Origin of the sequence: Chthonomonas sp. (assembly GCF_035294505.1) — a bacterium.
In the GTDB taxonomy this organism is placed as follows: domain Bacteria; phylum Armatimonadota; class Chthonomonadetes; order Chthonomonadales; family Chthonomonadaceae; genus Chthonomonas.
On record NZ_DATGKU010000242.1, the window covers coordinates 1 to 57671 of the forward strand.

At 54.1% G+C, this 57671-nt stretch carries 48 protein-coding genes, 1 tRNA gene and 1 other RNA gene (1 of these 50 running past the window's edge); 24 read left to right on the plus strand and 26 right to left on the minus strand.

Features of this window, described 5'->3' with window-relative positions; translation table 11 throughout:
- Nucleotides 1–276: 276 nt before the first annotated feature.
- The 4 genes from rfbA to VKV18_RS14450 form a co-directional block, all read right to left on the minus strand.
- Nucleotides 277–1149 (minus strand): glucose-1-phosphate thymidylyltransferase RfbA, encoded by an 873-nt coding sequence (rfbA, locus tag VKV18_RS14435; RefSeq protein WP_324204885.1) that lies wholly within the window; start codon nt 1147–1149, stop codon nt 277–279.
- Nucleotides 1150–1175: 26 nt separating this feature from the next.
- Nucleotides 1176–2150: a UDP-glucose 4-epimerase GalE gene (gene galE / locus VKV18_RS14440; protein ID WP_324204886.1), complete on the minus strand. Its 975-nt coding sequence runs from the start codon at nt 2148–2150 to the stop codon at nt 1176–1178.
- A gap of 20 nt (nt 2151–2170) precedes the next feature.
- A complete protein-coding gene (locus VKV18_RS14445; RefSeq protein ID WP_324204887.1) occupies nt 2171–2878 on the minus strand; it encodes a glycosyltransferase family 2 protein in 708 nt (235 codons plus the stop codon).
- 111 nt (nt 2879–2989) lie between these two features.
- Nucleotides 2990–3208, minus strand: a complete 219-nt coding sequence (locus VKV18_RS14450; RefSeq protein ID WP_324204888.1) for a hypothetical protein — start codon at nt 3206–3208, stop codon at nt 2990–2992.
- A 151-nt stretch (nt 3209–3359) separates the two neighbouring features.
- Here VKV18_RS14450 and VKV18_RS14455 point away from each other — a divergent pair, with 151 nt between their 5' ends.
- Together VKV18_RS14455 and VKV18_RS14460 are read left to right on the plus strand one after the other, a co-directional pair.
- On the plus strand, nt 3360–4016 hold the full coding sequence (locus tag VKV18_RS14455; RefSeq protein WP_324204889.1) for a peroxiredoxin: 657 nt from the start codon (nt 3360–3362) through the stop codon (nt 4014–4016).
- 145 nt (nt 4017–4161) lie between these two features.
- Complete coding sequence (locus VKV18_RS14460; protein ID WP_324204890.1) at nt 4162–5436, plus strand: ABC transporter permease; 1275 nt, start codon at nt 4162–4164, stop codon at nt 5434–5436.
- A gap of 27 nt (nt 5437–5463) precedes the next feature.
- On the opposite strand, the gene VKV18_RS14465 is transcribed toward VKV18_RS14460, so the two are convergent.
- Nucleotides 5464–7470, minus strand: a complete 2007-nt coding sequence (locus VKV18_RS14465) for a DUF6785 family protein (RefSeq protein ID WP_324204891.1) — start codon at nt 7468–7470, stop codon at nt 5464–5466.
- 142 nt (nt 7471–7612) lie between these two features.
- Here VKV18_RS14465 and VKV18_RS14470 point away from each other — a divergent pair, with 142 nt between their 5' ends.
- Nucleotides 7613–8272 carry a phosphoribosylanthranilate isomerase gene (locus VKV18_RS14470; protein ID WP_324204892.1) on the plus strand — a complete coding sequence of 220 codons (660 nt, stop codon included), beginning with the start codon at nt 7613–7615 and terminating at the stop codon, nt 8270–8272.
- 59 nt (nt 8273–8331) lie between these two features.
- Here VKV18_RS14470 and VKV18_RS14475 read toward each other — a convergent pair whose 3' ends face one another.
- Nucleotides 8332–9246 (minus strand): RNA polymerase sigma factor RpoD/SigA, encoded by a 915-nt coding sequence (locus VKV18_RS14475; protein ID WP_324204893.1) that lies wholly within the window; start codon nt 9244–9246, stop codon nt 8332–8334.
- A 697-nt stretch (nt 9247–9943) separates the two neighbouring features.
- On the opposite strand from VKV18_RS14475, the gene VKV18_RS14480 reads away from it, so the two are divergent.
- Nucleotides 9944–11689, plus strand: a complete 1746-nt coding sequence (locus tag VKV18_RS14480; RefSeq protein WP_324204894.1) for a hypothetical protein — start codon at nt 9944–9946, stop codon at nt 11687–11689.
- 14 nt (nt 11690–11703) lie between these two features.
- Here VKV18_RS14480 and VKV18_RS14485 read toward each other — a convergent pair whose 3' ends face one another.
- Entirely contained in the window at nt 11704–12471 is a 768-nt protein-coding gene (locus tag VKV18_RS14485) for a hypothetical protein (RefSeq protein ID WP_324204895.1), read from the minus strand.
- On the minus strand, nt 12455–14095 hold the full coding sequence (locus tag VKV18_RS14490; RefSeq protein WP_324204896.1) for a putative ABC transporter permease subunit: 1641 nt from the start codon (nt 14093–14095) through the stop codon (nt 12455–12457). Before VKV18_RS14490 ends, VKV18_RS14485 begins: the two co-directional genes overlap by 17 nt.
- Before the next feature lie 378 nt (nt 14096–14473).
- Between VKV18_RS14490 and VKV18_RS14495 the strand changes: the two genes are divergently transcribed.
- Genes VKV18_RS14495 through VKV18_RS14515 form a run of 5 tightly spaced genes read left to right on the plus strand, consistent with a single transcriptional unit; the run spans nt 14474 to nt 19303 of the window.
- Nucleotides 14474–15256, plus strand: coding sequence for a heme exporter protein CcmB (locus VKV18_RS14495; protein ID WP_324204897.1), 783 nt, complete (start codon nt 14474–14476; stop codon nt 15254–15256).
- The gene (locus VKV18_RS14500) at nt 15256–16056 is read left to right on the plus strand and encodes a cytochrome c biogenesis protein (RefSeq protein ID WP_324204898.1); all 801 of its coding nucleotides are present in this window, start codon (nt 15256–15258) and stop codon (nt 16054–16056) included. The genes VKV18_RS14495 and VKV18_RS14500 overlap by 1 nt, the downstream gene beginning before the upstream one ends.
- A gap of 11 nt (nt 16057–16067) precedes the next feature.
- Nucleotides 16068–16205, plus strand: coding sequence for a CcmD family protein (locus VKV18_RS14505; protein WP_324201919.1), 138 nt, complete (start codon nt 16068–16070; stop codon nt 16203–16205).
- 5 nt (nt 16206–16210) lie between these two features.
- Complete coding sequence (locus VKV18_RS14510; RefSeq protein ID WP_324204899.1) at nt 16211–16681, plus strand: cytochrome c maturation protein CcmE; 471 nt, start codon at nt 16211–16213, stop codon at nt 16679–16681.
- Between the two features lie 3 nt (nt 16682–16684).
- Nucleotides 16685–19303: a cytochrome c-type biogenesis CcmF C-terminal domain-containing protein gene (locus VKV18_RS14515; protein WP_324204900.1), complete on the plus strand. Its 2619-nt coding sequence runs from the start codon at nt 16685–16687 to the stop codon at nt 19301–19303.
- A 238-nt stretch (nt 19304–19541) separates the two neighbouring features.
- On the opposite strand, the gene VKV18_RS14520 is transcribed toward VKV18_RS14515, so the two are convergent.
- Together VKV18_RS14520 and VKV18_RS14525 are read right to left on the minus strand one after the other, a co-directional pair.
- Nucleotides 19542–22439 (minus strand): glycoside hydrolase family 20 zincin-like fold domain-containing protein, encoded by a 2898-nt coding sequence (locus VKV18_RS14520; RefSeq protein ID WP_324204901.1) that lies wholly within the window; start codon nt 22437–22439, stop codon nt 19542–19544.
- Nucleotides 22440–22665: 226 nt separating this feature from the next.
- Nucleotides 22666–24759 (minus strand): hypothetical protein, encoded by a 2094-nt coding sequence (locus VKV18_RS14525; RefSeq protein WP_324204902.1) that lies wholly within the window; start codon nt 24757–24759, stop codon nt 22666–22668.
- Between the two features lie 263 nt (nt 24760–25022).
- Between VKV18_RS14525 and VKV18_RS14530 the strand changes: the two genes are divergently transcribed.
- Nucleotides 25023–28739, plus strand: a complete 3717-nt coding sequence (locus tag VKV18_RS14530) for a hypothetical protein (RefSeq protein ID WP_324204903.1) — start codon at nt 25023–25025, stop codon at nt 28737–28739.
- Nucleotides 28740–28769: 30 nt separating this feature from the next.
- Here VKV18_RS14530 and recO read toward each other — a convergent pair whose 3' ends face one another.
- Nucleotides 28770–29534 carry a DNA repair protein RecO gene (recO, locus tag VKV18_RS14535; protein WP_324204904.1) on the minus strand — a complete coding sequence of 255 codons (765 nt, stop codon included), beginning with the start codon at nt 29532–29534 and terminating at the stop codon, nt 28770–28772.
- A 128-nt stretch (nt 29535–29662) separates the two neighbouring features.
- On the opposite strand from recO, the gene VKV18_RS15865 reads away from it, so the two are divergent.
- Nucleotides 29663–29908: a zinc ribbon domain-containing protein gene (locus tag VKV18_RS15865; RefSeq protein ID WP_345786426.1), complete on the plus strand. Its 246-nt coding sequence runs from the start codon at nt 29663–29665 to the stop codon at nt 29906–29908.
- A gap of 128 nt (nt 29909–30036) precedes the next feature.
- Here VKV18_RS15865 and VKV18_RS14540 read toward each other — a convergent pair whose 3' ends face one another.
- Nucleotides 30037–31407 (minus strand): hypothetical protein, encoded by a 1371-nt coding sequence (locus VKV18_RS14540; RefSeq protein ID WP_324204905.1) that lies wholly within the window; start codon nt 31405–31407, stop codon nt 30037–30039.
- A gap of 82 nt (nt 31408–31489) precedes the next feature.
- Between VKV18_RS14540 and VKV18_RS14545 the strand changes: the two genes are divergently transcribed.
- From VKV18_RS14545 to VKV18_RS14560, 4 genes are read left to right on the plus strand one after another with little or no spacing between them, the layout of a single operon-like run.
- Nucleotides 31490–31717 (plus strand): helix-turn-helix domain-containing protein, encoded by a 228-nt coding sequence (locus VKV18_RS14545; protein WP_324204906.1) that lies wholly within the window; start codon nt 31490–31492, stop codon nt 31715–31717.
- Nucleotides 31710–32576: an ABC transporter permease gene (locus VKV18_RS14550; protein ID WP_324204907.1), complete on the plus strand. Its 867-nt coding sequence runs from the start codon at nt 31710–31712 to the stop codon at nt 32574–32576. Before VKV18_RS14545 ends, VKV18_RS14550 begins: the two co-directional genes overlap by 8 nt.
- Nucleotides 32573–33385 carry an ABC transporter ATP-binding protein gene (locus VKV18_RS14555; protein ID WP_324204908.1) on the plus strand — a complete coding sequence of 271 codons (813 nt, stop codon included), beginning with the start codon at nt 32573–32575 and terminating at the stop codon, nt 33383–33385. The genes VKV18_RS14550 and VKV18_RS14555 overlap by 4 nt, the downstream gene beginning before the upstream one ends.
- A gap of 14 nt (nt 33386–33399) precedes the next feature.
- Entirely contained in the window at nt 33400–34341 is a 942-nt protein-coding gene (locus VKV18_RS14560; protein WP_324204909.1) for an N-acetylglucosamine kinase, read from the plus strand.
- A gap of 127 nt (nt 34342–34468) precedes the next feature.
- Here VKV18_RS14560 and VKV18_RS14565 read toward each other — a convergent pair whose 3' ends face one another.
- The 6 genes from VKV18_RS14565 to VKV18_RS14590 form a co-directional block, all read right to left on the minus strand.
- A complete protein-coding gene (locus VKV18_RS14565) occupies nt 34469–34675 on the minus strand; it encodes a hypothetical protein (RefSeq protein WP_324204910.1) in 207 nt (68 codons plus the stop codon).
- 12 nt (nt 34676–34687) lie between these two features.
- Nucleotides 34688–35500, minus strand: a complete 813-nt coding sequence (locus VKV18_RS14570; RefSeq protein ID WP_324204911.1) for a prepilin-type N-terminal cleavage/methylation domain-containing protein — start codon at nt 35498–35500, stop codon at nt 34688–34690.
- A gap of 18 nt (nt 35501–35518) precedes the next feature.
- Complete coding sequence (locus VKV18_RS14575; protein WP_324204912.1) at nt 35519–36673, minus strand: GntR family transcriptional regulator; 1155 nt, start codon at nt 36671–36673, stop codon at nt 35519–35521.
- A gap of 163 nt (nt 36674–36836) precedes the next feature.
- Nucleotides 36837–37192, minus strand: an RNA gene (rnpB, locus tag VKV18_RS14580) — RNase P RNA component class A.
- 65 nt (nt 37193–37257) lie between these two features.
- On the minus strand, nt 37258–38115 hold the full coding sequence (locus tag VKV18_RS14585; RefSeq protein WP_324204913.1) for an AAC(3) family N-acetyltransferase: 858 nt from the start codon (nt 38113–38115) through the stop codon (nt 37258–37260).
- A gap of 91 nt (nt 38116–38206) precedes the next feature.
- Nucleotides 38207–38280, minus strand: a tRNA-Met gene (locus VKV18_RS14590).
- Between the two features lie 194 nt (nt 38281–38474).
- Between VKV18_RS14590 and VKV18_RS14595 the strand changes: the two genes are divergently transcribed.
- Together VKV18_RS14595 and VKV18_RS14600 are read left to right on the plus strand one after the other, a co-directional pair.
- Complete coding sequence (locus tag VKV18_RS14595; RefSeq protein ID WP_324204914.1) at nt 38475–40424, plus strand: DUF6785 family protein; 1950 nt, start codon at nt 38475–38477, stop codon at nt 40422–40424.
- A 22-nt stretch (nt 40425–40446) separates the two neighbouring features.
- Nucleotides 40447–42381 (plus strand): acetylxylan esterase, encoded by a 1935-nt coding sequence (locus VKV18_RS14600; RefSeq protein WP_324204915.1) that lies wholly within the window; start codon nt 40447–40449, stop codon nt 42379–42381.
- Here the strand turns inward: VKV18_RS14600 and VKV18_RS14605 are convergent.
- The gene (locus VKV18_RS14605) at nt 42378–43745 is read right to left on the minus strand and encodes an MFS transporter (protein ID WP_324204916.1); all 1368 of its coding nucleotides are present in this window, start codon (nt 43743–43745) and stop codon (nt 42378–42380) included. The two genes, VKV18_RS14600 and VKV18_RS14605, sit on opposite strands and share 4 nt — an antisense overlap.
- Before the next feature lie 126 nt (nt 43746–43871).
- Complete coding sequence (locus VKV18_RS14610) at nt 43872–44591, minus strand: SDR family oxidoreductase (RefSeq protein WP_324204917.1); 720 nt, start codon at nt 44589–44591, stop codon at nt 43872–43874.
- 171 nt (nt 44592–44762) lie between these two features.
- Between VKV18_RS14610 and VKV18_RS14615 the strand changes: the two genes are divergently transcribed.
- From VKV18_RS14615 to VKV18_RS14625, 3 genes are read left to right on the plus strand one after another with little or no spacing between them, the layout of a single operon-like run.
- Nucleotides 44763–45464 carry a hypothetical protein gene (locus tag VKV18_RS14615; RefSeq protein WP_324204918.1) on the plus strand — a complete coding sequence of 234 codons (702 nt, stop codon included), beginning with the start codon at nt 44763–44765 and terminating at the stop codon, nt 45462–45464.
- Between the two features lie 27 nt (nt 45465–45491).
- Entirely contained in the window at nt 45492–47225 is a 1734-nt protein-coding gene (locus VKV18_RS14620; RefSeq protein ID WP_324204919.1) for an ATP-binding protein, read from the plus strand.
- A gap of 21 nt (nt 47226–47246) precedes the next feature.
- Nucleotides 47247–48902 (plus strand): hypothetical protein, encoded by a 1656-nt coding sequence (locus tag VKV18_RS14625; RefSeq protein ID WP_324204920.1) that lies wholly within the window; start codon nt 47247–47249, stop codon nt 48900–48902.
- On the opposite strand, the gene VKV18_RS14630 is transcribed toward VKV18_RS14625, so the two are convergent.
- On the minus strand, nt 48823–50154 hold the full coding sequence (locus VKV18_RS14630; RefSeq protein WP_324204921.1) for an MFS transporter: 1332 nt from the start codon (nt 50152–50154) through the stop codon (nt 48823–48825). The two genes, VKV18_RS14625 and VKV18_RS14630, sit on opposite strands and share 80 nt — an antisense overlap.
- A gap of 147 nt (nt 50155–50301) precedes the next feature.
- Between VKV18_RS14630 and VKV18_RS14635 the strand changes: the two genes are divergently transcribed.
- Genes VKV18_RS14635 through VKV18_RS14655 form a run of 4 tightly spaced genes read left to right on the plus strand, consistent with a single transcriptional unit; the run spans nt 50302 to nt 54533 of the window.
- A complete protein-coding gene (locus tag VKV18_RS14635) occupies nt 50302–51294 on the plus strand; it encodes a cysteine synthase family protein (protein ID WP_324204922.1) in 993 nt (330 codons plus the stop codon).
- Nucleotides 51295–51759, plus strand: a complete 465-nt coding sequence (locus VKV18_RS14640) for a M67 family metallopeptidase (protein WP_324204923.1) — start codon at nt 51295–51297, stop codon at nt 51757–51759.
- Nucleotides 51760–51793: 34 nt separating this feature from the next.
- Nucleotides 51794–53275 (plus strand): ubiquitin-like small modifier protein 1, encoded by a 1482-nt coding sequence (locus tag VKV18_RS14650; RefSeq protein WP_345786427.1) that lies wholly within the window; start codon nt 51794–51796, stop codon nt 53273–53275.
- Between the two features lie 4 nt (nt 53276–53279).
- On the plus strand, nt 53280–54533 hold the full coding sequence (locus VKV18_RS14655; RefSeq protein ID WP_324204924.1) for an ABC transporter ATP-binding protein: 1254 nt from the start codon (nt 53280–53282) through the stop codon (nt 54531–54533).
- 62 nt (nt 54534–54595) lie between these two features.
- Here VKV18_RS14655 and VKV18_RS14660 read toward each other — a convergent pair whose 3' ends face one another.
- From VKV18_RS14660 to VKV18_RS14680, 5 genes are all read right to left on the minus strand, one after another.
- Nucleotides 54596–54961 carry a hypothetical protein gene (locus tag VKV18_RS14660; RefSeq protein WP_324204925.1) on the minus strand — a complete coding sequence of 122 codons (366 nt, stop codon included), beginning with the start codon at nt 54959–54961 and terminating at the stop codon, nt 54596–54598.
- Between the two features lie 164 nt (nt 54962–55125).
- Nucleotides 55126–55494 (minus strand): hypothetical protein, encoded by a 369-nt coding sequence (locus tag VKV18_RS14665; protein ID WP_324204926.1) that lies wholly within the window; start codon nt 55492–55494, stop codon nt 55126–55128.
- Nucleotides 55495–55593: 99 nt separating this feature from the next.
- Nucleotides 55594–55962, minus strand: a complete 369-nt coding sequence (locus VKV18_RS14670) for a hypothetical protein (RefSeq protein ID WP_324204927.1) — start codon at nt 55960–55962, stop codon at nt 55594–55596.
- A 725-nt stretch (nt 55963–56687) separates the two neighbouring features.
- Nucleotides 56688–57221 (minus strand): hypothetical protein, encoded by a 534-nt coding sequence (locus tag VKV18_RS14675; protein WP_324204928.1) that lies wholly within the window; start codon nt 57219–57221, stop codon nt 56688–56690.
- Between the two features lie 49 nt (nt 57222–57270).
- Nucleotides 57271–57671: part of a hypothetical protein coding region (locus tag VKV18_RS14680; RefSeq protein ID WP_324204929.1), annotated on the minus strand (this coding region is incomplete at its 5' end). 510 nt of the annotated region lie beyond the right edge of the window; the window shows 401 of its 911 annotated nt.

Consider the following 57671-nt stretch of genomic DNA (forward strand, 5'->3'; position numbering starts at 1 on the left):
GCAGTTTCCTCTCCCTTTTTCGATGCGACCTGGGCTTGTTGCGCTTGACGTAGAAGAGCATTTTCGCGTTTTAACTCCTCGATCTTCTCTTCAAGCCGCAGTAACCGTTCCAAAAGCGTATTTGGGTCCATTCTTTCGGCAGTCTTATCAACAACCATCGAGATTTCCACATCGGCAGCTACTACTACAACAACAGCTTGCTTGTCATTATATCACGTCTGAAGGTTTGAGACAACAGGTGTTTTTACTTGAGTTTTGGAGTCGGAAGGTAAGTGTTTAACGCTCTTTTGAAATAAGACGCAAGAGGTAAGCGCCGTAGTCGGTATTCTTAAGACGTTCGGCTTGGCTTTGCACCTGCTCGGCGGAGATGTAGCCAAGTTGGTAGGCTATCTCTTCGAGGCAGGCGATCTTTAAGCCTTGTCGTTCTTCGATAACGCGAACGAAATTGGAGGCTTCGAGGAGCGCCTCATGGGTGCCGGTGTCGAGCCAAGCGAATCCACGACCCATGAGTTCGGCGTGTAGTTGTCCCATTTGGAGGTAGATATTGTTGACATCGGTGATCTCCAACTCCCCACGCCAGGAGGGCTTTACCTGGGCTGCGATCTCTGTAATCTGTGCATCATAGAAGTAAAGGCCTACGACCGCATAGTTGGACTTTGGGATTTTGGGTTTTTCTTCGATAGAGAGAACTCGGCCTTGATGGTCGAACTCAATAACTCCGTACCGCTGTGGGTCTTTCACCCAATAACCGAAGATAGTTGCGCCCGTGGTTCGAGAGGCAGCTGCCCGAAGCATCGCCGGCAGTCCGTGTCCATAGAAAATATTGTCGCCTAAGATAAGGCAGGCAGGGGAGCCATTAAGGAAGCTTTTGCCGATGAGGAAGGCTTGGGCAAGTCCTTCAGGACGCGGTTGAGGAGCATAGCTCAGTGAGATGCCAAATTGGCTGCCGTCGCCCAACAGCTCTTGAAAGAGCGGGAGATGATGGGGAGTAGAGATAAGCAGGATGTCACGGATGCCGGCCAACATAAGGGTAGAGAGAGGGTAGTAGATCATGGGTTTATCGTAAACGGGCAGCAACTGCTTTGAAATGGCAAGAGTAGCGGGATACAAGCGTGTTCCCGCACCTCCCGCCAAAACGATTCCTTTCATTGAAAAAAGACCTCCAAAGCTAGGTTTCAGTAGCGACGCACTTGTTCCCAATTCCAGGCCGTTTGTACGATCTCTTCAAGCGTTTGAAATCGGGGATGCCAGCCCAGTTCCTGTTTGGCTTTTGCTGAGCTGGCAATAAGCCGTGGCGGATCACCGGCGCGCCGTGGACCATCGAGCGTTTTGATAGGGCGACCACTGATCGTTTCGCAGGTATGGATGACCTCGCGTACCGAATAGCCTTGTTCGGTACCGAGGTTGTAGCAGGCACTGGGTAGTCCTTTACGTAAGCGTTCTAGTGCGAGGGCGTGGGCTTCCGCCAGATCGAGAATATGGATGTAGTCGCGGATGCAGGTTCCATCGGGGGTGTCGTAGTCGGTGCCATAGATGGTAATGTGTTCGCGCTTACCCAGCGCGACTTGGAGGGCCAGCGGAATGAGGTGAGTTTCTGGGTCGTGGCTTTCTCCGATGCGTTTTTGAGGATCGGCACCGGCGGCATTGAAGTAGCGCAGAGAGACGAAGCGCATGTTATAGGCTCGATCGTAGGCGTGAAGAACGCGCTCAACAAAGAGTTTTGACTCGCCATAGGGATTGATTGGGTTTTGTGGGTGATTTTCATCTATAGGAATGTATTGGGGGTCGCCGTAGGTGGCACATGTGGAGGAGAAAACAAAGTAGCGAACGCCGTGGCGACGCATGGCTTCAAGCACCTGAAACGTCGCGAGAGCGTTATTCTGATAGTACTTGGCCGGTTGCAGCACCGATTCCCCAACATAGGCATAGGCGGCAAAGTGGACGACCGCCTCAATGGGGTAGGTTTGGAAGATGTGATCGAGCAGCGACGTATCGGCCATATCGCCGGTGATAAGGGGGATGTTTTCCGGTACGGCTTCCTTATGTCCGTAGACTAAGTTGTCGAGGACGACGATCTGTTCGCCCTTTTCCATCGCATGCAAAACATAGTGACTGCCGATGTAGCCAGCGCCTCCGGTTACCAGAATCAAAACTTTTTCTCCTTTACGGTTTAGTCTATCAAACGATATTTTATTATAGTCCAGATGGCGATAAGCCCGTCCTTCCAACTCACTTTTTTGCCTTCCGAGTAGTCACGACCGCTATAGGAGATGGGCACTTCGTAGATGCGGTAGTGGCGTTTGGCCACTTTGGCCGTGACTTCCGGCTCAAAGTCGAAGCGATTGCAACGGAGGGGAAGCGACTGAATGATCTCGCGTTTAAAGACTTTGTAGCAGGCCTCCATATCGGTGAGATTGAGGTTAGTAAGCATATTAGACAGCAGCGTAAGGAAGCCATTGCCCACGCGGTGCCAGAAGTAGAGGACACGATGGGGCCCTCCTCCGAGAAATCGGCTGCCGAAGACCACGTCGGCTCTGCCGTCGAGGAGGGGTTCGAGGAGGGAAGGATATTCACGGGGGTCGTATTCGAGATCGGCATCTTGGATGATCACGTAGTCACCTGTAGCGTGGGCGATGGCGGTACGAATGGCAGCTCCTTTCCCTCGATTTCGATCGTGGTAGATGACGGTTACGTCGTCGAATTGGCCTTCCACTTGTGTACGTAGGAGGTCCCTTGTGCCGTCCGTGCTGCCATCATCTACAATGATGATCTCTTTGGGGATACTAACCGAGCGCACGCGTCGCAAAAGCTCTAAAATTGTTTGTTGCTCGTTGTATACGGGTATGAGCACGGAAAGACGATAGGCGGGTTTCGCCAACTGCGATCCTCCTCAAAATGTACGAAGCGGCTTCTCTGATAGGCACGATGGCAAGGGAGCTTTTGAAAGATTTGGCAGCATTATACCCATTCCCTAGGCGAACCTAGAAGGTTAGTGATACCCCCACTGCTTGAGCGCCTGTTCTAGGTCGCGTAAGGCTTGCTGCAGCAGTTGGCTGTCAATCTCCTTTAGAGACGCGGTTTGCAGGTCGGCATTCAGTCGTGGCAGCTCTGCGCACGCGGGGGCTTTCTGCCAATTTTTTTGTATGCTAAGAGAGGCCATTCCCAATGGAAGTTGGGTAGAATCTATAGCGGCTGGGAGTGGAAACATCTGTTGACAGCGCATCGTAGAAGGGAATATAATGTTTATAATACAGACCAAGTAAGTCAACATTCATCATGCTGGCAAGCCTGGTCGGTTCCTAGTTCAGCCTGTTGCTGAGTAAGAGAAAAGGTACAGAAATTTCGAGGAGGTGATTTCGATGAGTGAGGAAGTTGTAACACAGCGTTCGCTGCCACGGCTCAACGAGCCGGCGCCGGATTTTACGGCGGAGAGCACGCAAGGGCCGATAACGCTTTCCAGTTTTCGTGGCAAGTGGGTGGTTCTTTTTTCCCATCCGGCGGATTTCACTCCGGTGTGCACCACGGAGCTTGTCGAGTTTGCGCGCCGTTACGAGGAGTTCAAGGCGATTAACACCCAGCTCATTGGGTTGAGCATAGACAGCGTCTACGCCCATTTGGCTTGGGTACGCAACATGGAGGAGAACTTCGGTGTCAAGATACCCTATCCGATGATAGCGGACTTGAACACGAACGTAGCGCAGCTCTACGGGATGATCCATCCGGGGGCAAGCTCTACGGCCACAGTGCGTGCGGTGTTCGTGATTGATGACAAGGGCATCCTGCGCGCGATGATCTACTACCCGTTGACCACCGGGCGCAATGTAGACGAAATCTTGCGACTGGTGAAGGCGCTGCAGACGACCGATGCCAACAAGGTATCTACGCCGGTGAACTGGCAGCCTGGGGATGAGGTGATCGTTCCCGCTCCAACCACACTGGAAGGTGTGGAGAAACGCCTCAGTAATGAGGAGGGCGTAGAGGTTAAGGACTGGTACTTCGCCAAGAAGAAGATTTAGCGCCACCGATAAGCCTGTGAAGAGAGGCAGAGTGATACTGCCTCTCTTTTTTATTGCTTTATCTGATGAAGAAGGTGGTGGTGAAGTTTGTGAGAGGGTTTATACGTATACAAGAGGTGACTCTAGAAGGAGAATATCACCGTAGATGATCGGGGCCAACAAAAAGAGCGCCGCTTCACTCACCTCGAAAGACACACGGCTGTCCTTCGCCCCGCGGCTGTGGGAGCTTGTGCGTGACGCTTTTGGCATGTTGCTCAACAACCCTCTGCGATCGGCCCTCACCATCAGCGGTATCGTTATTGGAGTAGTCGCTATTGTTACCCTCATTGCCATCTTGCAGGGGGTGCGTACCGAAATCGCCAAGCAGGTAGATGGTTTGGGGGCTAACCTGGCCATGATCGTGCCTGGTCAGCTTGATGAGAACGGGCAACCCAATCCGGCAGCGTTGTTGGGGGTCTCACCACTCACGGAGAACGATGTAGCCGCTCTGCGCCGTGTGCCAGGAGTAGTGCGGGTCTCTCCGGTCTATTTCGTAAGTGGAACCGTGAAGGGCCCAAACGGAGTTATCGTCTCCGCATTCGTGGTAGCTACGAACGAGGCAGGGGTTCAGATGAATCGCACGCCTCTGGTCGAGGGGCACTATTTTTCGGATGATGCGGGGTACGTGTGTATTTTGGGAGCTAAGCCAAATGCGGCTCTTTTCGGCAAGGGTTCGGCAGTGGGACAACAGGTATTTATTGCCGGGCATCGCTGGACGGTAGTTGGGGTTTTAGGAAAGCCGCCCGGCAGCGATATGCCTGGAGGGCCTGTGCCGGGTTTCGATACCCTTGTCTATCTGCCTGCGCCTTTAGTGCGCAGAGTGATACCGCACGTGCAAGTCAATCGGATCGTGCTGCAGACCGACTATAGGCATCCACCTGATAAGTTGATACATGCCATCGAAAGCACCCTGTTGGCGAATCACCACGGGGTGGAAGATTTTGGGCTTATAACGCAGCGAACGGGGCTTAAGATCGTCTACAAGCTGATCAACATGGCGCAGGCTTTGCTTGGACTGATCGCGACGATCTCCCTGTTTGTGGCCGGAATAGGAATTATGAACATTATGTTGGTGACCGTAACGGAGCGGACGCGCGAGATCGGGATTCGTAAAACAGTGGGAGCCCGCCGGAGCGACATTTTTGTTCAGTTTTTAACGGAGGCCATCGTTTTATCTCTTGTGGGTGGATGGATAGGATTGGTTTTGTCATGGGGTATTTGCGACATTATAAGCCATTTTTCCGTGCTTCATCCCCTTATCTCGCCGTTGCTCGTGGTGTTGGCGCTTTTCGTTTGCACGCTCATTGGTGTGCTTTTTGGGGTGGCGCCGGCCATTCGGGCGGCTCGGCTCGACCCCATTGAGGCTCTTCGTCATGAGTAGGGTTCCGGGCTACGCTTCAAGACATCACTAGATGTAGATTTTATAGGCTTGGAGATGGTTGTAGGCTCCAAAGAGCGCCCAGGAGGCGCCCATAACGTAGTCGCCTAGGATGAGGCCTAAGAAGAAGGGGATGGCAGCTTGGTAGGCTTTCATACCGCCGGCGCGCACAAGGAAGAATTTGACAAGCCAGGCGATGAAAAAGCAGAACCAGAAGTAGTCCATGGCAAAGGAGACGGCCAGAGCATAGCCGGCAGGATGGAAGGGCCACCAGAGAAAAGCTCCTCGCATGAGCCGTAGGAACAGAACCAGCAGAAAGCCCCCGATAAGGTAGGAGATTTGGCGAATATCCACACGTGCCGGAGTTTGTAACCACTGTTGTAGGTTGTTGTAGCTTTCTCCACCGACCCACACTTTGAAGCCGATGCACTTTGCGGTGGCGCCGTTGGTGAATGTGACATGGATGTTTGCCCAACAGGCGACTAAAGCGCCCCAAATGAAGGCGATTATGAGGGTGGTGATGATAGCGCTTTGGCGAATGCGCGCCATTTCGCCCATACGCATGGCTTCCAACTGATTGGGCATGGGATGGCACCGATAGCCTCGGTTAAACCAGTACATGACGGAGAGATCGGTAAGGTTCTGTGCTCCTAGCGTTTGGCTTCCGAAGAGTGTCACCAAGATAAGGCGTGGGTTTACGAAGTAGATTTCGTGTGGGGTGCCCAATTCAGCCCTGGCTCGGGTGATGGTGATGGCGAGCAGAAAATAGAGGCCGAAAAAGAGAATAGCGACCCAAGGAGATAGGTTGATGCGCCAGCTATAGATGGCGAGGATAAGTATTCCAATCGCCAAGCCAAAGAAAGCACCTCTATAATGACGCGCTATTTCCGGCTCTTCAAGCGCATTGCGAGGTTCATGCTGAAATGCCACACGCCAGGCATGTCGAAATTGCCCTCGCAAAGCCCAAACTACCGTCAGACCCCAGGCGATCCAGGCCCCGCTGGCCTGTTGGGGGAAGTAGGGAAAGCCGCCACTGCCGGGGCCATCGAGGCCTGTAATGGCACCGAACACTTGGAAAAGCTTACGTGCAACGAAGAAGAACCAGCAAGAGAAGGAGAGATCCAGGGGGACGAAGTAGGCCAAGCCGATGGCGAAAGGATACATGGAGATATTTGTGTCGCTGATGGCGTTCCAAGGCCGGCTGGTAAAGTATTGGCCGATGTTATAGAGTTTCAGTACGGGGATGTAGGGCAAGGAGGGATAGAGGTTGTGCATGCCGTTGATAAGGTCGAAGACGGCGGCGAGAAGGAAACCTGCCCACATAGCTCGGCTAGAGAGCAGATCGGCAGCCTTGATTGGGTGCTGGGTGGTAAGGGCGATGGGCAACTCCACGATAGGGAACGCCAGACGTTCATGGCCGCTCCAGCGGGTACGGATAAGGATGTTAAGGCAGAGGCAGATGCCGATGAGTGTACCGATGAAGAGGAGCCACCAGAACAGGGGGGCGATAAAGGGCAACCAGTAGTGTGGGTCGTAGGGGTTAACATTACCGCGGTAGAAACCTTTCAACGCCACCGTGTCGCGCACGAGCCAGAATTTGGGGAGCAGAGGGAAAAAGAGAGTCTGCCAATGGTTTTCTGGGGTGGCAAAATAGGCGGCATGGCCGATGGAGCCAAAGAGGTTTTGGAGCATGTCGTGTGCCGCCATAACGGTGCCTACGACGAGAATAATGTAGACGAGGAGCAGCTCCTGTTGAGAGAGCGCCCAACGTGGTTTGAGCGATTTTATGCCTCGATTGAGAAGAACAAGCCAAAAGAGGAAAAAGATGGGCATGATAAACAGAGGCAGACAGGTGCCATCTAGCGAATACCAACGCACCTCGATGACGGTAGTCCAAAACGTAGCCGGAATCGTGAGCAAGAGGCCAAGGAGGATGGCACGTAGGGAAAGCCCTATTACGGGTACTATGGCCTTTGCGTCGTCCTTCTCGGAAGGATCGGTTGCCGTTTGCGATGCAGGTGCTCTTTGTGTGGTCATAGCTTTACATGCTGTTGCGAGGTGTTTCCGAGGTTCGGGGCACATCGGGCATCGTATCGTTTAAAGGAGAGATAGAAGCAGTATACCAAAACTTTGCCATAATCTATGCGATATCAGTCTCGTTACTGAAGGAGAAGAGGTTTTGATTCGGGTTAAAATTTGCGGTATTACGAGTAAAGAGGACGCTTGGGTTGCTGCCGAGTCAGGCGCCGATGCCTTAGGCTTTATTTTTGTGCCGAACACTCCCCGCTACGTAGGCGATCGGAGCGATTTGGAGGACTTGTTAGAGAGTGTTCCGCCGTTCGTGACTCGGGTCGGAGTTTGCCGCAATCTTTCGGACGCGGCGCGTTTACGTGGGGTTCCGCTGGATGCAATTCAGCTTTACGAGCCTCCGCATGTGGAGGAGCGGGCGTTGCTTTCGGTGGTCTTGCAGGGGCGAGGGCTGATATTAGCCTGCCGAATGCGCAGTGTGGAGGATGCTTTGGGTATAGAGAGTCGCTTAGAGGGTTTGACGATCTCCGGTGTTCTGTTGGATGCCTATGATGAAAAGCGTCTAGGAGGAGGTGGGGTGGTTTTCGATTGGAATTTGGCGTGCTTGGCAAAGAGCCGTGTGTCAGTGCCCGTTGTGTTAGCCGGAGGGTTGACCCCGGAGAACGTGGAAGCTGCAATTCGTCAGGTGCGCCCATGGGGGGTGGATGTCTCGAGTGGGGTTGAGATGGCGCCTGGCAAGAAAGACCCACAAAAAATTCGTCAATTTGTGGCCAACGCCCATCGTGTCGCTCTCTGTGAGGCGAGCGGGTAAAATAAAAGAGCCTCCACGTCCAAAGCTAGACGGGAGGCTGTAGCCGGAGCCGTGGCGTTTTAGGTGCCAAGATACTCCTCTAACGCCCGCAAGCGTGCGGCCGCTTTCAGTTTTTTCATAGCCAGTATCTCAATTTGGCGCACGCGCTCTCGCGAAAGATGGAGGGTCTCTCCTATCTTTTGTAGCATCTGTTCGCAGTTTCCCTCGAAGCCAAGCCGCAGGCGCATGACCTCGGCCTCGCGTGGGGTAAGAACAGAGAAGAGGCTATCTATCTGTTGGCGCCGCTCCTCTTCGATCACGACCTCTTGAGGGTCTACGGTATCCTGGTCGTTCAGTAGCGCGAGAAGCGGTGTGTTCTCCTCTTCACCGACGAGTGTGTCGAGAGACAACGGCTCTTGCGCTGTTTGGAGCAGGAGGCGAACTTTAACGACTGGCATCCCCAACCGTTCGGCGAGTTGTTCGGCCGTAGGTTCCTCCTGAAGTTCGGTGAGAAGCTGCAGACGCGCTTTTTCCAGGCGCCGCAGCGATTCGGCAACATGGGCGGGCACGCGAATGGCTTTGGCCTTCGTATCTATGGCTCTGCTAATGGCCTGGCGTATCCATGGGGTGGCGTAGGTACTGAGTCGGCAGCCTCGCTGCGGATCGAAGCGTTCGACCGCTTTCATCAGACCGATCGCCCCTTCTTGGACGATATCTTCAAAGGAGATGAGGGACGTATGATAGTGTCGAGCAATGCCGACAACCAGGCGCATATTGGCCTCAACGAGCAGATTGCGTGCCTGCTGATCGCCTTGACGCGCGCGCTGTGCTAGCTCGATCTCCTCTTCCGCCGTGAGCAAGCGTCTACGCGTGAGGAATCGCAAGTAGGAAGCCCTCTCTTGAGGTTCCTCTGCGCTCTCCTGAGCAGATTTTGGCGGAGGGTCTAAGCAGTTAATAGACTTTCGGGACGATTCTTTTTTCCGCTCTTTCATCATCTTGCGAACGCCTTTCGTTCAAATCGGATCGAGGTTCTAGAATGAGCGTGTCTCCAAGTAAGAGGTTCCCTATGGTATGTCCTCTCTATTCGTACAACATGGTACAACCTGTCTTTATGGCGAGGCAGGTTAGAGAACGTTCCTTACCTGTTTTCTTCCATAGGAGGGTTTACCTCATCGTTAGAAACCTAGGTCGTTTGCGAAAAACCGGTAAATACTCGTGTTTTACGCGCAACGAGCAAAACACGGGTGTTAGGATTTTTCTGCAAGTTTCTGTTTCTGTAGCCGTCGAGCGTGATACGAAGCGGGGACGGCCTTGTCTGCCCCTCCTTTGGCTTCCGGGTAAGGGAAGCGCGGCGTTCGCGTTCTGCCGATCGCATCTATACGAGCTAGCCTCACGGTGCCTCCTGAGGAAGTTCTTGCTGACCAGGAAGCTCGTTGAGGAACAACGTGCAGACGATAAGGAGATAAATCAATGAGAGCACTTTCGAAATCATCCGCTGCACGGTCTCCAGATGTCTTCTTGCAAGACGTCGCGACGCCTCTTACTGCATTAGACGATTTTTTTAGCAAAAATGTTTGCCGATTGGCAATCAACGGTCGGGGAACGTTATGTATCGGTACGGAAAAGGGGATTTTTTACCAAAACCGGCACCGGGTTTATTCGGTCATCCCCAAGGTCCTAGGCTTTGGTTTTTTGACGGATAACCGTCTCGTTCAGTTGGGGGCTGAGAAGCTCGTTATTGAAGGAGCGGAGGCCATTCCCCTACCGCAAGGGATGCCTGTCATTGGGATGTCCATTTCCCCAGAAGGGGACATCTATGTCGCAACCCGTTCTGAGATATGGAGATGCGCAGAGGGAAAGTGGGAGCCTCTTACGATAGGCGTCTCTCTCTGCTCCTTCGTTGCCTGTGCCTACGGCACGTTTTGGATAGCGGGTAACAAGCGGCTCTATCTATATGAGGGCGGCATGTTGCAGGATGTGGATGCCATAGCCCCTCCTCCCGTTCTTCCCGTGCGTTGTATGGATTTTGGAGCCGATGGGGTTTTGTGGATAGGGACGAGGCACGGCGCTGCCTGTTTGCGCGATGGCAAGTGGCGATACTATGCTGGCAGACGCTGGCTGCCGGATGATGAGGTGCTCTCTATTGCGTCGGACCGAAGAGGCGGAGCCTGGATCGCGACGCGCGGTGGGGTTGTACACATAGAACGCCGTCCCATGACATTACTACAAAAGGCAGAACACTACCAACGCCTTACAGAACAACGGCATGAGCGTCACGGATACGTGGCCGAATGTTTTTTGACTCGGCCGGGCGACCTAGAGAGTGTGCTCCTTCAAGCCACAGATAACGATGGACTATGGACCGCGCTGTATTTGGCCGCCCAATGTTTTCGCTATGCGGTGACACGAAATAAGGAGGCGGCAGAGCGAGCACGGCGCTCTTTGCGAGCACTTCTGGACTTGGTTTATGTTACAGGCATTCCCGGTTTCCCTGCTCGTGCGCTTATCCGTCCTGGCGAGCGGGTGTTTCAGTCGGACCCCGGCCCGAATTGGTACCTATCTCCCACCATGCCGAACACCTTTTTCAAGGGGGATACCTCCTCCGATGAGATTGATGGCCACTATTTGGCATGGTATCTTTACCATAAACTGGTGGCCAATAAAGAGGAGAAGGCAGAGATCGCCACGGTCTGCCGTTGTGTGACCGACCATATTCTCGACCATAGTTTCACTTTAGTGGGGCCGGATGGTAAGGTGACCTCGTGGGGTGTTTGGTCTCCGGAGAAGATCAACGACGACCCGGAATGGCAGGAAGAGCGGGGATTGAACGCTTTGGAGATTCTCTCGCATTTACGGGTTGCAATGTATCTATGCCCTTGCCTACGCTATGAGGAGGCGTATCGGTACCTAATACAGAAGCATCATTATGCGCTAAACACACTCCTGCAGAAAGTGCTGCCTCCAATGGGCACCGATAACCATTCCGACGACGAGCTGGCAGCTTGCGCCTACTATCCCTTATTGCAACTGGAGACGGACCCCTCGCTACGTGCTCTCTACCTTCTTAGTTTGGAGCGGACACAACGAATACTGCGGCCACAACGTTCCGCCCTACACAACATTCTCTATGCCGCCTGCACCGGCAGGAAGGAGGATGTTGCCGCTGCGCTCACTTGGTTAGAGGAAAGTCCGCTGGATTTGCGGAATTGGGCTATGAAAAACAGCCATCGCAGGGATGTAAAAATCGCTTTAGAACGCGATAGGTTCGGTCGAGTGCAGTTGGCGGAGGCGCTGTCTCCGGCAGAGGTGGGGGTCTATAAGTGGAATATGAACCCCTTTGTGGCCGACTCGGTAGGGGAAGGCGAGGTGGAGTTAGACGGATCGCATTGGTTGTTGCCGTATTGGATGGGGCGCTACCATGGGTTGATCGAGGGTTGATGGCTGATGCGGCGTTATTCATGTGGCGGGGTATCCGTTAGTCCGTTGGGGTGACCTCCGTTCCAATTGTAGATGTCGTCGCCTATACGGCCGTAGAGGGGATCGTGTGGGCCATCGGCAGGGCCGTAGTGTGCTACACGAAGCGATTTCGCGTGGCCATCGGCCGCAACGACGGCCATTTTGCCAAAGTGTGTGGATGGATAGCACACAAGTCCTTGTACACGGTCGGTTGTGTCGCCGTAGTCGAGGCGAGCGATAGAGTGTGGTGTTGGCGTTCTGTTATTTCCACGTCCTGTATGGCTCCACATGGGGCCGGCCTCCACAAGCAGGACGGTTTGTTCGGGCAGCTCCAAATTATCGAGTGAGAAGGGACCCTTGCTAAAGACACCGAAGAAGCGGCGATTGAGTGCGTAGGATGTGGGGATGCGGTAGCGATGGGTTGGGTCGGTAAGCGGATGGGGAGCGGCGCTAATGGGATTGGCCGGGTTATCGAGCAGCCCTGGGAGTGAGGAGAGATAGCCTTGCGCACGAACCGGCCATGTGAGGGGAGGTGCCCCTTTAGGAAACGCTACCGGCGGCATAAGGCAGCCATCATAGTCTTGGGCATAGAGCTGTAACGAGTCGGCCAAGCGTCTAAGGTTCGACAAGCTTCTTTCTTGATCGATCTCACCCTGTTGCCAATGGAGGAGGGGCAGCAGAGCGAGCATGAGGCCTAGCAGGATGAGGGTGATGATCGCTAGAGAAACTGGTGGGCGCGATGTTGGCTCAGTAGGGCCACTCATAGGCCTCCAACCTTCGGGAGCCGATCTCTATGGGGAGGATGACTGCAAGAAGCGAGATGAGAAGAAATAGGCAGACGCCTGTTGGGATAAGCAGGGTTTTTGCCGGCAGATAGTCGGCTGCGGCCAGGGCAGCGAGGGCGAGTGCGGCGCCGGCGCTAAGGACATAGAGGGTAGCGGCTACGAAACCAAGGATAAGCGCCCAAGGGCTGACCCTTACGGCAGGGTTATCGTGAAGAAATCGGGGAAAGATGGCCGAGAAGCCTACGCCGATACCGCAAAGCCCGGCCGAGAAGATGACGGCGATTCCAAGCAGTGGCATCACCTCCAGAAACTTCCCGTGGAAGCAGATGCCGTCGAGAGTTCCAAGAAGCAGCCCAAAGCCTCCGGAGATGCCGGTGCTGGTGAGCCACTTAGCAAAAAGATTGTGGCGAATCGTTATGGGGGCCGTAAGAACGAGCCAATAGCCCTGCCCCTCCATGCCCAACAGAGAGAGGCTAAGGATGGATGTTTGGGTGTAGAGGATAATGCCGAGCAGCATGGCTGCAAGATAGAAAAGGAGACCTCGCGTGTCGGGGGAGTGATCGTGCAGGGCAAGTACAAAGGGCACCGCGAAGAGAATGGCCGGTACGGCCAGCTGGGAGAGGAGCACCGAGTCGCGCAGGATAAGATGAAGGTCGCGTTCTACAAGCCCACCGATCGGCTCCGGAAGCAGGCGGCGGAGTAGGGTTTGTTCATGTGGATTGGACGTGCGAACTGTGCGAGAACGCTCATTGGTGAGCGTTTCGACCGAGATAGTGTGACGGCCGATGAGGAGCACCATGCCGAAGAGAAATCCGTTGCTAACAAGGAGGGCGAGCGCAGAAGATAGGGCGCTGCTTAAAGGTTGCTGCCCACCGAGGGCGAGCAACACCGCAGCGAACCAGCTTGAAGGTGCCAAACGAGCGGTGAGGGGCACGGTATGCGGAACCACAGGATAGGGAAGCGCATGCGCATTGGCGAGGAGGGCAAAGAGCGGTGAATGGGGTACTGCGACGGCGATGTCGAGGCAGATGAGGGCGCCCATAAGCACATTCAGGAGACTGATGACGGCACGCATGCGCGCGAGGCCTGCGATGCGAAGCAGAACGATGAGCCCTAGGGCCACCAACAAGGCGGGTAGAAGGAGAAAGAGAAAGGTGAGCGGAACGAGCAGCAGCCATGCAATGGGAGATAGGGAGAGGGCAAGGCCCGATGCAAGAACAGCCGGCACTCCCAAGGCGGAGAACTGTAGGGAGTTAATGATGGTGGCTTCAATGAGGCGGGCGGTGAGGATAGCCCAAGAGGGAAGTGGTGTAGAAAAAAGGAGGGTATAGTCCTCGGCAAGCAGCAAGGTCGAGGCCACAAACGGGACGGAGCCGGCCAGAAGCAGGAGGAAAAGGTAGTAATAGAGCTGGAAAAGGCTTTCTTGAAGGATACCCAGTTTCTGAGCGGCGACTAAAGCCCAGAGAAAGAAGACACAGGTAAAGCCAAAAGTGGCCAGGCCGGCGACGGCAACGGCCATCGCGCCAACCGGTTGGTTGTGTAAAGAGGTTCGGCAACTGTTTTTAAGCGCCAGCAGGTGAAGGCGCAACAGAAAAAAGAGCATTCCGTTTCCGCAGTATCTGGAAAGATTGACCGCTTCCATTTTAGCACAAGCCAGCACGCTCGCCATGCGCCTTGCAATCTGGGAGTGTCCACGAGTGAGAGCGAACCCTCGTTTGGCTAAACAGTCCTTCCGCCGACTCGCCTAGTGGGTGGTGAACCCACTACCGCGTCCATTTTACCGGTTCCCTTTCCAAGAAGGGGGGTATAATTACCAGGTAGAGCGAGTAGGGTAATGAGCGCGGCTACGTGTGCAGGGAGTTTGCACCAGCATGTTACCGATGATCTGGAGGTTTTGGCGAAATTGCCGATACTTAGAAAGTGCCTAACCAGCACGGAGGCGGAGGGCTGTGGCTGATAGATGTGTGCGAGAGGAGCGTAAATGTTGACGGAGGTGGGTGCGGCGCAGGCCTCTGCAACAGAGTGGCGTGGCAGCTGTCTAAAGAGACAGGGGGAATGGTTTCGGCAAGCACGAACGATCCTGATGAAAGACCTGAAGGCGGAGCTGCGCACGCGGGTAGCTCTTTGTGCCGTAGGTGTCTTTACCTTCGCCTCACTGCTGTTGTTGGCGTTGGCCACGGAAAGTTTAAAGCAAGAACTGGTGGCCGATCCACGAGGTGTGATGCGGCCGGCGTGGAACGCGCCGGCAAAAATGGGGATGCTTTGGGTGCTGCTCTGTTTTGCTGCTTTCTCCGGTCTGTCGCATGCCTTTGTGCATGAGGAGGAGACGGGTACGGCGTTTACATTGCGGCTCTATGCGTCGCCAGAGGCAGTTTACGCGGGAAAGTTATTGTTTAACCTGCTGCTATTGTGCGGTGTCGCTATGGTTGTGACACCGATCTATATGGCGATTACCGGTTTGCCGATAGGCCAGCCCATCGCCTTTCTGGTGCTTATGTTGAGCGGTTGTTTGGGCTTGGCCAGTACGGCCACCATTATAGCCGCTCTAACATCTAAAGCGCGGGGAAGTGGAGCGCTCTATGGGGCGGTAGGACTGCCGACGTTGGTGGTATTTCTACTGCTCTTGCTGAATGCAGCTGGGTCGCTTTACATGCGGGGAGCGCCGGCGATTTTACACGTAAAGAATATCGGGGGAGTGCTGAGTTTCGGCGTGCTGATCGTGGCGGTTTCGGCCCTGCTGTTCAATTATGTTTGGGAAGATTAATGATGACGGCTATACATAATAAAGAGTTGGATGAGGCTCAGGTTCGTCCTGAACGGCGTTCAGGCACGCTGTCGGGTGCATGGTGGAAGATCGGGGTGGGTCTTTTGATGACCTATGTCATTGTAGGAGCTTTCTTCATTGCAAAAGGCGCCGTGGGGTTCGGCAAGCAAGGCGATCCGGCCCGAATCGTCTTTTTTCACGTTCCCTGTGCGATTCTCTCGTCTATCGCCTACTTTGTGGGAGTTGTTTATGCGGTTCTTTGTTTGTCGGCCTTACGGCGAGGAGAGCGAAGCAAAGCGACCCTACACGACATAAAGTCGGCAACGGCGATGGAGCTTGGTTTTCTCTTCTGTCTGTTGGCAACGGTTACCGGCTCCGTATTTGCCGGCGTGCAGTGGGGAAGCTTTTGGAACTGGGACCCGCGTGAAACCTCCATTGTGATCATGCTGCTGCTTTATGCCTCCTATCTCGTATTGCGGGGGGCCTTAGGAGAGCATTTAGACAGAAGACAGCGACTTAGCAGCGTGTACGCCCTTGTGGCGTTGGTACCGGCCCAATATCTTATTTGGGCTGTTCCGCGTTTGGTGCAGACGATGCACCCAACCACGACCCTCTCCGACCCGTCCAACACGAGTCTGAGCTACAAACTGGTGCTCTACCCGTCCTTCCTTGCATTTACGTTGCTGTTCGTCTGGCTATTTCAACTCCGTGTGCGACAGGTACAGCTGAGCCTTTGGCAAAGAACGCAGAAGGCCGTGAGGCAAGAGCACTTCGCTGAGAAATTTAAGGAAAAGGAATAGGAGTGTATTGGATGAGCCACTCAACCGTTCTATTTTTTGTGATGCTGGTGCCGCTGATCGTGTGGTTAGGCCTCTTTAGTTATCTCCTCATGGTAGATCGTGCCATTCGGCGCATGGAGATTCGTATAGAGGAGAAGGAGGTTCTATAACGCCGATGCAGGGTTTAGAGGAAGTGTTAGGCTCATCGCCGACGCGGCGTGGCGCAAGTGGATTCAGGCTCGGACCGATCATTGCGGGGTTGATCATCAGTCTCGCCATCGGTTTCACGCTTTGGGCGTTTACCAGTTCGATGACGCCGTATGTAGACATCGCCACCGCCCTGCGAAGCACCGGCCCTGTGCAGGTGCGGGGAAAGATTCTGCACCAAACTGTGCGCTGGGACTCTCAAATGAAAGCGCTTACCTTCATTTTACAGGACCCCCATAATCAGACCATTGAGGTGGTCTATAAGGGGGCGAAGCCAGAGAGCTTTGATACGGCGCCTGAAACCGCCGTCACGGGCACCGTGCAACACTTGCCGAACGGCCAGACGGTTTTTGTTTCAACGAGCATGGTGGTAAAATGTCCCTCAAAGTACGATGACAGTCGAAAGCCCTTGCCCTATGGCAAGGGAGGGATATCTTAGCCCATGACACCGGGAACTATTGGCAGCACTGCCGTTTTTATTGGGTTGAACGCCTCTCTGCTGGTCATTATCGCCTACATTGTGGCACTTTGGCAGCAATCTAGCGGAACTTTGTGGCGTTCCATTGCGCGCGCATTCTATGCCTTAGCCTCTATAAGTGTGCTCACGGCATTTGGTGCGTTGGCCTACATCGTCTATCACCGTCTCTATCAGTACGACTACGCGGTTCAACACACGGGCAATGACCTACACAACCATTGGTTTCGTTTGGCCGCAACCTGGTCGGGGCAAGAAGGCAGCTTCCTTTTATGGGCTTGCTGGACGGCCATTATCGGCTGCGTGGTGATGTTGCGGGCGAGGCGTTACGAGGCACGCGTCATGCCGATCTACACCTCTGTGATCGCCTTCCTCTGTGCCATCCTTATAAAACAGTCGCCCTATACCTTGTTCCTTAAGGCGCATCCGGGAATGCCGGGTGTCCCGCCGGATGGATTTGGTCTGACTCCCTCGCTGCAAAACTATTGGATGACCCTCCATCCTCCCACCATCTTCTTCGGCTTTGCGTCGTTGGCTGTGCCCTTCAGCTACGCAGCGGCAGCCCTTATTTGGCGAGACTATGAGGGGTGGGCACCTCGTGTTTTTCCCTATGCGCTGCTGTCGAGTGCAGTGTTGGGACTAGGGCTTTTTATGGGAGGTTATTGGGCCTATGAAACGCTAGGCTGGCATGGCTTTTGGGCTTGGGACCCTGTAGAGAACGCATCATTCTTTCCCTGGCTGGCGGTTACCGCGTTAGCGCACGGCCTGCTAGCCCAGCGCACACGTCGGACGATGGTGCGTACGAACCTGTTTTTTGGTCTTCTGGCATTTTGGCTTTTCTTGGTAGGCACCTTTTTAACGCGATCCGGGGCGCTGGCCTCGAAGATGCCCAACGGGCAGCTGCTGTCGGTTCACGCCTTCGACAACATCGGTAAAAGCGGTCTGGTATTGATGGTTACCATGCTGCTGTTTTACGGCATCGGTGGCCTGGCTTTGTGGCTGTGGCGTCTACGGACAATGCCGAAGCGGCCCTCTATGGGCGACTCGCTTTTATCTCGTGACTTCGCTCTCATGCTTTCCGTCTTGTTGATGGGGATCGCCTGTGCTATTGTAACGCTCGGTTCTACCACTCCGCTCTTCCTCAGTTGGCTGCATCGCCCGCCGAGTGCGCCGGCACCGGTGTTTTATAATAAAGCGATGTTCCCGATTGTGTTAATCACCGCGTTTGTTATTGCTTGCGTTCCTTGGTTGGCATGGCGAAGAACCGACCCTGAGAAGTTTAAACAGAAACTGCTGATCCCTTGGCTGATCATGATCGCCTTCGGGTTCGGACTTTTCTTTTGGGTGTTAAGCTCTCAGCGTGCAATAGCTGCCGTGAGCGATCCACAGGTGCTGAAAGATACACTGCATCAATGGATGGGGCCGGGCGGACAGCGAGTTTTGGTGATCTCGATGGCCTCGTTGGGCTTTTTGGCCGCTCTCTCGAACGCGATGCTGGCCTATCGGGTATTTCGCAAGAAGCCTTTATCCGCCGGAGCCTGGATCGCCCATGTGGGCGTTGGGGTGTTGATTATTGGTGTCATCCTCTCGAATACTTTTGAGCGGACTGCCCTGGTCACGTTAAAGGAGGGGCAGGGGCCGATTAAGGTTTTTGGCTACACCATCTCTTTTGAAGGAATGACCGGCAAGCCACTGCCGGAGCGACCGCTCGATCCGGAGTACGATCCGGAGAACAGAGTGATGTTGCGTATCACCCCGCCCGGTGGAGACAGGATTGATGCTTCCGGCAACAGTCAAACGTTTTTGATGGAGCCACGATGGTTCGTGCCACGTCCTTCGGTAGAAGAGGAGGCGCAGGGCAACCCGGATACCATGATATGGCCTTCGATCAAGAAGTACGTAGGGCATGATCTCTACATCGCGCTGGCCAGTCAGCCGGGGGTGGAGCTGCCCTATGTAACTATGCTGCCTCGTTCCGTGGCACAGTTAGGCCCCTATCGCATCTACTACTACAAAGCCGTTACACGCCCCCTGCAGTATATGGGAGCGATCATCGGCATCACCGATCCCGAACAGCCCTTCAATACACCAGACCATATCGTTGCGGCGGAGCCAGGTATCGAGTTTGTGCATGCGCCGGATGGCTCTCTCATGCGTACCCCTCAAGGCATGCCGATGTTGATAAAGACCGGCGAAGCCTTGCCCCAGCTTACCGACTCGCAGGGAAGACCCGGAGTGGCCATTTTAGATAGTCTGAAGGTTGGAACCAACGAGGCACGCATTGCATTTAGCTTGCCCGATTTGCCGGCCCGATGGACGATCCCGCTGTCGGTTACCTATAAGCCCGGAATCAACTTAGTGTGGACGGGAGTGCTTTTGGCGGTAGCCGGAATTCTTTTGGCTATGGTGCGACGTGCCCGCGAGGCCCAGGAGATTGAGGAGACCGGTTTTCTCTTGCCGGCAGAGCCTGGGGAGGAGGAAGGAACAGGCGATGCGGAACCCAAACGAACTCCCCCGACAAAACAAGGTAAACCGACCCGCCCTGAACCGGTACGTGCTGCTGCTCGGAGGCCAAGTCGTCCTTAATAACCTCTGAACACTCAACTACCCCACGTCTAGAGTTGGGGGCTTGCCCTCAAGACCGACGCCTCCCTACGCCTCAAGGCGGGGCATCCGACGCCGCGAGGTTCGGTGGTTCTTTCTTAGCGGGCATATCCTCCGATTCGCAGTAGGGGTCTGCCCTTATCCTCTGCCCGAAGGCGGTGTGGATGCCTTGGGGAACAACCGATGCGGCGTATTCGACAAACGGAGCGTTCTTCCTAGGCTATTCAACGCCGGTAATGCTAAAAAGTAAGGGTCCTGCGAATGGGTTCTCTGCGCGAAAAGTGAGCGAGCGGATGTCTTTGTATGGATAGGGATTACGCCAGCGGAAAAGGCGAAGTGCCACTGTATGCTTCCCGATGCTGTAGGGAATGGTGGAGGCGAAATAGGAGCGTGATGGGGTTAGATCGCTCAGAGCCGCTATCTCGTATCCCGACCGTAGTGGGATAGTGATCTTTGTGCCGTCGGTATAGGTGACACTAAGAGAGGCCGCCGCTTTGCCTATTCCAATGTCGCAGGTGAGGGCACTGAGAATAGCAATTGTATGTGCAGGTCGGTCTACAGGAATATTGAGGCTCGTGGGTGTGAGGTGAGAGCCAGCAGTATAAAGGCCACGTAGCAGAATGCCGCGGCCGTCGTTGGCATAGAGGATGCCCGTCTTGGGGTCGTTTACATCGGGATTAGACGCTTGCGATGGAGTAAGAACCGTCTGCCAAGGCAGGCCGTTATCTCCTTCTGCTAGTTGAATGTTTGCAGCGCTTGAAAGTGAGATGAACCAGCCCGGTCGTGTCACTCCGGGTGCGGGCAGATCGCCGTAGAGCCGTGTGAAAAGTTCGGAAGCTGTGTAGGGCAAGGTGGTATCGTTGGGGGATTGACCAGGTAGGAGGGGTTTTAAGTTAGTGCCGCTCCAAGCATATTCGGCGGCCAAAACGAAGGCGCTGAACTGTGGAAAATCTTCGGATAACAGGCTCTCGTTGCTGTTGTAGCCGGCCCAGGTTGTTTGGAGAGTGCCCAAAGAACGATTTTGCAGAACCTGTTGAGCCCAGCCCCAGATATTCTCCGGCTCGTACCACGCGCTACCGATAGCCTGAAAACCATCCTTTTGAAAGAGGGCAAGGCCATTGCGCTGTTCACTGCCGGGTGCGTAGCGCCAATCGCAGATGATGATATCTTTTGGTAAGGCGGCGCGCATCGCTTGAGCATCCGAAATGGTGGGGGCGTTAGCTGCGGATAGTGAGGGGTTTTGTGGCGTTGGAGTCCCTTCTAGTGGGTTGAGCAGCATATCCGACCAGATCATGGTGCGGATATCGCGCTTGGCCAGCCAGTCGTGCAGCCGTTTCGTGTCGGCTACGAATAGTTTGACAAGCCCTTCTTGCTGATTTTCAGGTCGGGCCGGATACTTCCCAAAAAGAGTAACCTCGTCGTGTCCGATGTGGAAAAGATGGGGATGAAATAGGGAGATCGCCTCATTGAAAATGTCGAAAACGATGTGGTAGGTGCGCGGGTCGTTCACGTTGTAGGCATAGGGTGTGTTGACATCTTCGGCGAGGTCTTTATGTTGGTTATTTGCGAACAGCCACTGTGCATGCCCTAGCGTTTCAATGAGCGGGATAGGCTCCATGAAGTGATCACGACAGAAAGCCACCTCTTCGGCGAGATCGTGAGGCGACATGGCAAAAGGAACATGAAGTTCAGGATGCGATCTCCATGCCGTATATTCGCACTCAATGACCATTCTATTCAGCTTGAGGCGTGAGAAGACTCGATCGATGAGCTTTTCATGGAAAGGAAGCGCCTCCTTGCCTACGAAGAGGTGAGCGCCTCGAAAGGCAAGCGTGGGCCAGTCCGAAATGGATACCTGAGGAAGTATAGGTTGGCCTGATCTATTCCGTTGGAGAAGTTGCCGAAGGGTTTGTAGACCATAGAATGTACCGGCTGCATCCCTGCCGACCACCATAACAGCCGTTGGAGTTACCTCAAGGGCGTAGCTCTCTGGGAGGACGGGAGGAACAGGAGCTTGGACAGGCAATGGCCTATCGGCTACGGCCACCAAAAGCCCCCGGTTTTCCCAGGCGCCATGAGAGACAGTAAAGTGAACGTCCTCTGAGGCCCACTCGTGTGCTAGCTCATTGAGCGCTTGGTGAACGCGCTCTCCTTCCTTATTGTGTGGCAGGTAGAGATAAAGAGATAGCTTTTTAGGGAGCGGATAGTCGGATTGGGCGAATTCTACTCGCTTTGGCTGAGGCACAAGGATAGGGTGTCCTTGTGCATCGGTAAGCGGTTGTGGACCTACTTGGGCTTGCTGGGTGTCGAGGCGCTTTAAGGAGAGCGTTTCGCTTCTCTTGGCAGTCTGTAGAGCAGGCAAATTTTGGGAAGGGACGACCTTCAACGATAGCGTTTCGGTGAAGGTCTCTCCAGGGGACAACGTGCTTCCGACGAGGCCACACCAAAAAACCGGCTCTCCTTCAAGATAGGGGTCGGAGCGGGCATCGAAGCAGACGCCCTCATCTGCTTGATAGGCGAGATCTATCTCTCCGATAGCCGTGTGTGAGAAGGTGGAGCTGAGGAAGGGAATTTCGGCACCGCGCCAGGGAACCGGAAAGTAAGAGATAGATTGTTGGCTTTGCTGACCCTCTCGGGTGATCCAGTTCTGAGTGGAACCGACCAGCAGATAGGCCCAAATTCGGAGTGGATTCCACTCTATAAGCGCCGGAGCTGTGTCTTGCCAATTGGCTTGCAGGGTAGCGCGGATCGTTCCGTTTGGTGAGACCGTGATCTGTTGTACCCCGTTGAAATGGCGATCGGCGGCATCATAATGAAAGTCAGCACGATAGGTGAGACTTCCGTCGGGCTGAGCAGTTACGGAAACGTCTGGGGGATGCGCGCCGGAGCTGTAGTAGCCTTGTGCGTAGTTCAGGGCAAAGAGTTGCAGTTGACCGCCTCGGGCAAACGGAATGCCCTGATAGTCCAACGAGATCGCGCCGTTTTCAAACCAGGCTTTCCACGGGCCGATGGAGGTAGGCGTTGTTGGGTTGAGATTTGGGGCTTGTGCCATTGTGGAAGTACTTAGAGCGAGCCAGAGGGTTAAAACCGAGAGAACGGACATCACCGAGCGTATCATGCCTCCTTATTCGAGGGAGGGTGAGCGAAATCCTGCTTAGGCTCTGAAACAGATCGTCTGGCTCGTGCGGCGATATGCAAAGTTGGAGGCAGGGCACAGAGAGGGATTTCGCTATCTAAAATGGGCGGATGTTGGAAAGCGGAAATAAGCAATGGCGAGGGATATATGAGGACGATATATCCCTCGCCAGACCTTAGACAAGTGTCTTTGTTGAAGGGGATCGTTTCTAAGACGGCTCTTCGAGACAGAACCCTACGCTTGCCTCATTATAGTGCCCAACGTACTGGCTGTTGAGGATAGCGCGATCCCATACTCCAACCACGATGACATAGCCGCAGGGTTTTATGTCCGTTGTATCGAGTGTCCACGGATCGCCTGGGGGAAGAGCGGTGTTATTTAGACCGGCGTTCGGCACGGGGATTCCTGTGTTGGGTGCGTTAATGGGGGGAAGGACGCTAAGCCCAAACGAGCCAAGGTAGGCATCTTGTGCGACGAAGTTTCCGGCAAGTTTTGTACCCGCTGTGAACTTCCCGCAGTCTCCCGTTCCTGTTGTAATGTCTATCGCTGCTGTGGGAGACGTGTTATCGAGTTGGATGCGGTGAATGTCGGTTCCAACTAGGTTGTCAGCGGAGTCATAAACCGAGAGTCGTACCCACCACAGGCTGTCTCCTGATGTATCCCATTGGGCTAGCAGGCCATTGATGTTTTGAGCGAAGGGCAGGTAGTCGAATTTGTTCGTAATCGGATTAGCTGAATGGACGCTAATGTTGCCGTATTCATCGGTGACATCGAGGTCGGTCAACACAGGGGTCCATAGCACTTTGTCGAGGCTTACCTCCACGATGTAGCGGTAGCCTACCATCGGGGCACCCTGCACGGTAACTCGTCCACCAAAGGGACAAGGTCGGCCATATTGATCAGGGGGCAGATTGTTGAGGGCGAACACCGCCTGACTTGTGGTAAGCCCCAGGGTGCTATCAATGGCGGGTATGGGGATACCTCCTAAAACCGCGATCTTGCCGGAGGCTATTAGGCTGCAGGGGTTTATGTTTACGAGCGTCTCTTCGCGATTTCCCCACACCGGCACATAGTTGGGATTGAAACAGGGAGCTGGGACGCTCCAGGAGAGAGTAGCACGGATGGGTACTACTTTGGGCCCCGCTTGACAGGGTTCACAGAAGGGTGTGAGGTCTACCGGAAGACGTACTGCATAGTAGATTCCTTCTGGCGGGATGTTGGCAATATCGTAGACCTGTACCTTAGCGACACCAAGACATGTAGAGAAAGTGCCATTATTGGCGAAGTCGGCCCAGAAGGTTACATACTCTGTGCTGCCGTTTGTGCAAGGGCCACCGGAGTAGCCTATGGGCCGCTTTATTTGGACGATCCCGACTAGGGTATTGGGTAGGTTTTGGTCGAGACCGATGCACTTCAGCTCTTCGTAGCTGGTATCTCCATTGGTTTGAGGAAAGAGCTGACCAAGGATGTTGGGGTCAATGTTGACGTTAGGGAGAAGGGTCGCCAGTTCTTCTGCGCTCAGTGTCGTTTGGCTTGAGAGAAAGTGGGATAACTCTTGGAACGCAAACCGATGAACTGGGACACCTTTCTCTCGATAGAGCACAGCTAGTGCTGTGGCATCGAGACTTTTCGGCTCGGTTTTGATCGGTGTATCCAAAGCGATGATCTCTGTAAGCTCTGGGGGTAGTTTCACCTTTCCGACCTCTAAAAAGACGGGCCATGGTATGAAGTGGGAAGGTTGAATCAAGATATTCGCCTCGCGCATATTTCCCCAAATGGGAACCCAATTCGGCTGATTCGGTGGGGGCACATTGTTCCAGGAGAGGATAGCGCGAACCCTAACCAGCGGATCGAAAAAGCAGAATCGAGGTGGGACCTCTGCTGGAAGGGAGACAGCATACTCAAGCCTTTTGCTTCCTTCTGTGCCTTGTGGGATATTGAACGTTTGGAAGCTCGTCAATCCTTGGTCGTTCCATGTGGCTCCGTTGTCGAAAGAAAGATAGAAGCGCACATATTCAGGTGTGCCAGGCCCGCACACGTCGGTGCCGTATCCAGTAGGCTGATTGATGTAGACCACGGCCTCGAATCGCTTTTGTTGTGGGTGATAACCGACGCAGCCAAGCTCTTCATAGTGGGTGTTGCCGGCGATCGGTAAGACCGGAGTGAAGGGGCTTTGGGCGAGGTTCCCAAAGTAGTTTGGATTCGTTAGGAGAAGCGCTTTAAATGCCTCGCGCTCCTTCGAGTGGGCTTCGTGCATGACCGCTTGGGACTTTTGCACCGCCTTTTTTAGTTCACCGTTCATTTTGCATGCCTCCTATTAGGGTGTAACATGAGAAATCTAGGTTTCTCTGCGTTACATAAATAAAGACGCAAATTTATAATTCATTGGTTCATCATAACTTGTAAAAAGGCAAAAATTTATATTTTTATAAATAATGGTTACAAAAATTATAGATGCTAGATTCCCGATTGCCTTTTTTGACTCTGTTCCGCTTGACAGGGGGAGGGCAAAAATGCTACATTCCCAAATCCTAGCAACGCTGCCGATTTGGGAGGAATGACTTTGTGAAGCGTATTACGATTGCCATCGCTCTTATCTTCGGGTGTCTACCCGCGTTCCTGCAAGCCTCTGCGCAAACGTCTCCTCCTTCTCCTTCCTCCAGCAGCACCGCGTTAGAGTTGGCCGAGCCTGAGCGGCCAAATAGGGTGGTTGGCTATACGGGATGGGACGATCAGTACCTCTACATTGGTGTAGTGGTCAATAAGGCCACACTTCACGGTACAAACTCGACTCCTTTTAGCGACCCTCTCAAAGATGATGCCATCCTCATACTCATCCAAACGGATGATGACCACACTATCACCAAGCCAAATACAAAGACGGTGGTGGTGGCCGCCAGCGCGGTGGGTGGACTGCAGCTTTATCGGGGGCCCGATTTCAAGCCGCTATTCAACGGGATGGAGGATATCAACGAGCGACTCAAGCAGATACAGGAGAGCAAGCTGGATGAGAAGGAGCGTGAGGCCGAACGAATCGCTTTGCTTTCACAGATCATCAAATATGCGGTAGCGCCTCACGGAGCACAACGCCTTACCGGAACCTTTGTGCCGGGGTACACGCTCGAAGCGGCGATTCCGTGGGTAGATTTGGGAGTGAAACCGGCGCCGGGGGTACGCCTGGGTTTCACGGTCGCAACGCAGTCCACCACCCCCGACAGCCCCAAGCTGCTGTGTCTATCTCCAAGAGTTACCGGCTTGTCCGACCTTTATAACCCTTCTTTATGGGGACAGCTTGTGTTGAGTGAAGCCGCAGCGCCTGCCCATATTGACACTCTTGTTTGTCCACGTTTTGCTGCGGCCAAGCCGGTCATTGATGGCACCGTTAGCCCAGGTGAGTGGAACGCCGAATCGGCTTTTGTATTTGGCGGAGAGACAAGTGCCGGTCTGGTAACCCTTAACACGCAACAGGCTCGTGAGCACCCGCCGTTCCACCCACAGGTGCCGCAACCGGTTGTTCCGATAACCTTTTATCCTAGCCGGCAGGTCGCCCCTCATAAGCCTCAGCCTGTTACGCCAGCCCTAATGGCCCTCTACTACTACAACTATCAGGCCGATCCAAGGAAAGAGGCGCCCCCTGAGGGCGTGGTGCATAATGACGGGAGCACCGCTTTGGCCCATCACCCTTTAGACGGCTCAGGTCCGTGGTTCTCTTACGATTGTGCAGATTGGCACTTGCAGCAGATCGTGGCAGCACGGCAGGCGGGCATAGATGTTATTTTACCGGTGTATCGCCTAACGGCACGAAACCAGTATGCAGATAAAGGGCTAAGTGCGTTAGTGGTGGCTTTGTTAGCCGCAAAAGCCTCCCGACAGGACTATCCCCTTGTTGCCCTCTATCTCGATCTAGACGGCGCGCGTGACCTAACGGAAGAGGCCATTTACAGTGGGATTCGTGACTTTTATCAGCATATCCCCCCCGAGTTTCGCTTTAGTGTGCCATTGGATGCGGTGAATGGGGGCGGCATCGCCTATCCTGTCTTTATAACTCATGCAGATGCTATTGCATCGCCAACGCCCTCGCTTTTTACCGACTTACGACGGCGGTTTTCTCAGGAGTTTGCAGGATCCGATCTCCTCTTCATCGGTACGCCTGATTATCATGGGCTGTCGTTGGACGGTGTCTTCGAGTTGGCCCGTGACAAGGGCGTAACCGTAGAGCAGGGAGGGTGGATACAGCTGGCGACCCTGTCGCCTGGCTACGATCCCACAGTACGTGACAATAGCGCGGAGGCGGTAAAGCACTACGTGCCCCGGAATGATGGTGCCACTTATCGCGAGCACTGGAACGCGGCGCTTTCAGCAGACCCTAACTGGATTTTGGTGGACAGCTGGAATGGCTATACGGATGCGACAGAGGTCGCTCCTTCCTTAGAGGACGGTTACATTACCGTGGATATTACCCGCGAGTATGCCCAGAAGTGGATAGGTTTACATCGGACGTCGGCACGTTTCTTTACGGTTGGGTTGCCACGGCACCTAGAGGCAGGCTCGACGGTGGACGCCTTGATCCGTGTGGAGAATACGGGCACGGAGGTTTGGGGCGCTAAACAGACTCCGATAGCATTGGCCTATCGGTGGGTAAAAGATGGCACTCCGGTTGCCTATGGCGAACCTATTCCGCTGCCCGAATCGGTGGCTCCAGGTCAAAATGTGAGCATTCCACTGCAAATACACGTGCTTAGTCCGAATGGGGCGCCTCTGGCACCGGGCGCCTATACCCTGGAAATCGGTCTGACCACGCTCCAACGCGCTGCAGCAGATACCCCTTTCCTCGACACGAATTTGCCGGGGGGAATGATGAAACTGCCGGAACAGGTGGAGAACGCTTCTGAGTTACCCCCTATTGCGGCTGAGGTCATTCAATCCGATCTACGACCTATGATGGAGAGTGGGAGCGTCTATACCGTCCATGCGCTCCTGAGAAATAACGGGGCTGCGACTTGGAAAGCCTCGGAGAAGTTTCGTGTGACACTACGGCTCTATCGGGTGGAGGAAGCCGTGTCAGGGCATGAGACGGAGACACCCGTTGACATGGCCGACGCTTCGATGATACTCGCTCAGGATGTAGCGCCGGGAAGTGTGGCTTCGGTAACCTTGCAGCTGCCTTTGATGTCTCCGGATGGGAAACCGTTGCCGGTTTGGCATCAACGTGATGACTGGACCTATCTCGTTCGGTGGGAGGTGGCGGACGGTAAAGGAAATGGGGTTTCGATAGATGCGATGCCGATATGCGTGGTATCGTACGATTTCGGCCCACATTTTCTCTCCACCCAGATACCAGGGGAACTACCTGCGGCTCACCGGCTGCCGGTGCCCATCTCTTTGATGAACGACGGACCTCAGATATGGAAGAAGAACCTTGTGCGCGTTGGTTATCACTGGTACTACCTTGATGGCACCGAATATGTTTTTAACGACGAGACCACCCCGATTCCGCAGGATATCGCTCCGGGGCAAAAGCTGAACGGCTTCCTCGCGTGGGTAACCGCACCTCCTTGTGATGGCCTTTACTACCTTGTGTGGGATTTGCAAGTGGGCGATACGTGGGCCTCTACAACGTCCTGTACACGCGTAGATGACCGTTTGGTACAACTTGTGCGTGTGGTGGATGGCAAATTGCAGTTTGTGGATCTGTCAACGTTTTACAATATTAAGGGCGTCACCAATGAGATGATGCCTGGGATAGGGAGTTTCGACGATCAAGGGCTTTCGTTCCCCAGAGCGTTAATACCGAACTATGCGATTAGCGGCCCCATCCCCTCGAATATCTGGATGCCGGTAGACCATGGCGGTCCCGACTCGAATCGTCGTATCGCCTTTGTATGGGGTAGCCCTAACGAGAAAGGAGAGGACTTTCTGGCCTGTATGGGGCAACGGCTTGAATTAGGGAAGCAGAGTGGGGTCTATCGGTTTGTTCATATTTTGGGGGCCAGTGGCTCGAAGGCTCTTCCCACACAGCTGCGGTTAGTATTTGCCATTCCGGGGGGAGGCGATGCGGCCGATCTATGGGCGCTTACCGTAGACCCGTGGAACACTTTGGAGGCTAATTTGCAGAAGGTAGGGTTCTACTGCCGTTGGCACAACGGCCCGAACGGCCCTCAGTCTGGAGCAGTTGGACTTTATCACTATGTGGTGCCCGTTACCGAGACGAGCAAGCTAATTGCCATTCAACTTCCGAACGCGCCGGATTTTCGTATCGCGGCGATCACGTTAGAGAAGTAGTAAAAGGAACTATTTTCGCCTGGATACGACTTAATTCACGGCAGCACGTAGGGAGTCGAGAAACTCAACGGTGCGAAGAGGCCGCTCGGCACGAAAGCGAATGAAGCTTCTGAGAGCGCGTTCGATATAAGGTAGGACAGCTTTGGGCGGCGAATAGTGAAGCAGCGCCTCCGGTGAGGCTGTTCGCAGCGTTTGCAGCGCAGTGAGGGCATCGGCGGGCAAAGGGAAGGCATCTAGAAAAGTGTGGTGACAACGCTTACAGAGTGCCCCACCGGCAGCCGGACTAAACCCGAAAGGGGGCTCCTGAAGCGGTTCTCCGCAGTGCGCGCAGTATTCGATGGCGGGGGCGTAGCCTAAAACCTCCAAGAGGCGAATGTCGTAGGCGTGGATAATGGAGTCGAGCCACTCGGAGGGTTGTGTTAGGAGCAGCAGGGCAGCGCAGGTGAGGTCGAACACCGCTTCGCTCGAAGTTGCATCGTGGTCGTGGGAGAAGACGTCGAGTAGGTCACAAATATAGGCGGCGCGGGAGAGGCGTTCGATATCTGTGCGTAAAGCCGGAAAGGCGTTGACGATCTCGCATTGGGTAATGATGTCGAGATTGCGGCCGGTGGCGAGCAGGAGGCGGAGGTGGGTGAACGGCTCCGTTGCGCCGACGAGGCGACTGGTGGCGCGCTGCGAACCTTTCGCAATAGCCGATATTTTTCCGTGTTCTTTAGTAAAAAGGGTGAGGACGCGATCGTGCTCTCCTAAACTTCGGCGATGGAGCACAAGGGCTTGTGCGGTATAGGTTGGCATAGGTTCCTCAAACGTTTCGGCGCGGAGAATGTCGCCTGAAGGCGACCGAGGAAGCGCCCCCTCCTTTCTCTGTTGATAGTTAGCGAATAATTGGATATACTGATGTATACGCGAAAAGGGTCACTTGAATGCGACTGACCGTCCAACACAAACTGCTGCCCACACCGCAACAAGCTGAGGCACTCCGACGCACCCTTGAGACCGCCTATAAGGCTGCGTTGAAAGGGGTTCCTGTCCACTATGTTGACCCTCGTAATACCTCTCGCACCTGTCCGAACTGTGGGCATTGTGCGAAAGAGAACCGTGGAACGCAGTCTTCGTTTGCGTGCACCTCCTGCGGCTTCGAAGGCCTCTCTGCTTCGCTTTCGAGGTGACATTCCTGGCAGATGGGATTGCGGCGGGCAATAGGGCCCGTCGGGTCGCTGTAAACCGGCCGTACTGCTCGGAGACAGATTCGTCTGTCGCGCCAGAGCAAAGTCGCTGCCTTTAGGTGTGCGGTAGTTTACTGAGTGAACGAGTTGAGATAGTGATGAAGCGATACAGAGAGATCGCTGAGTGCAAACCGCATAGCATCCCTTAAAACGGTTTGCACTGCTTGTTGGTCGGTTATAGGCGCCGATACACGCATGGTGTCCGCGGTACGATGGTGCCAAAGAACTTGCCCACTATTACTATCTATAAGATACCCTACAGCTTCAGCGCTGCCTTCAAGTTGGGGGTCAGAAGCGACGGTCGTTGCTCCGTGATCTGTCCAACTGCGCAGTTCCAGGTCGGTTATTCGAAAGCACAGAAGATAATCTGCTTTCATCCGTTTTGCGACAGTTTGTAGCCGTTGGATATTCGGTGTTTCATCGTGCCAAAGAGCAAAGGGGGACAAGTGAAGCCCTTGCAAGGCTTTGTCGGTAGCAGTAGGTGTATAGATTTGATGGGTTGAGAGCGGCAAAAGATTTATGGAGAGCAGATTGCTACGATCGGTTGGGAGGTTTTGGGCACCTATGAGAAACACATGACCGGAGGACTTAAAAAGGATAGCATCTGCTGCCTTTGGTGCCGGTATAGGCAAGATGGCCAAGTGTACAGAGGGAGAAGCGAATGGCGAGGTCTGGCCGGTTTCTAAGGCATGAATGCCCATTTGGGCGGCCTGCAGCGCCGCAAGGCGGATGGCATCAGGCTGAGTAAGTTCGTAGTTAGAATGGAGGAAGACATGGGCGATCTGTGCCGACCCAACAATCGGCATGGGGCCAAATGAGGTTTCGGATGGAGATGAGACAGAGAGCACATGGAGGGTGGCATGTAGGATGACGATACGGAAACTGCCATCCTGGATTTTTAGATCGTTGACATGAAGCAGGAGGGCATAGTTCGTATGCAACGCCAGGCAGAGCGTACGAATTTGAACCGGGTTGAGAGGCCAAGTAAGCTTGATGCCTAGCGTCTTGGCCTCTTGTTCGACAAGGCTCGATGATGGGGTTGCAATGGCGAATCGTTGTTTCAGCAGCATCCGAAACCCATCGTCCAAAAGCGCCTGTGCCATCGGCACTTGCAGAGAGGAAGGCAGTTTGTCTAAGGGGGCCGGTTTCGGAGTGCCGAAGAGTGGGAGATTGCGAACGAGCGAGTCGTCTTTATGGGGTGTATTTGGTAGACGAATACCGATAGAGTCGGCGAGGAGCTGCTTTTGGTGATCAAGCTCCTTCTGAACATCCTGTGGTAGGGCGGGAGCTGTAGGTCCGATCACCACGATTTGGCGGGCTGTAGACAGCAACGAGGACGGTGGGATGGCTTTTATGGGCAGGGCTAACAACATCAGCCCGATGAAGCCGGCGGCACTTCCACCTCGCATAGCCGTCTGCCTATTGACAACTCTACTCCGCATTCGTATACTTTACCTTAATCGAGGAGTACTTAATAGCGAATGGGACGTTTTATCTCGAAACTTGTTTTAAGGATCGTGATATATGTCTACTGAAGAGAGAGAGCTTTATACGGTTGCCCAAGCAGCAGACTATCTTCAACTGACCCCTGCGAGCATTCGATCTTATATACGACAAGGGAGGATAAAAGCCTTTCGTGTGGCTGGCGGACGCAAGATACTTATCCCACGGGAAGAGCTTCTCGGCCTGTTGGAGCCTGCCGTCTTGGGCGCTCGCCTCACGGAATCGGGCAAAACCATAAAAGATGCTTGAAGAACTTAGAGAGCTTTGGCGCTACCGTTATCTACTCTACATGCTCGTTCGGCGCGAGTTGAAGGTGCGCTACAAAAACTCGGTGCTTGGCTTTCTATGGTCTGGTATTCCGCTTTTACTACAGGTGTTTGTCTATACCTTTCTCTTTCGGAATGTGGTTGGGGTGCGCGCTCCAAACTACAGCGCCTATTTGCTAACGGGCATCATTCCATGGACTTTCTTCTCAACGGCCATTTTGGATGCGAGCCAGTCCCTCCTGATCAACTATCCGATCATTCGGAAGGTCTATTTACCGCGTGAGGTCATTCCGCTGGCGAGCGTTCTAAGCAACTTCGTGCACTTTTTATTGAGCTGGGCGCTCTATTTCATCGTTTTTTTAGGCATTGCTCCCCTCTTCGGTTTAGGGACACCGCTGCTTGGAAGCATGGTGTGGTTTCCCTTCATTACGGTGATAGAACTGTTGTTAGTGATCGGGTGTGCGCTTGTTGTGGCATCGCTGAACGTTTTTTACGAGGACGTCAAGTTCATCGTTCAAACCGTATTTCAACTCGGTTTCTTTCTATTACCTGTGCTCTATCCTGCCGATCAGATATACTACACATCGCATCTCATTCGCGCGCATCCATGGCTCTATCGGGTCTACCTCCTCGATCCGATAGCGGCCATTATCACGGCTTACCGGCACATGCTCTTACAGCCCATAAGCCCCTCAGCGTTCAACGCCTCGTTAAAGGGAGCAAAACCTCTTCCGTTTGACTGGACGCTTTGGTTCGGGGCGTGTTTGCTTTCATTTCTCATCGCGTGGGCAGGGTATGCTTATTTCAACCGGCGCAAGTGGCTTTTTGTGGAGCGGCCATGACAGAGACGATTGCAGTTACGGGCCTCGATGAGGTCGAAGAGGGAAAACAGTATGCTGTGGTTGTATCCCATTTAACGAAAGAGTTTCGAGTTCGTTATAGGACATCGGTCAAGCGGCGATTGATCAGTCTGTTTGATGGGTCGGAGCCGACGTTAAAACGTTTCACGGCGCTAAGTGACGTATCGTTCTGTGTGCCCCATGGGCAGACCGTGGCGATCATCGGGCGCAACGGTTCGGGCAAATCCACGTTGATGGGGCTTTTAGCGCGGGTTTATAGGAAGACATCGGGAGAGATCCGTCTTTATGGAGCTGATGGAGGGGCGGCGCGCATCGCACCTCTGCTGGAGTTAGGGGCGGGGTTTCATATAGACCTGACCGGCGAGGAGAACATCGAGTTTTACGGAGCTATTTTAGGCATGTCGGCCCGTGAAATGCGCCAGAAGTTCGACCGTATTGTCGAGTTTGCGGAGCTAGGCGATAAGGTTCGGACAGCGGTGCGCAACTGGAACGATGGAGCGAGGCTAAGATTGGGGTTTGCCATCGCGATCCATACCGATCCGGATATTCTGTTAATTGACGAGGTATTAGCGGTTGGAGATGAGGCCTTTCAGACCAAATGTTATCGGAAGGTAGAGGAGCTGCAGCGTCAAGGTAAGACGATACTGTTTGTGTCGCATGACCTTGCGAAGGTGGAGCGGGTAGCTCAGCGGGTAATATGGCTTATGGATGGGCAGATTCATATGGACGGTGAGGTGAAGACGGTTTTAGAGGCCTATCGTCTCTACAGCGCCACGCAGGCAGGTTCATGACAGCAGGTGAGAGGATGCGTCTATACCTAGGCATTGATGGTGGGGGCACGAAAACGGCGGTAACCATCATCACCGATGCAAGAGTTGTTATCGGTGAGGGGACAGGGGGGCCGGGCAACATTGCGGTTACTGCCGAGCCGGTGTTGCGCCGTTCTGTGTTGGAGGCGATAGGCCAGGCCTGTGCTGTAGCCGGTTTAGAGATCGCCAATACCCATTTTGGCGGTGTTTGTGCTGCAATGGCAGGGTATTCCGATGAGGAGAAGCGACAGCGGTTTTTGGAGCTATTGAAAGGGCTTGTAAGGGCTGACAGGTATCGCATGGAGCCAGACTATGTGGCCGCCTATTGGGGGGCAACGTTGGGCGAGCCGGGAATTGTGGTGATCGCCGGTACCGGGGCTGTGGCTTACGGGCGAAATGCAGAAGGTGAGAGCTACCGTGAAGATGGGCTTGGATATCTGCTTGGGGATCGGGGAAGCGGCTTTAATTTAGGGCTTCATGCATTGCGTTATACGCTAGACCGAATGAAAGAAGGAAATATAGATCGGTTGGCGGCAGCCGTTTTGGAGTTTACCGGGGCACAATCACAGAGCGAGATCGTCCGGTGGTTATACGGCGATTTTGTGCCGGCAAAAGTAGCCGAACTGGCGCCGGTAGTAGGAGGGTTGGCGGAAGAGGGAGATAGGGCGGCAAGAGATTTGGTGGCAAAGATGGCTCGCTGTTTACGTCATTCGGTGCGACAGGTTCGGCATAAGCTTTGGTTGCCTAGGGATGTGCCCGTTTACATGTTGGGTGGCTTGTGGAATATCGGGCCGTTTTTCCGTTCGGAGTTCATTCAGCCATCGTGGCCTTTGGAAGGAGAGAGCGATGATGCGGCCTCAGGCGGGCGCTTTCTTATTGGAACTCCTCATGCCGACGCCGCCTATGGTGCCGCATTATTGGCAATGGAGACGGTGTAGGAAATGGGCGCCGTCCGGGCGCTGCCGAGGGCTGGTGACTGATCGCGTGGTTTAACCTGTTCAAGAGAAGCGGTGGATAGGCAATTTGCCTATCCACCACGTGTGATTCAAGACCAATAACGACCGCCTAGTGGGAGCTAATGGGGCCGTGCCGAATGAGGTTTGGAGGAAGAGGTGGCGGTATCATTGGGCCGGCAGGATGCGCATTGCTGTTGGGGTGCGGGCTTGGTATATGGCGAAATGGGTTAAAGAACACATAGTACACCCCAGCAATGACGAGGATGGTAATCACAATGAAGATTGTGGCCATTTGTGGGCTTATCTCTCGTCGCATAGCGCCTCCTCTTTAATTGTTCGCCCACCAGGGCCCCCAGTAATCTACATCGTAGCCGCCTTGGCCGTTTAGAGACTGCTCGGAACCATAGGGTGTGTATTTCGCATGTCCATCCACGAAGACCGTGTTATAGCCACCGCCTTGACCGGGCACCGGAACTCCGTTGACCTGTTTCGCCAACGGGTGTCTGGGGTCAATAGCGTTCCAATCGTTGCCTGGCGAGACGTTGGGGTCTATGCTCCAGGAGTAGGCGTTAAAGAAGCTCCAGGAGCCGCTACCGATAGAGCGATAGACATCGCGGCTATAGCCCCATGCTGGGACTGAGAGCGTGTCGCAAAGATAGGCGCGCTGAGACGGTTTGTCTATTGCATCCATCAGGCGAAGGCGAAAGACAGTCGGGTTGACACTGTAATCGAAGTAGCCGGTCGCTCCCCATGCGTTGATACCCACATGGATCGTCCAATCGGCATACTCTTCATCTCCTCCGAACCAGCCTTGCCAAGCGGGATCGTTGGTTGGTTTGGGCAGATCGGGGCACCACCAGATATCCTTGTTTTTTACGTAGGGCTTGGTGAGATCCATCCATCCTGCCCACAGCCCTTGCGAGTCCGTCGTTTCGTTGGGGCACATCATGCCGTCGTAGTCTTGCACGTACATGATAAGTCCCATGGCAAGCTGTTTTTCATTGGAGAGGCAGGTGATTTTGCGTGCCGATTCGCGAGCTTGCGCGAAGACGGGAAACAGAATTGCTGCCAAAATCGCAATAATCGCGATAACAACAAGCAATTCTATGAGAGTAAAAGCACGGTCAGAACGTTTCATCATTATATCCTTTCTTGAGATTTATAGGAACGGGGGCGCCGTTGAATGGCGCACCACGAGCTGTGATGGAATGACGATGCGTTTAGGGACTATTTGGTCTTCCTCCTTTGTGACTGAAGGGTTTTCTAGAAGTGCCAGCAAGAGACGTGCGCCGCTTTTACCCATCTCTTCCCACGAGACGCGCAGTGTGGTGAGAGGGGGATGGATTGCGGCGGCAAAAGGTTCATCATCATAGCCTGTTAGGGACAGATCGTCGGGGATTCGGAGACCCTGTTTCTGCGCCTCTTGAGCGACGAACGCAGCGAGAATATCGGAGCCGGCCGCTAAAGCGGTAGGCCTTCTGGAGGGAGGAAGGGAGAGCCAAAGCTTCAGGGCATCTTCCACACGCGGCTTAGGGCGACGAATGGAGAGGATCAGTTCGGGGTCAGGCTCGATACCGGCATTTCGGAGCGTATCTTCATAAGCCTGTTGCCGGACAAGATAGTGGTAGGGCCGATCTCCACGCAGGAAGGCGATTCGGCGGTGTCCTAGAGCGAGAAGATGTTCAATCGCGGAGCGCATGCCCCCGTAATTGTCATGCACCACTCGTGGGTAGGGCCCGGCAGGTTCAGCATCCACCACAACGACGGGATAGCCTTGATTATGGAGCCATTCGAGACCCCTTTCCGGCATATGCCCAAAGACTAAAGCACCATCAAACTTCACGCGATGGCACCATTTGGCGAAGTCGGCAACCGAGAAGCCCTTGGGGGTATCGCCGCTGCCGGGATAAGCCCAAACCAGCCCCCATAGACCGGAAGCAAGTTCTTGTGCTGCCGCCTGAGATATTTGCATTTCGGCGATGGTATGGGTAGGGCGAGTGCCCCAGACCTCCCAGCAGGAGATAAGCGCTATGACATGGTGGCGAACGGCTGGGGGGGTTAGGGGAGCTGGCGCGGTGCTGCAGATAACGGTACCGGTAGCCACAGAGCGCCTAACAAGACCGCGGCGTGCCAATTCGGAGAGCGCTCGTTCGGCCGTTTGATAGGAGATGTGGTAGTGCGACGCGATTTTACGGGCAGACCATATCGGTTGCCCATCCGTCAGCCGATTTGTACGGACAGCCTCCTCGATCTGCTCGACGATTTGCAGATAGAGTGGTCGCGAATCGAGAGGGTCAAGGTGTAGGGTAACCACCGGTTTGTAATTTCCTCACCGAACCTTGTTGTGCTATGACTGCTATGTAATAAGTATAGCATAAAAAGGTACAACTGTCAAGGCCGGATGCAAGTGGTTCGATAAGGGGGAATCTGACTGAGGGAACAGAGTGCTTAGGGGTTGCAATGTGGGACGGTTCGTGAGAAGCAGAGGGCCTATAAGCCGGGTTCTGTCTTTGTGTGGCCATCTCTCTGGGGAGTCGGTTACCCGACGCCTCTAGCGATCCACCGGGAGGGTCCGCGGGCCGCCTCATCCCCTCCCTTTGATCTTGCTCCCGATGGGGTTTGCCAGGCCGGTGTGTTACCACACCGCCGGTGCGCTCTTACCGCACCTTTTCACCGTTACCGCAGCCAAACGGCCACGGCTGTGTGTTTTCTGTGGCACTTTCCGTCGGGTCGCCCCGCCCGGATGTTATCCGGCATCGTGCCCTATGGAGCCCGGACTTTCCTCTGCAGCACACGCACGCAGCGTGGCTGCAGCGGCCACCCGGCCCTCTGCATCCATTTTCCATTTTACCGTGATGTGCGATAAGAGGTTCCTAAGTCTGCTGGGGTGCTATGTCTCTAAAAAGGTTCAAGGTGAGAACGAGACGGCAAAGGCTGGGGTTTTTGGGTGCTGCGGCGGGCGAGTTGACAAAATGTACAGGTTGGCGAGTCGCATAGAAGGGCGTCCGGCGCCCCTTTCAAAAGGGCCACAGCCATTGAGACCACGGCGCGTGCATTCATCCGTTGTGCGGGCAGGGAGCCGATCGTGCCGTAGCGAATAAGGCGAGCCTGGCGAAGCAGCGGCTCGATTTTGACAAACCCTTCCGAGCAACCAGGCTTACCGCGCATGGTTCGCCAGCGCTCAGGGCCGACTTTTACACGGAGGGTAGAAAGGAGATAGGGTACTTCCGCCCAAACCTCTGCCAGATGAAGCAGCAGGTTAGACCGTTGGTCTGTGTTTAGAAGCAGCAGCTCGCCATTAAGACGATGGAGGTGGGCAAGTGGGCTTTCAGAACCAAAAGGAAAGTGAAAGGGGGCCGCATGGGTTAGGAGAGCGGCGTTGGGGCCGATTGCGGTAAAGGAGAAAACCGGATGACGGCTTCGTTTAGCTTTGGGGCGATTGCGAACAAGCTCCGGTAGGGGGCCTACGAGCTGGGAGTTGGCGGGTGTAGAGCGAATGCGAAAAACGGAGACGGACGAACGCTGGAGCGCGTTCTCGACTAACATTGGGGGCTGTGGTGGAGAGTCTACAGAAGTATAGGTAAAAGTCGGTACCATAAGCGTTCCGATGGGGCCGAGTACCTCTAGCAGTGCGTCAAGGAGGGTTTGAGGAGAAGAGGATGCAGAGGATGGCCATGTGGAAAGCACCAGCAAAGTCATCCCAGAACGCAGCCCAAGTTTTTGGAGATCGATGACTAAGCTTTGCGCGCTGGACATGCGAAGCTCCTCTCGTTTTACAACCCCCTCATAAACACCAGAAGCATCAAAAAGCAAAAACGGGTTGGAGCTTCCAACCCGATAGTACCGATAGCGGAGGAGGGACTCGAACCCCCGACACTTCGGGTATGAACCGAATGCTCTAACCAGCTGAGCTACTCCGCCGTACTGAGGCAACCCTACATTTCCTAGTTATCCCTATTTTACCATGAGATGGCCACGTTTTTCAAGGCGAAAAGGTTGTTCGGGCTGCGCATCACGAAGAGGGCGAACAGGAGAAAGAGAGAGTTTTGGCGAACAAAGTATCGTTGATGAAGGAGGTTTCTACTTTACGTTTTATGAGGAACCGAGCGAAGCCAGTGAATGAGGGTGTCAGCGCCAAGGCCGTCGGGATGGCGATAGGCCTTATTTTTCTTAGTGTGTGGTGGATCGTCTACTCGGAAATGCGAACGCAGGTCACCGAAATCACCTCAACTTCTCTGCCCATGGGTGTGATCTTTCTCCTTTTTCTGTTGTGTTTTGGAAACGCCCTAATAGCACGCTATTTTGGTAAGAACCTGCTGTCTGGGCCGGAGCTGGCTATTATCTATACTTTAACGGCGGTAGGCTCATCGTTGGCCGGCATTGGGATGGTTGGTTTTATGATGCCGGCCTTGGCAAACCCTTTCTATTACAACAATGCAACAAACCATTGGGCCAAGCTTGCCAATCCGGCTCCTTGGTTCTGGGCACCGCATGATCCTCAGGCCATTCGTGCATTCTATTTAGGCAACAGCACTCTTTATACATGGGAGCACCTTCAGGCTTGGTTGGCGCCTGTGCTCTACTGGGGTCTCTTCTTCATGGTCTTGCTCGGTTTCTTCCTTTGTGTAGCGTTGCTGTTGCGACGCCAATGGATCGAGCAAGAACGGTTGAGCTATCCTATCATCGTGCTACCTATGGAGATGACTCTCTATCCTGACGGTTTCTTTGGATTCCTGCGGCAACGTGGATTGCTGATAGGGTTTCTCATTCCTGTGGTACTTCAGACCATCAATAGCCTCAACTATCTATTTCCTTCAGTGCCCTACATTCCGGTAAAGCCGACCATCAACGGACCACTAGACCTTGGTCCCCTGTTTACGACACCGCCGTGGAACGCTTTAGGCTATTTCCCGCTCGCTTTTCACCCCAACACCATTGGGTTGGCCTATCTTCTACCGGCAGATGTGTCCTTCTCATGCTGGTTTTTCTATCTTGTGCGGAAGGGGCTTGATGTTTTTTGCACCGCAATGGGTTGGCGTAGCCCCCAGAGCAGTCCGGTGGTGAATCGAATTCCTTATTCGCCTGAACAAGGGGTTGGCGCTTGGATAGCCATGGCGATCATGGTGTTGTGGCTGGCACGTCGAGAATTAAAGCGCTATGGGGCGGCCGCGTTCCGGTTTCGTGGCTGCCATGACAAGGAGGCGGCCTCGTTACGTTGGGCTGTGTGGGGCGCCCTTGTGTCGTTTGGTGGAATGGTCTATCTGATTGGGATAGGTGGAATGCCCATTACACTTGTGTTGGTGATGCTCCTCGTAGTCATTGCTTACCTTTTGGCACTTACACGCATTCGGGTAGATGCTGGCACGGCCTGGCATTTCGGGCCATTTATTCCCGCCCAGGAGGTGGTTGCAAATTGGGTTGGACCGGCGACTCTGTCTCCAGCTTCTGTCAGCACCTTGGCCTTCCATGAGTGGTACAACCTAGACTATCGTTCTATGACTGTGCCGCATCTTTTTGAGGGCTATCGAATGGCCTATGCCGGTAGAAGCTCGGCGCGCCGCCTCACTTGGGCTATGTTTCTCTGCATGCTCGTAGGGTATTTTGTGGCCTGTTGGGCTTCGTTACAGCTCTACTATACCTACGGTGCAGCAACAGCCCACGTAAACCCGTGGCGCATTCAGATGGGACAAATACCCTGGAACCTGGCGCAAGCGCACCAGCAATCGCTTCAGCACTACCCCGACTGGCCGGGAATCGAAGGGATGGTAGCCGGGGCGCTTATTACCTTCCTGCTGTTCTACACGCGCTCTCAGTTCACATGGTGGCCGTTTCATCCGGCAGGCTATGCTATCGGCAACACCTTTATCACCGACCTGCTTTGGTGTCCGTTCCTCGTAGGGTGGCTGGCAAAGGTGCTGATACTGCGTTATGGGGGGATGCAATCGTATCGTAGGGCGCTTCCCTTCTTCATCGGGCTTATTCTGGGCGACTATGTGATAGCCTGTTTATGGTCGCTGGCCGGTGTGGCATTTCACATGAGCATGTACCGATGCTTTCCGAATTGAGAGGAACCGAGCAAAACCGCCTATGCAAGACACACGTCTATTCAGCCCGGTGGTGACGACCAATACGCCACGAGAGCTGGCCATACCAACGACTTTAGAGGAGTGGCAGAAGTGGCGCCTCTTTGTACGTCAGCGTATTTTAACGGTCGCCGGGCTTTCTCCCATGCCCCAGCGTACGCCCCTGCATCCGCAGATATTTCGGCGTCTTGAACGTGACGGCTACTCTATTGAGACCGTTGCGATAGAGACATTGCCGGGTTTTTGGCTCTACGGTAATCTCTATCGGCCATTGCCATTGCCGGAGGTACCGCAGCCGGGCGTCCTCATTGCCCATGGACATTGGGTATCGGGACGCTTAACCGATACGAGCGAGGCCTCTTTCGTCGCTTGCGGCATTGCCATGGCGCGGGCCGGATGGACGGCTTTTGCTTACGATATGGTAGGGTATACCGACACCACTGTAGTAAGTCATCAATTCGCCTCGGATGCCGAAGAGGCTTTGTGGGGGATCAGCCTCTTCGGTTTACAAACATGGAACAGCCTGCGCGCGCTTGATTTTCTTCTCTCCTTGTCGCATGTTGACCCTACTCGGATCGGGATGACAGGAGCCTCTGGAGGGGGCACACAGACGATGATGCTCGCGGCCATTGATGATCGGCTAAAGGTATCGGCACCGTGCGTGATGGTCTCTCATACGATGCAAGGCGGTTGTCTCTGCGAGAACGCACCAGGGCTGCGGATAGATTTCTCCAACCTTGATATCGCAGCGGTTCACGCACCCAATCCGCAGATTCTCGTTGGAGCCACCGGGGATTGGACCAAAGATACGCTCACTGTGGAAGGGCCTTCTATTGCACGCATCTACGCCCTCTACGGTCATCCCGCGCGTTTCCGGTATCGGCTATTGGACTATGGGCACAATTTCAATGAGGCCACTCGCCGAGAGGTCTATACCTTTTTGGCGGAGCAGTTTGAGAGTGGGGCGATCCCAACCGATCAGCCGTTTCCCAAGGAACATGTGGAAGATATGCGCGCTCCGCAATGGGCAAGAACGCACGGCATGGAGGAAGCGCAGTTAAAAGCAACACTGCGACGCCAAGCAGCGCAAGCCTTACAAGAGGCCATAGGGTTTGCTTTTAAGGAAAGAACGGCCTTGCACGAGCGGTTTTTCCCGCTATGGCAACATGTTTTGGCCATCACCTCTCCTAAGGACGCGGATGTGGTGTGGGAAGTAAAGGAGACCGCAGACGAACTAGAAGGCCGTCGGTTGCGCGTCGCCTTCGGACGTGCCGGTAGGCAGGCGCGCCTAGAAGCATTACTGTTGGAGCCTCATCTACAGGATAGTGTGTGGGGTGCTATTCTCGTTGATGGGTCAACGGAAGCTGCGAGAAATGATGTACTCCTCCTGCCACTTTTAAAGTTGGGGCTGCGTGTGTTGTTGCCGAAGCGGTTGACGCTCAGCACAGTGGAGGAGAGAGCGCGTTATAGCGACTATGCTAAGGACTACTTTTGTACCTACAATCGGACATTGCTTCAAGAGCGCTTGTACGATCTGCTAACCTCCATACACCTCATGAAGCGCCTTGGCTCGGAGCGCCTCGTGGTTATCGGCAGGGGGTCTGCGGGGCTTGAAGCCTTGTTGATGGCACCCTTCGCCACGGTTCTGGTCGCAGATACGCGACATATGGAAATGGAGGAACCGACGTTCTGGCAGCATACCGCGCGATTCTTGCCCGGCATCATGCGCTTAGGAGGGGTAGTGCTATCCCTTGCATTAGCCTCATCCCGTCCCGTATTCCTTTACAACAAGGCCGATCGGTTTTGCGATCCAGGGCACTTCGATGAGTTGTCGAAAGTTTACGGGGATGCGCTGCATTGGACACGAACGGAGCCTTCTGAAGACGAGATAGTTCATTGGGTGGCTCAGAATCTCCGTTTTGGATCAGAGGCCGGTTAATGAATGGAAGACGCTTCGATGGTGGCGGCCTCTGTTGTGCCGTTGTCCCCTTTGGAAGAGGCCATCATCGGTTTGAGTTGAAGGCTCAGCAGGAATGCAATGGCCATAAGCACTGCCGAGCAGAAGAAGGGGACTCCGGTCGCATTAGGTAGTCCAATAAGATAGTTGTTGATAGGGGGTGCAATGATACGTGCCAGACTGCCCAAACCTTGTTGGACGCCGCTGAGAGTTCCTATTTCCGATGGGTCTGCAGCATGGGTAATGAGCGCATTGAGGGATGGTGTCATCACGCCCATCGCGATCGCGATGCAGACACTGAGGAGGTAGATGCCCAATAAAGAAGGTGCTAGGCCGATACCGATTAGCGTTAAGGTCATAAGCATGGCGCCAAATCGAACGAGGTAGTGTTCGCCGATAAAGTGGGCCAAGCCACGCACGATAAAGCCTTGCACAACAAGGCTCGAGAGACCCACGATCAGGAAGATACGACTCGTTATGATGGCCTCCGTCTTCTCGAATTGGTGACGGTGCACGATGTCGGGTAGAGAGGCCCACGGTTGGGCGAGATGGTGGATCTGCCATGTATGTATGGCCATCTGTTCGAGGGTGCTATGGAAGCGCAGAATAACGAGCCAAGAGAAAGAGGACTCGACAGCGGTAAAGGCGAAGGTAACGAAGGCGAAGACGAGAAGTTGGGCGCGAATATTCGCATCGTGGAATGCAGCTGAGATGGACCGGAGAAGGGCGAGAGGGCCTTTTTCTATTGTGCCCTCGGTTGCCGCCTCGCGGCGGGCCAGTGAGAGGCTTTCTGGCAGCATAGCAAGTGCCCACAGGAAGTTGCAGAAGGAGAGGAGGGCTGCCAGCAGAGCGGGGGTTGCAATGGGTGAGAGGGAGCCAATGGCAATGCGGCTGGCATAGCCACCGACCACCGGCCCGAAGGCGAAGCCGAGACCGAAGGCAATACCAAGCACGGCCATACCGCTGGCGCGTTTTTCGGGTGGGGTAACATCGGCGATATAGGCTTGAGCTGTTGGGAGGCTTGCGGAGGTAAGGGCACCTGCAGCCACGCGAGCGAGGAAGAGAACGAAGAGGTTAGGGGCTAACCCAAAGGTAAGAAAGGTACCGGCGGAGCCACATAGCCCGATGAGAATAACCGGTCGGCGCCCGATGCGATCCGAAAGGCGGCCCCAGAGAGGGGCTGTGAGAAACTGCATAAGGGAGTAGCACCCTAGCAGCATTCCTCCTACCCATGCGCCGCCGCCATAGTGAGAGATATAGACGGGGATGAGGGGTAGGATAAGCCCGAAACCGAGCATGTCTATGAACAGCGTTAGCGCCAGAATAAGCAATGGCGAACGCCGCATTTCCCCTGTTTTGCTTTGCCTTCTCAATTTGAACTCCCTATCTATTTTACCGATAAACTCCCTCATTTCGTGGCATTCTGCCGAAGTCTGCCGTTTCTCATGGAGGGCTAGGGAGTGGGTTGGCGGTTAGAGCTGATGAGCAGCATGTTGCAGGAGAACTTGATTGGTGATAAGGTGGGGTGGCTGCATGAGAATTTGGTAAATGGTCTCTGCCACCTCTTCCGGCTTTAGAAGCAGTTCGGTTCGCGGCTTTCCCGGTAGGGCATCCCAGAAGGGCGTATCCACACCGGAGCAACAGATGTTGGTGATGCGAATGTTATGGCGCTTAACCTCTTGGAGAAGGGCATTGCTAAAGCCGATGACGGCATGTTTGGTGGCGCAATAGAGTGCGGCGTTGGCGATGGTTTTTATTCCGAGAATGCCGGCAAGATTAACGATCAACCCTTGTTTCCGTTCGATCATATGAGGAAGCACCGCTTGGGTGAGGAGCATGGTACCTAAGACATTCACTTTCCACAGTTGTTCCATGCTGGCGCTATCCACCTCGAGAAAGGGGCCAATGGCACCGACGCCGGCGCTGTTTATAAGCACATCTATTTGTCCAAACCGGCGCAGGGTAGAGCTTATGAGGCGTTCGACATCGAGCGGGTTGGTAACATCGGCTTGAACGGCGTGGCAAGTATCGGCGGGAGGGGTTAGCTCGGCAAGAGCGGCTTCGAGGTGTTCGACGCTGCGCCCCGCGATCGTCACAGCCATTTGAGGGGTTGCCAAAAGCCGTTTTGCGGTGGCTTTGCCAATGCCGCTGCTGCCTCCTGTGATAAGAACCACTTTTTGAGTGTCGTCCATCTTTTTTCTCCTTTCCAGGTCTCTGTCATTAGAGAATACGACGAGTGGAGACATATTTCTCCACAATAATATATCGATCTTTCTCCAATTCGCCTCCAGGCAGGAATTGACAGAGCCATTGAAGAATAGGTGGCAAATAAATGAGAATCATGAGGAGGTTACCTATAGGTTATGAAGTTTTATGTACAGGCTCTAGGGCTGTTTGGCGTGTTATTTGGATTAGGAGTGGCTGTTGCCCAAGATGAGACGAACCAAATGACGAAGAGGCCTTCTTATCCACCTCTGAAAGACCCTGCTTCGCTTGCGGCCATTGCTTGTGGGGAGCCGCCGTTACAGACCATCCTTTGGCGACAGGGGTACAAGGTGAATACCGTTCAAGATGAGATAGAAGCCCAGCGTTTTGTGAAGGCAGGCCATGGGCCGGTTATCTACAAACCGATTGCGGCCTATGGGCTTTATAAAATTTGTAGCGCGGGGTGGTACCCCGTAAAGCCGGCCTCGGCGGCCTCTAATAGTTTGCCTCCTCCGCCGGAGAAGCATCTGCTGTGGCGTATAGATGCGCCGTATAATAAGCAGGACTTCCCCACGGTGATGCCGGGTAGTAGCCTTCAGTTCGATCCAGGTCGGCAAAGGTTCGGGCTATGGGTTTCGACTGCCGGTTTCCCCAACGAGACGATCTGCACGGAAGATGCCTTGCAGGCTTATGACCCTCGCTTTAAGCCGAACGACCGGCACAAGGCCCATGTGATCCCTGCGCGAGACGCATCGGGTAAGCTCATTCCGAACACTTATCTCATCGGCTGGGAATACTCGACGAATAACGACGATCAGGATGTTGTGACATTGGTAAGCAACGTGAAACCTGTGCAATGAGGATGATCGGTTGCTAGGAGGACGCTCATGGAGAGGGCAAGGAAAAACGGAAGCACGCCGGCGGTTTCCCCACGCGTTAATCGCCATGAGGAGCCAGAAGTTCAGAATAGGCGCGATGCCTTAGGGATCGTTATCGAAGGCTCTTTGAGCCGAGGTTTGGTGATGCGTCTTGCTGCTGACAAGAGCGTGGAAGACCTACGAGCAGGGAAGTTTTTGGTGGTTGAGGGGCAGAGGAATCGCTTCTTTGCTATTCTGGGGGACGTAGAGCTAGCGGCTATTCACAAAGACATTCTCTTGAACCCTCCTCTGCCGGAAGAGCGCTTACGCCGCGCCGTGCTGGCCGGCACAAGCGCCTACGGCTTGGTGCACCTGCGTCCGATGATTCTATTGCCCATGAATGGGGAAGAGGGCACGGTCGAGACAGCAGAAGCCGATGCCGAGTTGCTGCCGGTTCGCACGGTGCCTTCGCACTTCAGCGCGGTCTATGAGGCCACCCAAGAGGATGTGAGTCGTGTATTTGGTGCCGAAGGGGAGGGAAAGCCCTATTTTTACGTGGGCACGCCGTTGGATATGGACACGCCTGTATGCATCAACATGGAAAGATGGATTGAGCGTTCCAATGCCATTTTCGGCAAATCCGGCACCGGTAAAACCTTTCTTACCCGCCTTTGTCTGTGCGGGGCGATCAAGGCGAGAAATGCAGTCCATCTTATTTTTGATATGCATAACGAGTATGGTTGGGAGGGGAGATCGGAAACCGCGCAGGGCAGGAAGGTAAGAGGGCTGAAGCAGTATTTCGGTTCCCAGATTGTCATCGCGACACTCGACAGGGAGTCCTCGCACACACGAGGCGTTCGGCCGGACTTCGAGGTGAAGATAGGTTATAACGAAGTTGAGATTGACGATATTTTGCTATTGCAAGACGAGTTGAATCTGAACGAAACCGCTCGCGAGACCTGTTATCTTTTGGAAAGGATTTATAAGGAGAACTGGTTGGGCGAGCTTCTGAACTTGGAACCAGATCGGATTAAGGAACTTTGCGCGGAGTACAACATTCACTCTGGCGCCCTAAGTGCGCTCCAGCGCAAACTAACGAGCTTAATAAGGGACTGCGGCGATTTCCTCGTTCCCGAGTTACCTCCTGGGGAAGACCCCATACAGCGTATTGTTAGCGAACTGCAGCGGGGGCATGATGTGGTGCTAGAGTTTGGCCGCCACGACAAACCACGACAGTACATGCTCGTAGCCAATATTCTTACTCGGCGTTTGCATGATCTCTATGTACGGGAAACCGAGAAAGCGTTAGGCGGTCGAGGGAGTGAGCCGAAGCATCTCATTGTAGTGATAGAGGAGGCGCACAAGTTCCTTTCGCCCTCCCTGGCAAATCAAACCATTTTTGGCACGATCGCCCGGGAGATGCGTAAGTACCATATGACGCTGTTGATCGTAGATCAGCGACCGAGTCAGATCGATCGTGAAACGCTTTCTCAGGTCGGCACGCGCATCTGCTGTCTGCTGGATGATGAGAGCGATATAGATGCGGTTCTCACGGGTATAATGGGCGCGTCCGATTTGCGGACGGTGTTGGCGAGTTTGGAGACACGCCAGCAAGCGCTCATTTTCGGCCATGCTGTGCCCATGCCGGTCGTTGTACGTGCCCGTACTTACGATGACGACGCTTTCAGGCAGGCCATGATGTCACCTGGTTCTCAGCAAACCGGGAGTACCGACTTCGAGCGTGAGCGCGATCGAGATTTCTAAAAGCATTTGGGAGGTATCTGCTTGAAGCGTTTTCGGCGCGCGTGGTGGCCTCTATCTGTGGCGCTTTTGCCGAATCTCCTTACCGTTTGTGCTGCTGCAATAGAATCCGGTAACTCTACTTCCAAAAAACAGCCATCTTCTGTTCCAACCAACGGCACTCTTGTGGTAACGGGAGCGAAGTTGTTGCGTCAGAACCTCGCCAACGGCAGTTTAGAGGCACCAGAGGGGGCTACCGTCGTCTACACAGCTTCAGATGGGACGCAGACGACACTGAAAGCCGGGTCTTTTTTTTACGACGGCATGAGTGCGGTGGCCGAGGCTAGGGGGCCGATCTCCCTACAGCGTGCGGAGGGTATATTTACCGGTGAGAAGCTAACATACAACTTTCGCGATCGTGATGGCACTCTTGAAGAGGCTCATCTCGAAACCGATCTCTTTCGGGCTAGCGGCAGTCGTATCGAGCTTTCACCTGATGGGCGCGATACGCTTTATAATGCCCGGTTCACCACGTGCGCGTTGGTTCATCCCGATTACGTGATACGGGCACGACGTATTCGATTGGTTCCGGGACAATATGTGCAGGCCGATGGCATCACGTTTCAGGTAGGACGTGTTGTTTTGCCCGCGCTTCCTTCTTATAGGTACAATTTGGGGACGGGAGGCGGCTCGCCTACGGTGTTGCCTGGCTACGATCGAACGGACGGCCCCTACGTTTCCATCAGTCAAAGTCTATTAGGCGGCATCCGCAGCAGCCTTGATGTCAACGCGCGCGTAGGGGTGAAGACGTTACCGGTTGGCACGGTGGATTATGTGCTCGCCCTGCAGCCTGTGGCTCGTAGCTTTTCCGCTCGCGCGGTGTTAGGCGATGTGGCCGATCCGTTGCAGAGCACCTTAGAACGACTTGCTCCACCGATCTATAGCCGTGACCCGCATGAAATTACCTTTCAGCCTCATAGCAGCTTTTTTTACGCGATGTTGCAGAATCGGCAGTTCGTGTACAACCGGAATTTTACCAACATCTCGATCTCCCGTTTCCCAGAAGTGGGGGTGCGATTCGTGAATATATTTGGTAGTCGCGAAGTGCCCGCAGGGCAAGCGACTTCCCTAGCTGCGCCTTTGCAGGTAGACGTTGCGGCCTATGGGGCCGAAATCAACGAGTTACCGTCGAATGTAACTGCGGCGCGTTTTGGCTTGCGCACCGATCTGATCAGTCCGGCAATCGTTATCGGACGACGGATATCCCTTCGTTTCGCATTTACGAACTGGTTAAACTACTACTCAACGGGAACGGCCTATGCCATACTCTCGCCAGAGGCGGGATTGGACTATCTTCCCACCCGAACTTCGCGCCTTAACGTATCCCTTCGGCATTTGGCGGATGTAGGGAGGACCCCCTTTGTGTTTGATCGTAGGGATGTGCGCAACGAGCTGAGACTGCAGTATCAGGTGGGGGGAACATGGGCGTTTGGTTTGATGAGTCATATTGATTTAGACCACAACCGCGCTTACGACAACGAGTTAGCCATCATTCGCAATTTCGATTGTATGCAGGTAGGAGTGTACTACCGCACACGCTCACAGCAGTTTGGAATTCTGTTTAATCTTCTTCCGGCGTCTCGGCGAGCGATGGGCGGTCGGTCGCTTGTTTCACCACAACCCGCTGGCGTTGGGGACTGAGCCAAAAAATGACCAGAGAAATAATCCCGATTCCCAGAAGGGCATTGATGGCCACCGCCCGGGTAGCGCCGAGATGGTCGGCGGAGAGGCCGATAAGCAGGCCGCCAACCGGTTGAAGGGCATTAAAGACAAGGGTATAGAGGGCCATAACGCGTCCGCGTAGAGCATCGGGAACGTGCTCTTGTACGAAGGTGTTTGCGGATATCCCACAAAGAATCATGCAGAAACCTATGAGCAGAAGGCAGACGAGCGCCAGCCGATAAGAATGCACGCTGATGAACAACAGGCTTGAAAGCCCCAAGCCGATGGCACCGGTAAAGATGGCATAGCGGCGTGGAATGCGCAGACCAAACCAGGCCAAAGAGAGTCCGGCCAAGGCAGCACCTAGACCGTTGATTGAGACCATAGTGCTGTAGCCTTGTTTGCCTACTTTAAAAAGCTGAGCAAAAACCGGCAGCAGCGTGGTGACGGGCCATAAGAGAAGGCTGGCAGCGGCGATAAGGACGATCACCTGCAGCACCGGACGAGTACGGCGAACATAGGTTAGGCCCTCTTTGATAGGCTGGCGATGAGGCTTTACGGTTTGGTTTTCCATGCGCATGAGCAGCAGCGAGAGGATGACCGCGAGGAAGCTTATTCCGTTCCAGAAGAAACAGGCGGCAGCGCCCTGCTGTACGAGGACGAAGCCGGCAAGTGCCGGGCCGATGAAGCGAGCCATATTAAAACGGAGTGAGTTGAGGGCGATGGCTCCGGGCAATGCGCGTCTATCCTCTACCATATCGGTGACGAAAGCCTGCTGAGACGGCATGGTATAGGCGCGGACGATGCCAAGCAGGCCCGCCATAAGAGCGATGTGCCAAGGTTGGATAGGAATCGGCGAATGTGGCCATGCTAGAAAAGCTAGGGTGAAGGCAAGGAGCATGGCTGCCGTTTGTGTGATGAGCAGCACATTGCGACGGGGATAACGGTCGGCGACCTGCCCTCCGGCGAAGGCGAAAGCTACATAGCATAGCGCTCCGGTGCCGGATACGATGCCCAGCCAGGTGGCCGACTGCGTGAGGTGGTAAACGAGCCAGCTTTCGGCAACCTGTTGCATCCATGTGCCGGCAACCGATATAAGCTGTCCTATGAAGAAAAGACGAAAGTTCCGAAAGCGAAAAGGATAGAGGGGGCCGATCCGCCCTTCGGTTAGCACGGCCTCTCCTGCATGGGCAGAGGCAGAATGGTTAGAAGAGTCTTTTGTTTCGTCCATGGAGTTCCGTCAATATGTTACCCTTCTCGGAAAGGTTTTAGTAGATTCCCATTCCAACGGAAAGTTACGGTATACTAATTCTATCGAAAAAGTAAGGATTCCGCCCTTTTAGGGAACGGAGGCAATGAGGAAAGCGTAAATTCAGTCATGAGCACACTACTCCGGTTATCTGAGGGAGCCGGCTCTGCGAGCGCTTACACCCCTTCCACTTCGCCCGATCCCGCTTTACGGCCGCATCCGGTGGGTCTGTTGGAGCTGATTGGGAACACACCGCTGCTGCGACTACGTCGGGTGGTGCCGAAGAATCCACGCGTTACGATCTACGCGAAGGCCGAGTGGGCCAATCCTGGAGGCTCTGTGAAGGACCGTCCGGCCCTCAATATGATTCTGGAAGGGGAGCGAAGCGGCGCCTTGCGGCCTGGCAAGATCATTCTCGACGCTACCTCTGGGAACACGGGCATTGCCTACGCAATGATCGGGGCTGCCCTGGGATACGAGGTGCACCTATGTTTGCCGGCGAACGCCAGTGAGGAGCGCAAACAGATTCTGCGTGCCTACGGTGCACAGCTCATTCTCACCGATCCACGGCTCTCTTCTGATGGGGCTATTTTAAAGGCGCGCGAGCTTTATACGGCGCAGCCAGACCGTTACTTCTATCCCGATCAGTACAATAATCCGGCCAACTGGCGTGCGCACTACCTCACTACAGCACCGGAGATATGGCATCAGACGCACGGGCGAATAACTCATTTCGTGGCCGGTTTGGGTACGAGTGGAACCTTTGTGGGAACTGGGCGTCGCCTGAAAGAGTTTAATCCGAACATTCGCCTTATTTCGTTCCAGCCCGATTCGCCCTTCCATGGTTTGGAAGGGATGAAGCATATGGCCAGTTCCATTGTGCCCGGCATCTACGACCCCAATTTGGCGGACGAGAACCGCGAGGTCTCTACCGAGGAGGCCTATGCCATGGTGAAGCGGCTTGCGCGTGAGGAGGGCGTTTTGGTGGGCATCTCGGCGGCGGCGGCAATGGTCTGCTGCTTAAAATTGGCAGAGGAGTTGGACGAAGGGGTCATTGTGACGATCTTTTGTGATACCGGAACACGCTATCTTTCCGATCGCTTCTGGCATGAGGGGGAGTAAGTGATTCGCATTCCGAAGAGGGTAGAGGAAGCTATCTCTGCCCATGGTGCAAAAGATTATCCTCGTGAGTGTGTGGGAGCTTTGCTAGGACGGCTGGAGGGTGAGATTCGCATTGTGGAGGAAGCGAGGCCTTTGCCAAACACATTCGATCCCTCTTGGGAGGCAGATGTGCGCGGAGGGGCGGCGGAGGATGTTCCAGGACAGGAACGGCGTTACCTTGTTGCGCCCGACGCGATGTTTCGGCTGCTGCGGGAGGAGCGAGAGACTGGGGTGAAGGTGCTGGGATTCTATCACTCGCATCCCGATCATCCGGCGAGACCAAGCGTCTTCGATAGGGACTGGGCGTCGCCGTGGTATACCTATTGTATTCTCTCTGTACGGCGAGGTGTGCCGCAGGAGTTGACCGCCTGGCAACTCAACGAGGCCGGCGATGCCTTTTTAGAGGAGCCTATAGAGATCGTATAGATCATCAGAGAACATAATTTAGAGGGAAGAGACTATGCCTAAGATACTTGTGCCCACATCACTGCAACAGTTTGTTGGCGGAAACGACGAGATCAACGTCGGGGGAACTACCGTCAAGGAGGCGTTAGATCAGTTACTAGAACGCTACCCAGATTTAAGAAAACATCTCTATAACGATCAGGGTGAGCTACGTCACTTTGTCAATATCTACAAGGGGTCTGACGACACGCGCGCTTTGCAGGGTCTTCAGACGCCGGTAACCGATACCGATGAGCTTAGCATTGTGCCCTCCATTGCGGGCGGTGTGGGAGTGGAGACGGCTCGGATCAACCCGAACGCCCTTTTGCCAGAGGAGCGCGTAGAGGCTGTTAGCTTTAGTAACGAGGAGATACTGCGCTACAGCCGTCATCTCATTTTGCCGGAAGTGGGGCTTGAGGGGCAGAAGAGACTGAAGGCGGCGAAGGTGCTGTTGATCGGGGCCGGTGGGCTGGGGTCGCCGCTCGCCCTTTATCTGGCGGCAGCCGGGATAGGCACCATCGGCCTGGTGGATTTTGACGCTGTAGACCTAACCAATCTGCAGCGGCAAGTGATACACGGCACCAACGATGTGGGGCGCTCTAAACTTGAATCGGCGAAGGAGACCATTCTCGATATCAATCCCCATGTAGAGGTTATCGGGTTTGAGGAGCGATTCATCTCACAGAACGCCTTAGAGATCGCTCGCGACTTTGACATCATTATAGACGGAACCGACAACTTCCCTACACGCTACCTAACTAATGACGTGTGTGCGTTGCTAGGAAAGCCCAATGTTTACGGATCGATCTTTCGGTTTGAGGGGCAGGCATCTGTATTTTGGGCCGGCCACGGTCCATGCTACCGATGTCTATTTCCTGAACCACCTCCTCCGGGGTTGGTGCCCTCTTGTGCCGAAGGTGGGGTATTAGGCGTATTGCCCGGGATCGTTGGGTGTATTCAGGCTATTGAGGCTATCAAATTGATACTAGGCATCGGTAATCCGCTTATTGGGCGATTGCTGACCTTCAATGCGTTGAAGATGCAGTTTCGTGAGCTGCGTCTGCGGCGTGACCCCGCCTGTCCACTTTGCGGCGAGAATCCCACCATTCATGAGCTGATTGACTATGAGGAGTTCTGCGGCATCCGCGGGGAAGAGGCCCCTCCGCCACAACTCGATGAGATCGAGGAGATCACGGTTCATGAGCTGAAGCGCCGCATGGATTCCGGTGAGAAGCTCACCGTTATTGATGTACGTGAACCGCATGAGTACGCCATCGCCCGCATTCCCGGAACGCGACTGATTCCGTTAGGGCAGATTGCAGAGCGTGCTCATGAGCTTGACCCGAATCAGGAGATCATACTCCATTGCCGCAGCGGTAAGCGCAGTGCAGAGGCCCTTCTTAAGCTAAAGGCGAAGGGATTCAAGAACCTTAAGAACCTTAAGGGAGGTATTTTAGCTTGGAGTGAAGAGATAGACCCAAGCGTACCGAAATACTGAGCCAATGCTCCTAGAGGCCGATGCGATCACTGCAGGATATGGCGGGCGGACGGTTCTTCATGCCGTCCGTCTTGTTTTTCAGACGGGGGAGTTTGTAGGGCTTTTGGGGCCTAACGGCAGCGGAAAGTCCACCTTACTGCGTGTGCTTTCTGGAATCTTGGCGCCCCAATCGGGTTGTGTGACCCTAGATGGAGAGGTTTTATCGCAGATTCCTCCTCACATTCGCGCTCAGAAAATCGCCTTCGTACCTCAGTCTGAGCCAGCCTTGTTCGATTTCACGGCTCTCGATGTGGTGCTTATGGGGCGCTATCCCCATCGGGGTGGGAGGGGATTTACCGAAGAGGATTACGCTATTGCCCGGCGCTGTATGGCGGAATTGGACATTCTTTCCTTGGCCGAAAGGCCGATCACCCAACTCTCTGGAGGTGAGCATCGGCGCGTGTTGATCGCGCGGGCTTTAGCACAGGAGGCTCCGCTGCTGCTTTTAGACGAGCCTACAGCTCATCTCGACATAACGCACCAGGTAGAGTTGCTGCAACACATTCGAAAGATGGTTGAGCGTGGTCAAGGAAAAGTAGGTGTTATTGCTGCGTTGCATGATATCAACCAGGCCGCGGAGTTTTGCGATCAGCTTGTACTACTGCGTGCTGGGCGCGTGGAGGCTAATGGAGCACCAGAGACCGTGCTAACTTCAGCTCACCTGCGGCGCGTCTATGATGCCGATATACAGGTGGGACTGAACCCGACAACGGGAAAGCCAACGCTGTTAAGCGTACGACCGGTGCGTTCCGGGGAGGCACGCGGGAGACCGAATGTGCATCTGGTATGCGGCGGAGGTTCGGGAATCGCGATTATGGGTACACTTGTTCATCATGGTTACGTGGTGAGTGCCGGGCCGCTCAATCTGTATGATAGCGACCAGGTGGCTGCCGAAGCGTTGGGCATCGACGTGATATTAGAGGCGCCTTTTGCGCCTCTGGGCGATGAGGCCTGTGCGGCAGCCAAGACGGTGATGAAGCAGGCCGACCTGGTGTTTATTGCTCCGGTTCCCTTTGGGCACGGCAATCTCCCGGTGTTGGATTTGGTGTGGGAGATGCAGAGGATAGGCAAGCGGGTCGTGTTGTTAGGCGATAAACATTTTGAAGCCCGTGATTTTACAGGCGGTAAGGCAGCGCAACTGTTGGCACAGCTATGCCACCATGGGGCGAAGTGTTATGCCACGTTGGAGGAATGGCTGGCTCATGAGGAAGCCACATAAAACCCCCCCTTGCTGCTAGTTAGGGGGGCAAGCAATGGTTTATAACTCAATGGTTTACGCTGTTAATTATTCAATAGCGCGACTGTCTCCTGATTCAGTAGAACGTAGAGGCCATAGATGCCTAAGAGAGTGCCGAGCGGAAAGTTAAATAGCTCTAAGATCGAGAGTATGATCCCTAATATTCGGCTCCAGCTCCTTCGCGTGAGTAGGCCATAGCCAAGGATGAGGCCTGGCAGGCCAATGATGAGGAGAAATGCCCCAACCACCGCCCCAAAGCCGCTGGCTAAAAGTCCACCTGCGGAATGATTTTGTATGCTACTCCCTACGCCTGCTGCAAGGCCACCGAGTATGGTGATCGCGCCAAAGATGGCGAATGCTGCGTTAAGTAGTACATACAGCCAACCAAGAATTTTGATATGTTGTTCCATGAGCGTAAGTTTGCCTCCTTTTGAGAATAGAGGTATTAAGATATAGAGATGCCGTATGCCTCTCTACTGATAAATACGACGAACTGTTGCAGGACTCCTTCTTTTTTTTCAAACTAGCATTCTGCTTAGTATGATGGATTAATAAGCTCTCTCAAATTGGCGTTTTATCTGGAAAGAATGAGACCGGCTTCTTCATTAAATAGAACGACAAGCCCGTAGACGCCTAAGATGGTTCCCAGAGGAAAGTTAAGCAGATCGAACAGGGAAAAAACGATCCCGAGCGGGCGGCTCCAACTTCTCTCGGTCAACAGTCCGTAGCCAAGAATAAGACCGGGTAACCCAAAAATAAGCAAGAAGGCGCCTAAAAACACTCCCACGCCACCCAGAACGTAGGCCGGTAAAGCGTCGTGAACCAGCGCTCCGGCACCTGCGCCGAAGAAGAGGAGAAAGAGAAAGAGCGCGATTCCCGGCAGGACATAGAGAGCACTAATGATAATATGCAGCCATGCTAGTACTTTGATATGGATTTCCATATAACGTCCCTCCAGTTAATATAGATTTTACGTTAAGATAGGTTTCTCCTGCTAATTTTTCGAGGATGGGATTTCCACACCGAAGGATGTTCATGAGTGTTAGGGACAGAGTACTGTTTTGGCCTCCCCTGTCGAGAGAATGGCGAAGGTATAGATTCCAAGAAGAGTTCCTATCGGAAAGTGAGCCAGCAGGAAGAACGACATAACCAGGCCAAGTAGGCGACTCCAACAGGCTTTTTTAAGCAGTCCATACCCTAGAAGCACGCCGGGAGCCCCTGTTGCGCAGAGGAAAAGACCGATGAATAGCCCCGCTGTGTAGACGGCGAGAGGAGGTATTTGAGTCCATTCACTGACGTTATGACCTAGAAACAGCACAAAAAGCAGTATAGCACCCCCGACGATGAGTGAAAAGATATGGAGAGCTATATGCAACCACCCTAGCACCTCGATATGGGTTTCGACATCCATCTGCTAGCTACTTCCGGGCATTCACCTGCATGTTGGGCGCATAAGTTGTTCTGTAGTTGTCAACGCCCCCCGCCTTAAGGTCAGGGGCTTGCATCTCATACGGAAGCCGGAGCCTCCGATGGACACGATACGCTGGTTGACGACAGCGCGCCGGATGGTGAAGACCAACCGACAAGGTATTTGTCTCGAATGTTCTCAGAAGCATTGAAATCCGCGTTGCGACGATACCCACAAGAACGACAGATCAAATGGAAGGAGGCCGTAAACTGTGCGGTCGTTTCGGCAAGGGCTTGTGCCTGTTGGGTACTGGGTTTAAGCCGCAGTCGTATCACTCTGTCCACGTTAGTATTAGTATCCCATGTTTTTCAAGGATTTTACCGCCTTTGCATACAAGTGAAAGGAGCGCAGGTGCTCCAAACGCATTCCCCACCCGGCTAAAGCAAGGGTGTTGATTTTATAGACGGAGGTTGTTTACAACGGGTTTCAAAGACTTGAGAGTAGTCATTGATGGGATTGCTGTAGTATCTAGGGGCTATTCGTTGCGACCGACCCTTACATGCGATATAACTCATACCGCTTTCTTGGTAAAGTTGCAGAATTAGGTATTGGGAAGATGCTAAAACACACTTGAGCAGCCTCAAAAGAGAGGGGCAGATAGAACTTTGAGGCTGCTCTGAGACGTTCACAGGGAAAGCTTCGCTCTATGTAAGAAGAAAAAGCAACAGCTAGCCCACGCCCGGAATTTTGACCGGAACGTCATGAATGGTCATGCCAGCCTGCTTAGAAAGCGTGTCTACGCTTGACAGGGAGTTATTGGCATTATCAATGCCTTTTTGGTCAAACACCTTGTTCTTCAAATTTTGGCCTACGCTTGCAAAGGCGGCTTCCATGTGATCAATAGCGCCGGCAAGTTTGTGCAGTAAGGGGCTTTTGCTGGTGTGTGCCAGGTGATCGGCCGCTTTGAGTCGGTTGACGGCGAACAGAGTAGCCAGCCCAGCCTTCACCAAAGCCGCGGTTCTGTGGGGAGCACCGGCCTGAAATGCGCCATGTTTATAGGGGTTCCAAACCCAGTGGTGGAAGGCAAAGAAGGCGACGCCTACATCCGTGATGAAGCGAGTCTTATCAAAGAGCGCAGAGGCCGGTTTGCTAAACAGGGTAACGCTTGTAAGCGTTGTGGCCGCGAGGGCGATGGCAAGCAAGGGACGTTTGTAGTGAGTCAGCATGGTTAACTCCTCCTTTTGGAAATGGTATCTTTTCACGAGAACCCTTCTCAAGGATCGCGTGCAGTTATTAAGACGGAATTCGATGCTAAGGGGTTTCATGATCTGGGCTGGTTAGGTTATCGGTCACAGTATCCGCATTCCCTCTCAGAACGGCTATTTTCCCCTCAATACGATACCAGGCGATACGGTCCACATAGTCATCTTCGGCAAACACATCCCAACCCTTGTCTACGGGGGTGTGGGTTACGGCCACACAGGCGTGATTATCGAACCAACCGCTCTGTTTGCCCATAGCGACACCGGGGGCCATTTTACCCACGAGCAGGCCGTTTGAAGTATAGTGGTAGATGGTGGCGCTGCGGCCTCCTCCGGCCAGGCACCCACCTCCAGGCAGGAAACAGATGCCGGGGCAGACCTCGGGCAATGGCACAGCCCAAAGACGCTTGCCGAATGGATCAAAATGCACCAGCGTTGTGCCACCCATCC

Bases quoted from the DNA above. Each gene is read 5' to 3' on its own strand.
- rfbA (WP_324204885.1), bottom strand. From the start codon at position 1,149: ATGAAAGGAATCGTTTTGGCGGGAGGTGCGGGAACACGCTTGTATCCC.
- VKV18_RS14450 (WP_324204888.1), bottom strand. From the start codon at position 3,208: ATGTTTCCACTCCCAGCCGCTATAGATTCTACCCAACTTCCATTGGGA.
- VKV18_RS14455 (WP_324204889.1), top strand. From the start codon at position 3,360: ATGAGTGAGGAAGTTGTAACACAGCGTTCGCTGCCACGGCTCAACGAG.
- VKV18_RS14460 (WP_324204890.1), top strand. From the start codon at position 4,162: ATGATCGGGGCCAACAAAAAGAGCGCCGCTTCACTCACCTCGAAAGAC.
- VKV18_RS14465 (WP_324204891.1), bottom strand. From the start codon at position 7,470: ATGACCACACAAAGAGCACCTGCATCGCAAACGGCAACCGATCCTTCC.
- VKV18_RS14475 (WP_324204893.1), bottom strand. From the start codon at position 9,246: ATGATGAAAGAGCGGAAAAAAGAATCGTCCCGAAAGTCTATTAACTGC.
- VKV18_RS14485 (WP_324204895.1), bottom strand. From the start codon at position 12,471: ATGAGTGGCCCTACTGAGCCAACATCGCGCCCACCAGTTTCTCTAGCG.
- VKV18_RS14490 (WP_324204896.1), bottom strand. From the start codon at position 14,095: ATGCTCTTTTTTCTGTTGCGCCTTCACCTGCTGGCGCTTAAAAACAGT.
- VKV18_RS14495 (WP_324204897.1), top strand. From the start codon at position 14,474: ATGTTGACGGAGGTGGGTGCGGCGCAGGCCTCTGCAACAGAGTGGCGT.
- VKV18_RS14500 (WP_324204898.1), top strand. From the start codon at position 15,256: ATGATGACGGCTATACATAATAAAGAGTTGGATGAGGCTCAGGTTCGT.
- VKV18_RS14505 (WP_324201919.1), top strand. From the start codon at position 16,068: ATGAGCCACTCAACCGTTCTATTTTTTGTGATGCTGGTGCCGCTGATC.
- VKV18_RS14510 (WP_324204899.1), top strand. From the start codon at position 16,211: ATGCAGGGTTTAGAGGAAGTGTTAGGCTCATCGCCGACGCGGCGTGGC.
- VKV18_RS14515 (WP_324204900.1), top strand. From the start codon at position 16,685: ATGACACCGGGAACTATTGGCAGCACTGCCGTTTTTATTGGGTTGAAC.
- VKV18_RS14520 (WP_324204901.1), bottom strand. From the start codon at position 22,439: ATGATACGCTCGGTGATGTCCGTTCTCTCGGTTTTAACCCTCTGGCTC.
- VKV18_RS14525 (WP_324204902.1), bottom strand. From the start codon at position 24,759: ATGAACGGTGAACTAAAAAAGGCGGTGCAAAAGTCCCAAGCGGTCATG.
- recO (WP_324204904.1), bottom strand. From the start codon at position 29,534: ATGCCAACCTATACCGCACAAGCCCTTGTGCTCCATCGCCGAAGTTTA.
- VKV18_RS15865 (WP_345786426.1), top strand. From the start codon at position 29,663: ATGCGACTGACCGTCCAACACAAACTGCTGCCCACACCGCAACAAGCT.
- VKV18_RS14540 (WP_324204905.1), bottom strand. From the start codon at position 31,407: ATGCGGAGTAGAGTTGTCAATAGGCAGACGGCTATGCGAGGTGGAAGT.
- VKV18_RS14545 (WP_324204906.1), top strand. From the start codon at position 31,490: ATGTCTACTGAAGAGAGAGAGCTTTATACGGTTGCCCAAGCAGCAGAC.
- VKV18_RS14550 (WP_324204907.1), top strand. From the start codon at position 31,710: ATGCTTGAAGAACTTAGAGAGCTTTGGCGCTACCGTTATCTACTCTAC.
- VKV18_RS14555 (WP_324204908.1), top strand. From the start codon at position 32,573: ATGACAGAGACGATTGCAGTTACGGGCCTCGATGAGGTCGAAGAGGGA.
- VKV18_RS14560 (WP_324204909.1), top strand. From the start codon at position 33,400: ATGCGTCTATACCTAGGCATTGATGGTGGGGGCACGAAAACGGCGGTA.
- VKV18_RS14565 (WP_324204910.1), bottom strand. From the start codon at position 34,675: ATGCGACGAGAGATAAGCCCACAAATGGCCACAATCTTCATTGTGATT.
- VKV18_RS14570 (WP_324204911.1), bottom strand. From the start codon at position 35,500: ATGATGAAACGTTCTGACCGTGCTTTTACTCTCATAGAATTGCTTGTT.
- VKV18_RS14585 (WP_324204913.1), bottom strand. From the start codon at position 38,115: ATGTCCAGCGCGCAAAGCTTAGTCATCGATCTCCAAAAACTTGGGCTG.
- VKV18_RS14600 (WP_324204915.1), top strand. From the start codon at position 40,447: ATGCAAGACACACGTCTATTCAGCCCGGTGGTGACGACCAATACGCCA.
- VKV18_RS14605 (WP_324204916.1), bottom strand. From the start codon at position 43,745: ATGCGGCGTTCGCCATTGCTTATTCTGGCGCTAACGCTGTTCATAGAC.
- VKV18_RS14610 (WP_324204917.1), bottom strand. From the start codon at position 44,591: ATGGACGACACTCAAAAAGTGGTTCTTATCACAGGAGGCAGCAGCGGC.
- VKV18_RS14615 (WP_324204918.1), top strand. From the start codon at position 44,763: ATGAAGTTTTATGTACAGGCTCTAGGGCTGTTTGGCGTGTTATTTGGA.
- VKV18_RS14620 (WP_324204919.1), top strand. From the start codon at position 45,492: ATGGAGAGGGCAAGGAAAAACGGAAGCACGCCGGCGGTTTCCCCACGC.
- VKV18_RS14630 (WP_324204921.1), bottom strand. From the start codon at position 50,154: ATGGACGAAACAAAAGACTCTTCTAACCATTCTGCCTCTGCCCATGCA.
- VKV18_RS14635 (WP_324204922.1), top strand. From the start codon at position 50,302: ATGAGCACACTACTCCGGTTATCTGAGGGAGCCGGCTCTGCGAGCGCT.
- VKV18_RS14650 (WP_345786427.1), top strand. From the start codon at position 51,794: ATGCCTAAGATACTTGTGCCCACATCACTGCAACAGTTTGTTGGCGGA.
- VKV18_RS14655 (WP_324204924.1), top strand. From the start codon at position 53,280: ATGCTCCTAGAGGCCGATGCGATCACTGCAGGATATGGCGGGCGGACG.
- VKV18_RS14660 (WP_324204925.1), bottom strand. From the start codon at position 54,961: ATGGAACAACATATCAAAATTCTTGGTTGGCTGTATGTACTACTTAAC.
- VKV18_RS14665 (WP_324204926.1), bottom strand. From the start codon at position 55,494: ATGGAAATCCATATCAAAGTACTAGCATGGCTGCATATTATCATTAGT.
- VKV18_RS14670 (WP_324204927.1), bottom strand. From the start codon at position 55,962: ATGGATGTCGAAACCCATATCGAGGTGCTAGGGTGGTTGCATATAGCT.